A 57,256-nucleotide genomic window follows, 5' to 3' on the forward strand; every position below is an offset into this window, starting at 1 on the left:
CTATTAAACAAGAGCGATTAGAATGTCATCTTTATGGCAACTCATTAGTATTCTATTATGTTCTTCTACTATGTTTAAAATGCGAGAACTCCTATTACGTAAAAAACAGAAAGAACTAAGTGAATATAAAGCAATGTATATAATTAAGGATTATTTTTCACTTTTTTACCAAGCATTACACAAAAACACCCAAGAATTATCAAAGGTTCTCCTTCGTCTGTTTAACCTCCTACAGCACAACGGACGAAAATCTCATCGGTACGAGAAAAAGACAGTCTTTGATATTTTGGGTGTTGTTTATGAGTATACCACTTCTAATCCTCAGGTAGCATAGTAAAAAATTGAAACCTGTCAGGGTTTATTTGATATGCCTACTTTTATAAAATCTATAAAAGATAATAAAAAATTATATAAAAAAAACACATTTTGTTTGAAAATATCCCTTAAGTTGATGGATGTGGGATAGCACCACATGTCTACTAACCTAAGAAAATAAATCAAACCCATGTCCATCAAGCTAGTAAAAATAAATACCCCAAAAATAGTAAAATTGACATTCTCATAGTAAAAATGTAAAAAATTATTGTTTAGGGGCAGCGTAAAACATTAGTTTGATAGCGATATGGCGCTACTCATAAAAAAAGAAATAGGATAGAATATCCTGTTTCTTTTTATTGATATAATAAAATGTAAAGAATAGATCCAAAGTAATGATAATAATTAGAAGTAACAAGTGTATAAGTGCATCAGTTTTTCCGTTTAGTAAAGACTTTACAAAGAAATCCCATTCTGTTTCATAGGGAGATTCTACCCAATTTCGTTGCAGACCTAACACCATTCCATTTATGAAATAGAAAATGCTTAATAGAATCCTTCCAACAAATAAGGCAGCTATTTTTATATTCCAATCCTTTATCTTGATTACATAAAGGATTGGAAATAGTATCAGTATCCAAAAAACAATAATAAAGACTGTATTTCCCATTCTCTCCTCCTAACAAAATGATTGTGTTTTTAATCTTGGTAAATTCTTAGGTTGGAGGTATGTTTCATTGTTACTGGTTAAAAACAAGGGCCGGAATTCCGGCTCCTTTTCTATCCCGCAAAATAAAGGTTTGCTTTATCTCTCCGTCTCAAAAAACTCAATCCACTCTCCATCAGGACCAGCGAAGAATATGTAACGTGTTCCATCTGGTAATGTTTCGATTTCTTCTCCTAGTAAAAAGGTTACTGCGTGTTTCTTCAGTCTTTCGATCTCATCCTCTAATGAATCCACTTTAAAGCAAATGTGATGTACTTTTCCTTCTGCCGGAAGAGAAGAGTTGTAGCCTTCAATGAGTTCTAGTATCGTTTCTTTTGATTCTTCTACACCTAAAAAAGCGAGTTTTAAGTCTGGATTCGGATGACCCATACGTTTCATGAGCTGTAAGCCGACTACTTCTTCATAAAATGAAATAGATGTTTCTAAGTTTGCAACCATAAGTCCGACGTGTTCAATTCTTCTAACTGGCATGTAGATTCCTTCTTTCTGAAAATTATATACAATATATTATTGAAAATTAAGAAAATAAGCAAGATAAAAACCTTACAAATTTTAGCGTGTTATATGGTATAGTGAGAAAGTATGTTTGGGGAGAAGGAAGGAGATTATACGATGAATACAACTACTCAAACTCCTTCATTATCGGAAACGATGAAAGAGTGGCATTATGCATTAGCATATGAAATTAAACATTGGAAAACGATAGGTGGTAGTAAAATTTCTATCATGAATGGTCGTTTTTTATATACAGATTATGAAAGTACAGTATACGTATTTCAGCTTATTTCGGAAGTAAGCTTACCTGAAGGTTCACCCATTCGAATTGAGTTTGATGGTGAGGAAGCGACAGGAGAAGTATTGTCTGTACATGGATTAGAAATAGAACTGAAATTAAATGATTATATACAAGGTGAAATACGAGAAGCTGTTTTATATAGTGAACCGTGGCAATTGTTAGAGCAACTACAAGAGAGGTTGAAAGAAGCACGTAAAGATAAGCTGAAACGTAATCGTATAAAGCGTCTTGTTGATGGGACGAGCAGTCCGAAACATATTGAGAAGATGAAAAATCCGAAAAATGAATTGGCGTATCGTTCGTTTTACAATCCGACGACGTACGTATGGGGACCACCAGGAACAGGGAAGTCTTACAATTTATCACGTATTATTTCAGCTCATTATCAAAAAGGAAAATCGGTACTTGTGTTGGCTCATAGTAATGCGGCAGTAGACGTATTAATGAGTGAAGTAACGAAGCAAATTGAGAAGAAAAAGAAATGGACGCCTGGCGAAATTGTTCGTTACGGTTATAGTCAACATGAACATATACGAAATCATGAAACGTTACTTGCGTCGAAGTTAGTTGAAACGACGAACGGATCTTGGGGTGAGGAAAGACTCTATTTAGAAGAGACACGACAAGATCTTCGTGAAAAAATCTTATCGTATAAAGCAACATCTGCTGATAAGAAGCGTATACAAGAGATTGAAAGTGATCTTCGAAAGCAAAAGGCTAAAATTAAAGAAGTAGAAAAAGAATATATTGAAAATGCGAAAGTAATCGGCGCAACTTTATCGAAATGTGCCATTGATTCACTTATTTATGAGCGCACATTTGATTTAGTTGTTGTAGATGAAGTAAGTATGGCATATGTTCCGCAAATTGCATTAGCTGCTTCACTTGGAAAACGTATCGTCGTTTGCGGTGACTTTTTACAGTTACCTCCAATTGCGATGGCAAATCATGAACTCGTTCGCAAATGGCTTGGGGAAGATATGTTTTACCATGCTGGGATTGTTGAGTCTGTTAATAAATCAGAAGCACACCCAAACCTATTTATGTTGCAGGAACAAAGACGTATGCATGCGGATATATCGAAGTTTACGAATTCGTTTATTTATAAAAATAGAGTATACGATCATCCGTCTGTTTCAGAGCGTAAAGAACTTTCGCAATTGCAGCCGTTCGCAAATGAAGCGAGTGTTTTATTTGATACGAGCCAAATGGGAGCTTTTTCGTTAAAAGATGCTGCTTCTGGTTCACGTTTTAACATTATGTCTGGTTTAGTAGCAATGCAAATGATGTTAATCGGATTGTTAGACGGTGTGCAATCAATTGGTATTGTGACACCTTACAGGGCGCAGTCACGCTTTTTATCAACGTGTATTAGAGAAATGTTGCAGAGAACGAAATATCAAAACATACCAGTTTTAGCGGCGACAGTTCATAAGTTCCAAGGTTCTGAAAGAGATATGATGATCTTTGATACGGTTGACAGTTATCCGCAAGAACGACCTGGCGTATTATTCTTTGATCACAAAAACCATCGCCTCGTCAATGTAGCAGTGACAAGGGCGAGAGGGAAGTTCATTCAATTATCAGATTGCCATTATATGCGTAAAAACCTTTCGAGAAAACAAGCATTATCACAATTAACAGCTCATATAGAACGTCACGGAGATGTGTATGATCGCACGACATCAAGACAATTGTGGGAACGGAAAATTTCGAAACGTTTACGCTGGTTTATGGAAATGAATCTTGAAGAGCCGAAAGGGTTATTAAAAGATATTTTAGCCGCAAAACGAAAAATTATTATTTCACTTCCAAGTACAAAACAAGTGGATAAACGAGTATGGCAAGCGTTAATGCGTACAAATGCGCAAATAACAGTGTATAGTGATGGACCAGTTCCACTGAAAAATGTAAAGTTACAAAGACAAAATAAAGCATTCCCGTTTATCGTAATTGATGATGAAATCTTCTGGGCAGGCGCACCGCTTACATCTCAAATGATGTTTGAAGGTAGTACGGAATTTCCGTACGTATGTGCAAGACTGCAAGCACCTGAGACAATTGGTGTATTAAAAGGATTTTTAGATATTCGGTAAATTCGGATAGGAATTCCTTGACTTTTACTTGGAATGAACTTAGAATAAAAAATAATTTAATATAATTTTATGAAAATTCTTATCACGAGAGGTGGAGGGACTGGCCCTATGATACCTCGGCAGCGGATTCGTTATGAATACTGTGCCAATTCCAGCAAGGTAACTTGAAAGATAAGAAAGAAGCTCATTTTGACTGTATATACAGAAGCCTCTTTCTATCTTTTAGAAAGAGGCTTTTTTATGTGAAAATAAAAGGAGGAAGAAAAATGGGGGCGACAGGAGTAGCGTCACAAAGAAAAACAATTGAAGAGAGTATCGAAAGAAATAAGGAAAAGTACATAGAAACAAGTCATGATATTCATGCGAATCCGGAAATTGGTAACCAAGAGTTTTATGCATCTAGAACGTTAAGTTTATTGCTAGGCAGTGCAGGATTTCAGTTGCAGCACAATATAGCTGGACATGAAACGGGATTTATCGCGCGAAAAAGCTCTGGAAAACAAGGACCTGCAATCGCATTTTTAGCGGAGTACGACGCTTTACCAGGACTAGGTCATGCGTGTGGTCACAATTTAATTGGCACAATTAGCGTTGCAGCAGCAATTGCATTATCAGAAACGCTTGAAGAAATTGGCGGGGAAGTTGTCGTGTTCGGAACACCAGCTGAAGAAGGAGGACCGAACGGTAGCGCAAAATCGAGTTATGTAAAGGCAGGCTTATTTAAAAACATTGATGCGGCGCTTATGATTCATCCAAGCGGAAAGACAGCGACAACGAGTCCTTCACTAGCGGTCGATCCGCTTGATTTTCATTTTTACGGAAAAACAGCTCACGCTGCAGCTTCGCCAGAAGAAGGGATTAACGCATTAGATGCGGTTATTCAGCTCTATAACGGTATTAACGCACTTCGCCAACAACTTCCGTCAGACGTGAGAATTCATGGCGTCATTACAGAGGGAGGAAAAGCACCTAATATTATTCCTGACTATGCCGCAGCAAGATTCTTCATCCGTGCAGCAACGCGAAAAAGATGTGCAGAAGTAACAGAAAAAGTAAAAAATATCGCACAGGGAGCAGCATTAGCAACAGGTGCGAAAGTAAAAATCCATCAATTCCAAAATGAAATCGATGAATTACTCGTAACAAAAACATATAACGATATCGTAGCGGAAGAACTAGAACTATTAGGTGAAGATGTAAATCGTAAAGAAAGAGTAGGGATTGGTTCAACCGACGCAGGAAACGTAAGCCAAGTCGTACCGACAATTCATCCGTACATTAAAATCGGTCCAGATGATTTAATTGCACATACGAATGAATTTAGAGAAGCAGCACGTTCAGAACTTGGAGATAAAGCATTAATTACATCGGCAAAAGCACTAGCGAATACGGCATATCGATTAATTACGGAAGAAGGGTTGTTAGAGAAGGTGAAGGAGGAGTTTAGAGAAGCGCAGAAGAATCAGGGGTAGATGGTTAAAGGGAGTGGGGGATCCACTCCCTTTCTTTTTTGCGTAACACTGATGCTAAGATTTTTTTGCAGTAAAATCAATGTTAGTGGAACTTTTTTAATCAAACTTTTTTCTAAATTAACATAAATACTTGTAATATTTAAATTAGTACTATATAGTTCTAGTTATGACAAAGGTAAAATTAATGAATCAAAGACGTGTGATTGAAGTAGCTGCAACATTATTTTTAGAAAAAGGGTTTGCTTATACAAGTATGGATGAATTAGTACGTGTAAGCAAAGTTTCAAAGTCTAATGTGTATTATCATTTTTCTAATAAGGAACAATTATTAGAAGGAGTCGTTGATTATTGGATTGAAATGTATCAATCTGCAATTGATGACGTACTTTCTCAGAATCAATTTTTAGTTGAAGATCGTATCCAACTGTTTTTAAAGCAATTATCACAAGGAGTTCAGTCGAGAGAGTATAAGGGGAGCTGTCCATTTATTACTCTTTATATTCAAAGTCCTAAACAGGCCACGCAAATAAAAGAAAAAATAGGTCTTTTTTTTACAGGATTACAAAAGAAAGTTTCTCTATTACTTAAACAAGGGGTAGAGAATGGAGAATTTAGAAATACGATTCAGATTGATGAGGTTGCATCACTTTTTATTACAAATCTTGAAGGAGCGTTATTTATTTCAGAAACATTGAAGGATGCAACTGTAATCACGAAAACAGCAGATCATTTTTTAAAATTGCTTCGATAAAAGAAGCATTTTTTTTACATCAAATTAGTACTGAGTAGTACTAAAAGGGGGATTTTATATGAGAACAGTATTTTTAACTGGTGGAACAGGCTTTATTGGAAAGCAATTAGTGAAAGAATTAGCCAAAGAGGATGTTAAAATTCTTCTTTTAGTGAGGTCGAAAAGTAAAGCAATACGTCTTTTTCAAGAAAGAGGCATCTTAAAAAAGGAAGTTATGCACTTTATTGAAGGTGATTTGACGAAAATAGATTTAGGTCTAAGTGCTGAAGATAAGGAGAGGGTATTGAAAACGGATGTGATTATTCACGCAGGAGGCCCCATGGATATTCAAGCGACAAGTAAAGAGGCAGCTTCCATATTTTTAAATGGTGCCAAACATATTAGTGAATTAGCTAAAAGTATTCATCAATTGAAGGGCTTGCAACAATTTATTCATGTTGTAGGTTATATGAGCCCCTTTGATGATAAAAATAGCAAGATTGCAATTGATGTGTTTAAAGAAGGAAACAGTTATTTGAAAATAAAAAATCCATATGAGAGAACAAAATTTTTAGCAGATCTTTATATCCGTCAACAGGCATCAGCAGTAGGTTATCCGCTTTCTGTAATTAATCCACCAACTGTAGTCGGTAGTAGCAAAACAGGGAGTACAGAGCAGATAGCAGGATTAGGTTTGCTTGTGATGAGTATGCGAAGAGGGCTCATGCCAGTGATTCCTGGAGGTAAGGGATATAGGTTACCACTTATTTCAAACGATGAGTTTGCGAAGTTTATTGTGCAGGTTTTCAGGTTGGAGCAACCGACTATTCAAACATATACACTTGTTGAAGACAAACAGCACGATCAGAACATTGCTGAATTATTAAGTATTATGTCGGAAAGTATGAATATGAGGGCACCAAAGATCTCGGTTCCAATGCCGCTTATGAAAACAATTATGAATAGTGGAGTAAGTAAAATAACAAAAATTCCTTCTGATGGACTGAATTTTATTACAAAACGAAAATTTTCAAATGTTTCAGCGAAAAAAATTATGGGAGGGGATTGGTTTAAGAAGACGAGTGTAATGAAATTTCTCCCTGCCGTAGTAGCTGATCTGGATTATCGAATGATAGATCAAAATGGCCAGCATAATCATGTATTTAAACGAACATTATGCGATAACACTACCCTTTACCAATTACAAGGAGAGGGTAAACCGTTTATATTATTACATGGTTTATTGAGTGATGGAGAGGATTTATTTCCTTTAGCACAAGAGCTTCATGAAAAAACTGGTCAACCTGTATGGATCTTGGATCTTCCAGGTTTGGGACGTTCTCCCTTTAAACGGGAGAAAAATCTTCTAGATATCTATTTGAATGTAGTGAAAAAGTTATTGGAGAAAGCTGTGAATGGTGCACATCTAATTGGCCATTCATTCGGTGCGTTTATTCTTCTAGAAGCATTGGTAAAAGAGTACATAGATAAGAAGTATGCAATCACTTTACTTCAGCCACCTGTTGCTAAAAAAAATGCTAAATCGCTAAATGTTCCTCAATTTATGAACAAATGGACATTAAAATTGGCAACTACTAATTTGATAGGGCGTTATTTATTAAGTAATGGTTTGTTTGAAAGTATGGAGAGCATCCCTGAACATTATATTGAAAAAATAAGTAAAAGTTTTACTTCCCCTAGAATTTTAAATACTACGGTTCAGCTTAACAGTTTACTACTGAAAAACGATCAAGGTGATTTCAATGAAGTAACAAAGTATAATCTTCACATTATTTGGGGGGATTATGACAGAGGTTATTCTGCTCCATCGCATCTTGGTAAGGTTGATTTTGTTCCATATGGCCATCATTTTCCTCTTAGCCATCCGAGTGAAACGGCAACATTAGTAATAAAAAATAGTAATACTAGCAGATGAGAGTGTGGGATAAATAAAAAATGTGTAGTAAGAACGTTGTGTCTTTGAAATAAAATCGTACTGTTTGGGGTCCCGCGAACAAGACGCGAATTTTGCACGCTAAACAAAAAACAATAAGCTGTCTACATGGACAGCTTATTTACATTATTCTCGTTATTGGAAGTTATTTTAAACTTCTCCTGATTGGAGAGATTCAATTCTCCTCTAAAAAGGCATCCACTTATTCGTTATGTGTTTTATACTTGTTTTGTTTTCTTTGCTCTTGTAAACTTCCAAAAAGCTAAAAGTAGTATGAGGAGCGGTATTCCCTGAATGAAGAGAAATCCTCCTAAAAAATAAAGCACATGAATAACTAGAGGAGGAGCTGTTGCCGAATCACCCGCAACATAAGCTCCATAATTAGCCACCACACCTGCATAATCAGCTATCCCGCCCATAAAAAAAGCCACTGGACTTATGAGTAGGTTTATCCCTAAACAGACGATTATCAATGATAGGTTTTTAGCCTTAATTTTTGATGAACTAGACAAGAAAAATAAGAATATTGCAGTGCCGAATATAAGAAACAGTAATACATAATAAATTCCCATAATATCCCTCCAAGACTTTAATTGTACCATCAATAAGGGCAATTTTGGATGAATATGATATTCGTATATAGTTAACATAACGTCCTATTATCGTTAGCAAGTTTTTCATAGCATCCTTATTTTTACTAAATTTTTTGTCTCTATGTCTATCTATCTCTTATACAAGATTTTATACATCATTGATATAGCGGGGATTCTAGGGTCTTCGCTATTCTTTTTTGCATAAAATCTTGTATAGAAAAGTAGTTAGACTAGTGTGTTTTACTTCGGTCTATTTCAAAATATAATTGAAAATTCATCTTTAAATTAAAAAAAGTGTTACCTATATATATTAATAACTTCGAAATATTGTATAACAGATAATTTTTATTGTGCTAACGAATCAGGATAGTGTGGCGACCGACTGACTGACTGACTAAATAGTTGCTTATCCTCAATTATTAGAAGGAAAGTTCTATCATTTCGCGAATTGATTAGACATAGACGAGTCCTATAATTTTCTATATATACATAAAGAGGTGACTACGTATGAATCAAAGACCGTCAGAAGAAGAATACGCCGGGAGCTCCGGTGAATATATCCGTTTGGTGCCGGACGGTAATATCATCGATATTCTGTTCGCCCAGGAAAAGCAAATGAACGAGCTACTGGCATCGTTGACCGAAAGCCAGGCCGCATATCGGTATGCGGAAGGAAAATGGACGCTGAAAGAAGTCGTGGGCCACATTGCAGACGCGGAACGCGTCATGACCTACCGCCTGCTCCGGTTCGCAAGAGGGGACCAGACGCCCCTGACTGGTTTCGATCAGGAATTGTTCATGCCCCCTTTCGGAAGTTGGACAACTGAGCAATTGGCCGAAGACTACCGGGCTGTACGGCAATCAACGATCACATTGCTGCGCGGGCTACCGGCGGAGGCGTGGACCCGCAAGGGCACAGCCAACAACCTAAGCATTACGGCGCGCGCCCTCGCGTACGGCATCGCAGGACACGAACTTCATCACATGGGGGTCATCCGAAACCGGTACTTGAGTTAATCGTCGGCTGAGGCCTTTTGAATGGAACTAACACCTTTCATACAATCTTAGATACCGTTCTTATTGGGGCCCGCCCCACAACCATCAATTTAAGGATTTAGACTATTTTTGAAATTGAAAGCACGTTACTATTCTCTTATGTTAATGAGAAAGGGTGACGTGCTTTTTATGATTATGCACTAAAAACAAGAGTTATCTTTATTTGCCGAAGAGTTATATCGATTTTTCTCATTTTGGGGTATTTGTTTTTCTTAGATTGATGGTGATGGGGCACTACTCTATAATGATCAAATTAAAATTTAAAATAGTTATAGAGACTCCATTTCTCGGAAATATTGTAACTATTAAGTTGTAAAAAGATATAATGGGAGGAAGTTTTTCTAAATCAAAAAAATTGATTAATAAGTTGCATAATAAACTCACTAGCGTATATACTATAAATATCAAAAAAAATTGATGAAGGGAGAGGAAACTACAGTGGCACAAGATTTTAAGTTATATGAGAAAAAGTTTAAAGCGTTGGCTGATCAGAAGCGTTTAGAGATTATGTATGAACTTTGCCAGCGAGGCCAGACTTGTGTATGTGATTTAACAGAGATTTTTGAAATGACGCAATCTAAGTTGTCCTATCATTTAAAGATTTTATTAGATGCAGGTTTAATTGTAAAAGAAACAAAAGGTACGTGGAGTTATTATGATTTAAATGATGCGGAAGTGAATAATTTGTTATCAGAAGAATTGTGCTGTATCTTTAGAAAAACAGGCAAAGGTAGTTGTTGTTAAAATTTTGCGTTATTAATCAAAAAAAATTGATTAATAACATATAAAGAGGAGGAATAAGCTATGAGATATGTTCACGTCGGTATAAATGTTACGGATTTAGAGAAGTCTATTGAATTCTACGAAAAGGTATTTGGTGTGTCACCAGTTAAGGTGAAAGTAGATTATGCAAAATTTTTATTAGAGACGCCAGGACTTAATTTCACGCTAAACGTACGAGATGAAGTGAAGGGAAATCAGGTAAATCATTTCGGTTTCCAAGTGGATACAGCTGAAGAAATTACGTTACATAAAGAAAGATTAGAAAAAGAAGGTTTCTTTGCGCGTGATGAGATGGATACGACTTGTTGCTATGCGGTTCAAGATAAGTTTTGGGTAACGGATCCTGATGGGAACGAGTGGGAATTCTTTTATACAAAAGCACAGAGTGATGTTCATAAAATAGAAGAGGCACCTTGTTGCAAGACTTCTAACGTAGTAGAACAAAATTCTTGTTGTTAATAGGAGATGGAAAATAAAATGAAACGTTTATCTTTTCTAGATCGATATTTAACACTATGGATTTTTCTAGCTATGGCTGTTGGGATTGGTTTAGGGTTTGTATTTCCTAGTGTAGTAGACGGATTGAATACATTACAAGTTGGAACAACGTCTATCCCGCTAGCTGTTGGTTTAATTGTCATGATGTATCCACCGTTAGCGAAAGTTCGTTACGAGGAAATGGGCCGCGTATTTAAAGATGTAAAAGTATTGGTTTTATCTTTAGTACAAAACTGGATTATTGGACCTGTACTTATGTTTGTTTTTGCAATTATTTTTCTTCCAGATAAGCCAGAATACATGGTCGGACTCATTATGATTGGTTTAGCACGTTGTATTGCAATGGTAATTGTTTGGAACGATCTTGCAGATGGGGATAAAGAGTATGCAGCAGGTTTAGTGGCTTTTAACTCAGTATTTCAAATGTTATTCTTCTCCGTTTATGCATACGTGTTTGTAACAGTCATTCCAGAATGGTTAGGGATTGAAGGGGCTATTGTCGATATTACAATGGGAGAAGTAGCGAAATCAGTATTTATCTATTTGGGAATTCCTTTTATAGCAGGCATGTTAACACGTTTTGTACTCGTTAAGTTAAAAGGAAGAGAATGGTATGAAAAGGTGTTTATACCGAAGATTAGTCCACTTACATTACTTGCATTATTATTTACAATCATCATTATGTTCTCTTTAAAAGGGGAGATGATTGTTAGCGTACCATTAGATGTGGTAAGAATAGCGATTCCGTTATTAATCTATTTTATTGTAATGTTTTTTGTATCTTTCTTTATGGGAAGAAAAATTGGTGCAAACTATCCGGTGACGACAACGTTAGCATTTACAGCAGGTAGTAATAACTTTGAGTTAGCAATTGCTGTAGCAGTTGGGGTGTTTGGTATTCATTCAGGCGCAGCATTTGCAGCAGTTATCGGACCATTAGTTGAAGTACCTGTAATGATTGCACTTGTAAACGTTGCTTTTTGGTTTAAACGTAAATATTTTAATGACCAACCAGTCTAAATATAAAATAAAGGTGGAAAATACCATGGAAAACAAAAAGACAATCTATTTCTTATGTACAGGAAATTCATGCCGAAGCCAAATGGCAGAAGCGTGGGGCAAACAATATTTAGGTGATAAATGGAATGTATATTCTGCAGGAATTGAAGCACATGGAGTAAATCCAAATGCAATTAAAGCAATGAACGAAGTAAATATCGACATAACAAATCAAACATCAGATATAATTGATGCAAACATTTTAAATAGTGCTGATTTAGTCGTTACGCTGTGTAGTCATGCGGATTCTGTTTGTCCATCTACTCCGCCGCATGTAAATCGTGTTCATTGGGGATTTGATGATCCAGCAGGAAAAGAGTGGTCTGAATTTCAACGTGTTCGTGATGAAATTGGTGAACGTATAAAGCGATTCTCTGAAACAGGGGAGTAAATAAAGGAAAGAGTCAATCTTCTATCTTATAGGGGATTGGCTCTTTTTTTATTGTACATAGTCATGACTGTATTGGTTCGCATAAATTACCGGAAAATAGAGGGTATTCTATTGAATTGATAAAATTATAAATCTATTTAATCATGTAGGTGTTCACAAATAATAAATTCATTTAAAAGATAATATAGTTGTTTAGAATTAGAGATGGTATGATGAATAATTACAATATCTTCCTTGTTTTATGTATAATTTAATAAAGGGATTTTTGGATATTGAAATAAAGGGTAGTATATTAGCGCAAGGGGGAGAATGATGGATAAGTTGTTACAAGAAATTATAAATTGGTTAAGGATGAGAGATGAAAAAATTGTTATTGGTATTTCAGGACATGGTGCAGCTGGAAAAACAACGTTTGCTAATAGACTCGCAAATCTACTAAATCAAAATGAAGCAAATTATATTAATACAGATCCTTACATTGTCAGTTCAGATATCCGTAAGCATGCAGTGATTCACTATACATATCAAAATGAAAATCATCATTATAAAATGACAGCTTGTCATCCAGCGGCACACCATTTGGCAGCTTTAGAAAGAGATATTCAGATGGTTAGAGCTGGGCTAGATTTTTATACGATAGATACGCATTATATGAAAAGTAAGTTGATTTCTTCGAAAAATAAAGTAACGATTGTGGAGGGAATGAGTGCCGCATTTATTAACCCTGATTTATTTGATTTGAAAATTTATTTTTATACAGATGGCGAAACGGAACTAATGAGAAGATCAAGCCGGGATATAGCTGAAAGGGGAGCGGATATAAGTTATTTAAGGCAGTCTCATGAAGAACGACGAATTCAATATGAAGTATTTATGCATTCGTATAGTCAGCGTTTTGATATCATTATCAAAACTTCTGATGAAACAATATGTTTAGAAAAGAATACATTTGAGTTTTATAAAATTTAAATGAAAATCCTCACTTTGTTAATTACATTATGACGGTTAATTTTTCTTACGGAGTACTTGTATTAAACAAATGTATTATTTAATCAATAATACATTCATTATGAAATATCTAAATTTAAAAAAAGATTTAGTAGCCTTCTTTCATCTATATAGATGAAAGAAGGCTACTGTAATTTTTGCATGAAAGGAGAATAGAATGAAACACATAATAAAAGACATATTAATAAATTATTTTAAAGAAATTCATTCACTAGCAGTGGAAGAAGAATTGTATAAGGATAGGTGGAATACGGATCTGCATTATAAAATAATGGTAAATGGAAAGCGATATTCCGCAAGATTTATAAATAGCAAGCGAACAATCAATCCAGCCTTTGGGGCGTTATCAAACGAACAACTGATAGAGCAAGTACGGTTTACCTATTATTTACGCGAACATGAAATTCCTTTTATGCAGATAAACAAGAATAGGGCAGGAGAGCCATTTACACTTGTCGCTTGGAATGATGAACAATACCGATTTGTATTGTCTAATTGGATTGAGGGAGAACATATTACGCATTGCACAGAAAACATTGTAGAAGCCTTCGGAAAGGAAGCAAGAAAGATTCATGATATTTCTTGCGCATTTCAAAGCTCGATTTTTCAAAAGATATCTCATTTGGATGGGTATGTTGAGTTTATTAATATGTTAGAAAGTAGGGCAAGCGCATGTAAGGAATTGCGGGAGTATATAGATCTTGCTAAATATCATATAGAGTGCGCATATACGAGTGAACTAGAATTTATCGTACAAACAGATTTAAATCCTTTGAATGTTTTATGGGGCTCAAGTCAAAAGGTAAAAGGAATTGTGGATTTTGAATCTATTAGTTATGTTGACCGCATTGAAGGACTAGCCTTTTTAATAAAATGGTATTCTCGAACAGAAGGAGTACAGTCTCATGAGGTGTGTTCGAAGGTTGCTAGTTCATTTTTAATAGGGTATAAGGCCCATAATATTTTAACACCAAATGATTATAAGAGATTTTCTGCCTTGTTATGGTTATCCGGTAGTTTGAATTGGAATTTTGTGAAGAAAACGCTAGGTGTAATAAGTGATGAGAGGGAATTAGAAGAACATTTGGAAGTTTGTAGAGTGAGGGGAGAAAGACTATCTTCATTATTAACTTGTACATAACATGTATTCTCCTAGTCTGGGACTCAAATAAGAAACCATAGGATGTGTTCTAAAAATGAAAATACAAATAGTATTGTTTGATGGTTTCGGAGAACTTGTCTCTTTCGCACCGTTTGAGGTACTGAAAAGAGCTATAGAAGAAGGGGCTCCATTTATAGTTGAATTCGTTTCGAGTGAACAAAAGCAGGAAGTTATTACCTCGTTTGGAGTTACAGTTAAACTACATGATTTTTTACGAATGGAGAATCGTCCAGATTTGTTAATTGTACCTGGTGGTGGCTGGAATCATAAAGCAGAGCATGGGGCACGAAAGCAAGCAGAGCTTGGAACTTTGACTAAAATGATTAGCGAGATGCACAATGCAGGAACAATCGTTGCTGGTGTGTGTACAGGAGGTATGCTATTAGCTGCCTCTGGTATATTGAACGGTCGAAAGGCAACGATGCACTATTTGGCACAGGATGAAATGAGTGAATACGGGGCAGAGCTTCTTCATTACAGAATTGCGGATCAAGGGGATGTTATCACTGCAAGAGGAGTCACTTCAGGAGTTGATTTGGGGCTTTGGATCACGGAAAGATTCGCAAGCCCTAAAATTGCGGCTGCCGTTGAATACAGAATGGAATATGAGAGGCGAGGTGTTGTTTGGAAGTAATTTGCTTTCTTTTTTATCCTATTTTAAATGGGAGGGGGGCTGCCCATAAAAGCCCAATTCATATGTACTAATAATCAGTCGGGATGCCAAAACTCTTACTGATTAAAGTTTCATTTTATAATTTTTACTTTATTAAAAGTTGATTTGTTAGAAAGGATAATCATTTATTGATATAATGAATGGATGCGTGGCAGGAAATAGATAGAAAGATACTGCTAGTAATTTATACTTAAAATGTAGGGAGATTGAACAGAGTTATGGGGACAGAAAAAGAAATTAGTTCCGCTAAATTAATATGGAAGATGACGCGCCCGCATACGTTAACGGCGACGTTTTCTCCTGTAATTTTAGGGACAGTGGCATCACTTTATGTTGCTAAAATTGATTGGCTGTTATTTATTGCGATGATGCTTGCATGTTTAGCATTGCAAATAGCAACGAACTTATTTAATGAGTACTATGATTTTAAACGTGGATTAGATACCGCTGAATCCGTTGGCATCGGTGGCGGAATTGTCCGTCATGGATTGAAGCCAAAAAATGTGTTAACAGTTGCGCTTTTATTATATGTCGTAGCAGCTTTTATTGGCATTTATATTTGTATGAATAGCAGCTGGTGGTTAGTTGTCATTGGTTTAATTGGGATGGCAGTTGGCTATTTATATACAGGCGGTCCATTACCAATTGCGTACACCCCGTTTGGAGAATTAGTTTCCGGATTGTTAATGGGGACATGTTTTGTACTCATTGCTTTCTTTATTCAAACGAATACGATAACGATTGAAAGTGTATTGATTTCCATTCCAATTGGAATTTTAGTCGGTGTAATCAATATGTCGAATAACATCAGAGATATCGAAGAAGATATTAAAGGTGGAAGAAAGACATTAGTAATCCTCCTTGGGAGAGAGAAAGCTGTGGTAACACTAGCGGTAGCCTTTTTCATTGCGTATTTATGGATTGCCGTAATTGTATTAATGGGTTATATAAGCCCTTGGGCATTAGTTATGTTCCTAGGTTTGAGAAAGCCAATTTCTGCAATTCAAAGTTTCCAAAAAGGGGCAAAGGATCCTGGGTATATGCGCATCGCAATGAAATCAACAGCGATGACAAATACGATTTTTGGCTTCTTATTATCAGCAGGATTATTAATTAGTTATTTGTTTTAAATAAAAAATATGGTTAAATAACTTAACCCCAGTTTCTCAATTTTAATATAGAGAGATTGGGGTTTTTATTTTGACTTTGTTTAATGTTAAAAACAGTTTCATTTGAAATGCAAATACCAATAAATTGCAACTTCATCATTTTCAATATCCAAACCTTTATAAACAAGAAAATCACACCCACCAATTACAAATCCGCATTTTTCATAGAACTTACATGCTGCGACATTATTATTTTGCGTTTCAAGCATGATACCTGGCATATTTCCTTTTTTTGCCCACTGCTTTGCTTGATCAACTAATCTTTTACCAACTCCGAGTGTACGATATTTTTTATCTACCGTTATATCTTCTATGTAAGCATAGTGGTTCCAATTCTTTTTCAATACCATTAATCCAATGATTTGGTTATGTAACAGTGCTATGTAAATGACTTGATTAGGTTTATTTATATATTCATTGTAAGCCAGTTCTTCATTATCATCTTGATTTTGTAAATAACTTTTTTCATAACTTGGAACGTCTTCTACTGTATATTCTATACGTTTATTTCCTTTGGAAAGAGAAAGAATTAACCGAGCATTCACTATAAAACTGTCATCAATCTCCGGGAGATTATCTAAATCATTTGTTTCTAACTCTCTAATTACAAGGTTCATCGGGGCACCTCCACATAATAATATTTCTTCTAGTTCTTCATTTGGTTCAAATGAATTCCAATTACAAAATTATAATAGAATTTCAATAGTACGGCTATCTTTGTATTTTATCTTTATACCAGTATGTTGTTATCTTGATATAAAAATATTGTTTAGAAAGAGTAGTATCTTTTATTTTGGATGTATATCCAGTTTTCAAATTTAACTGTAGTAGAGAAACAAATATTTTTTAAAGAGTGGATGCCATACGTTATTCTTTAACTAAATTCGACATTATCTGCATTTTATCTTCACCTTCCTCTATTAATCTATTTATTGTAAACATCAGCTGGAGTTAATGCTCAGCTGTATAAATAATGAATATAAAAATTAATAGGGAAAGGATCGAAAAATAATGAAAGAATCACAAAGTAAGAAAAAAACAAGTCGACTAACTAAGGTAATAATATCTCTAGGAGTTGTTTTAGCAACGACCTTTTTCACCTTCTTTTTAATAGGAAAATGGAACTCTATCCCAGCGAAGGGAATAGCTAACGAAAGTAGTAATCAAGTTAACACGCAACAACAAGAAAAGAAAAAAGAAACACCACCAGCAAAACAGAAAAGACCTGATGGAAAACCGGTGGGAAAGGTTGTTTATTTAACATTCGATGATGGTCCTAGCGAACTAACTGGGAAATTTTTAGATGTACTAAAAGAGCAACATGTTGCTGCGACATTTTTTATGCAAGGTAGCAATTTACAAAATACAGGTTTTCAGGAAAACGTAAAACGAGCGGTAAAAGAAGGACATTATATTGGTGCTCATAGTATGACACATAATAGTGATAAGCTATACAAAAAAGGACAATTTGTACCGGAGATGAAAGAAACGTTAGCTCTTATCCATAATATTACGGGTACAACTCCTAAATTAGTTCGTCCGCCATATGGATCTGCACCAGGATTAAAGGGCGAGGAAATTCGTAACCAAATTGTAGAAGCAGCAATAAAAGTTTGGGATTGGACAATAGACTCAAATGATTGGAAATTAAAAGATAATCCAACTCAGATTATCGATAATGTAAAGAAACAGACAACAGAAGAAGTAGAAGTTGTTTTAATGCATGAAAAGGCGCAAACATTACAAGCCCTTCCTGAAATTATTAAATTTTATAAAGAGCAAGGGTATGGATTTGGGGTATATAATGACGAGGATCATTTTCGTCTAAACTTCCAAAAAGATCAACGTCTATAGTATAAACATAGTTATTTTAAAAAGGTGTTTTTATTACTAAATCAATAATTAAGCCAAAAGTCGATTTCCTATACGATAAAGAAATCGGCTTTTTTTATAAAGTTGACTTTTTAATCAAAAAGGTTTATTCTACTTGTGCAAGTAACGACTTGCATTCGGGTTTGGATAAAGATTATGTGAAAGTTGGATGAAACGTGAATGAAATGACAAATACATCAGAACGTATTATTGAGGCTTTTTTAGAACTATTTCGTACTCATGGCTATAAGGGAACGACGACTCGCTCGATTTCGGAATTAGCGGGCGTAAACGAAGTAACAATCTTTCGGAATTTCGGAAGCAAAAAGAATATTATGGAAAAAGCTGTCGAATCTTTATCGCGTGATATGGAATTGAATAAATTAATGCCTGGAGAGATGACTTGGAATCTTGAAGATGACTTGCTATCTATTGCAGAAGGATATCTTGCATATATAGAAAAGTTAAAGGATTTAATTTTGATTAGTTTTCAGGAAGCTGAAATGTTCCCAGAGCTTAAAGAAAAAATTGCATTAATTCCTAAACAATTAAAAGATAATTTGGTTTCATATTTTATTGAGATGAGAGAAAAGGGAAAGCTTATTGAAACTGATATGGAAGCTCAGGCGATGAACTTTATTTGGATGAATTTCGGTTACTTTCTTTCTAACTCACGCTTCGGGGACAATTTATTTTCAAATTCAAAAGAGAATTTTTTAAAACATAGTGTCCAACTATTTTCTAGGGGGCTAACTCCCTAGGTCTTTTTTTACACCGGATGCAAGTAAGCACTTGCTATAATAAAACAACAAGGAGTACGACAATGAAAACTTTAAAAAATTTCTTTAAATTCCCCCCAACATTCATTGGAATTGCAACAGCATTTGCCTTTCTGTTAATTTTCTTTTGTGTGTGGATGACTGCATACGATGGTGTTACTGATCGGGTAAACCAATTAAAAATCGGATTAGTTAATGAAGATAATCAAATGGGAACTGATATTGAAAAAAGCTTGAAGGAAAATCTGCCCTTTAAAGTTAAAAGCTATAGCTCGGTAACGCACGCCCAAAAAGACATGGATAACAGGAACTTAGATATGGTTATTCAAATTCCTGCAAATTTCTCAAGCCTATTGAAAGAAAATAATACTACAGAGATTAACTATTTCATCAATCAAGCAAACTCATCTTTGGCAAAACAGATTATGGAAGGCGCGGCAAAGGATATTACGCAAACAGTTAATAAAAACGTATATGCGTATAAACAAAAGTTTATTTCATCTAACCTATCTAACGAACTAAGTACAGTGATACCGTCAGAAGAATTGGCCCAAAAGTTATCAGAAAACATTACGAAAGCTGTAAGTTCATTAAACATTGATTCTGTGCAATCATCTGTCGAAAAAACAAACAATACAGATGGCTTTGCAGCAACCATGATTCCATTTTTAATTGTTCTTGCTTCATGGGTTGGAGCGATGCTTATGAGTTTAAATCTTAATATTGTTGCAACAATATTAAAAAACACGCACGGAAAATGGTCTATATTTTTATCAAGACAAGTTATTAACATTGTCGTATCTGTTATTTTAGCTATTATCACGTTATTATTAATGACCTTATTTAATGTTAAATTGAATACAAGCTTGTTTGAAACATGGATCTTCCAAACTCTTGTCTTTTTCTCTTTTTTAAGCGTAACGCAAATGTTTATCGTTCTATTTGGTCCTGCTGGTATGATGTTTAATATCATATCGCTGTCAGTACAATTAGTTACTTGTGGAGTAATTGTTCCAAAAGTGTTGATATCCAATTTTTACCAAATTGTCGGTTCTCTTTTCCCTGGAACTTATGTAGCTGACGGATATCAAACAATAATTTTTGGTGGGGGAAATCTATCACACGATATGAATATTCTTCTTTGCACTTCAATTATTACCATTCTTATAGCGGTGGGGAGAATTATGCTGCAAAGAGATAGTAAAAGTGAATTGATCAAACAAACTGCCAACAGATAAAAAGCTTATATTACATGTGAAGTGCACCCTGATTGCTAAACAAAGTCTAACAATCGAGGGGCACTTTTTTTAGTCAAATTCTCTTAGCGTACGAAATTCGCGTTTTTCTCCGTAGCGAAATAGGGCTCATATGCTCTAACCTCATTCTATTAGTAAATAGCCTGCAATCATTGTCCTCTGTACATGAAATAAATTTGGTTTGTAATATAATCTGAACTAAAATGAAGTCCGTTTTTTATCCACCACATAATGATTCCTACCAATGAAGCGGTTTTAATCTCAATGGCAACATAATCTTCGGGTAGCTCTGTCTCACTATTATTTCTGCGCGTTTCTACTAATTTCTTTATTAATAGAAATAATTGTTCCTCAAAATGATTCATATTAAATAAAACAGATAAATAATTTCGATGAATATATAAATAATCAAGCAATTGTGTTAGCTGTTGTTTTTCTGATAAATTGCTTACGTGTATTAAAGCGGTAATTTTATTAGAAAGTTCGTTTAAAATTTCATCAGTGAGTTGCATGAGTAAATCCTGAATATCTTGATAGTGTAAGTAAAATGTTGTCCGATTTAATCCAGCTTCGTTTGCAATTTTCTGGACTGTTAAATTTGAAATAGTGGATTCCTCTTGTAAAAGGGAATAGACGGCATTTTTAAACATTTCTCTTGAACGAAGTGTACGAGGATCCTCTTTTTTAGATGTAGACATTTTGAAACTCCTTTATAGATTTTTCTTTGACTTTCTCGACATAGCATATTTTCAATGTCGATTAATGAACATTTTTAACAAAATTGTTCATGGTCAGGAATATGTATCTTTGTTACTATGAATTTTATCGACACTGTGTCGATAATGCAACTATAGAAAAAGGGAGTTTACAAATGGAGAAGGGAATAACAGAAAAAAATAAGAAAATTTTATTACTTGTACTAATTGCTGGATGTTTTTTATCAACATTAAACCAGACGTTACTTAATGTGGCAATGAGTAAATTAATGGAAGTATTTGATGTTACAGCTACAACTGTACAATGGTTAGCAACAGGTTTTATGCTCGTAAACGGTGTTTTAGTGCCAATTACGGCATTTTTAATGAAACGTTTTACAACGAGGCAATTATTTATTAGCTCAATGATTTTTTTATTGATCGGAACATTACTATGTGCCGGTGCCATCAATTTTGGCATGTTATTAACAGGAAGAATGATTCAAGCAATTGGGGCAGGAATTATTATGCCGCTCATGATGACAGTTATTTTATATTTATATCCTAGTGAAAAGCGCGGGAGTGTTATGGGAACTATCGGCTTTGCTATGATTTTTGCGCCAGCCATTGCTCCAACGTTATCTGGTTTTATCATTGAATATGTATCATGGAGATGGTTATTTATTGGATTAGCTCCATTTGTATTCATCGTCATTATTCTTGCGCTAAAATATTTAATGAACGTTGCAGATACGACAAAAGCAAGATTGGATATTGTAAGTGTCATTTTATCAACGATTGGCTTTGGTTGCGTTTTATTTGGATTCAGTAGTGCAGGAAGTAAGGGATGGGATCACCCGATTGTTATTACGACAATTATTACCGGGGTACTTGTTACAACGCTATTTTGCTTACGTCAAATAAAGTCTAACGATCCATTATTAAATTTATCCGTATTTAAGTATAAAATTTTTACTCTTACATCAGTGATCAATGTACTTATCACGATGATTATGTATGCTGATTTAATTCTTTTACCGATTTACTTACAAAACGGAAGAGGATTTACTGCATTTGAATCAGGTTTACTTCTATTACCTGGAGCGGTCATTAATGCATTCTTATCACCAATTACAGGTAAAATGTATGATAAATACGGAGCAAAACCACTCTTTATTACAGGGTTAGTATTTATCATTATTTCGATGTGGGGGGTAATTGATTTAACTGAATCCACAACGTATATGTATGTAATGGTGCGTACTATTCTTTTACGGATTGGGTTAAGTTTCATTTCAATGCCTTTAAATACAGCAGGACTAAATGCTTTACCTAGAGAATTAGGTTCACATGGTTCAGCCGTAAATAATACGGTTCGTCAATTAGCTGGTGCTATTGGAACAGCTGTTGTTATTACTATATATACAACTCAAGCAACTTCACACGCTTCAGAGTTATCTTTAGAAAATGGAAACATTACAGCTATTCAACTAGCGAAATTATCCTCTATTTTCGGCTCAAGCGATGCGTATCTATTCATGTTATTTTTATCTTTCGTAGCATTAATCTTTGCATGTTTCATGCCTAAAAAAGTGGCAACTCAAAAACTTGAAAGTAAGGCAAGTAATTAGAATGGTTTATAGAGTTGTTTAGAAAGTATATGATGGAAGAAAAGCAAGTGATCTAATAATTAAGGTCATTTGCTTTTCTTTTTGTTTATGCACTTAACTGTATTTTGTAAAGATATTAAAGGAGACATGAAAAAATCCACCTACAACAATTAAAAGATTGATTGAAACAATATAAAAAGGACTCGTAAATTTATCCCACTTTAATGGGTAGTAAGACCCCTACCTCAAAATTCAGAGAAAGCAAAGAAGTTAGGTAGGGGATCAACTGCCCATAAAAGTCCGATTGGTGAGGGCTGATTAAAGTTTCACTTTATAAGAGTTCTTTTTTGTAATTGCTATAATTTCTACTTAGGAATTGAAAATAAAATTAATCCGGATTATTATATTGTTATTGTAAATTTATTTTATTGAAGGAGGATACATAGATGAAAAGCTCAAAAGGCTCTATTGAATCAGAGATAAGCAAAGCAATTACTCACTGGGAAAAGGACTACCTAGGACGCGGGTCTATATCCGTTAAGACAGATATATTACGGGATATGATTATCGTAAATTTACAAGGTGTTTTAACGCCGGCTGAATATAGTGTTTGCGAAACAAAAGACGGTATGTTAACGATAAAGAAAAATCGTTCGGAGCTAGTTGAATCTGGAATTGATGATCTGAAAGAGATTATACTAGAATTAACTGGAGAGAAAGTGAAGAGCTTTCATACGGATATAAGCTCCCGTACAGGCGAACGAGTAATGATTTTTAAATTGCTTCATAATCTTGAGGAGAAATTTTAAAAATACCTTAAGGTTAGTGGAAGGATTAAGAAACCTACAAGTTTTGCACTTTATTAACAGGCTAATAATTAAAAACTTGAAGTTATTTAGGTATAATAAATCTTAATTCTAATAACTCTTAAAAAACGGATAAATAAATTGACAAACTGCTTAATATGGTTTATCTTATAATTGTTTTAAAAAATTGATAGATGCTCATTTTAACAGCTTGCTATAATTAAGGCTTTAGCATTTTTTTAATATGTAATATTGACTAAATGAAAAAGTTTCTTAATTAAAAGATAGCGTATAACATAAATTGATATATTGATTGCATAATCTAGGAGATCAGAAATATACATTTCTTTTTAACAGGAGTAATACATACATTATTATCCTCTATAAAATGGGAGCTCTTCAAAAAACTTTATTGAAGTTAGTTGAAGGGAAACCGACAATCTCCATAATTCAATGATGATATAAAATCATTGAATTATGGAAGTTGTCGGTTTTTTTTATGGGAAAAAACGATGCACTAAAAAGAGTGAATGAAAATTAGTAAATTTAAAAAATTATCTTAATTAAAAGGAATTTTTATAGGTTATTTTCGCTTAGAAGGGAGTATTTAACATGTTAATTTCGCTGAGTTCATCAACACTGTTAACATTATTTTTTATGGCGCTTAGTGCTTCTTGGCTAAGTGGATTATTGTTTTTACATGCAAGGATGCCTTTACGTTTTGTTCATATCCATATTGGTATCGCTGCTTTGCCTTCATTGATTTCTTTACTCGCACTTGTTAATAACAATGGAGATAGAGTTGTGGGGCCTTGGCATCTAGATACTTTAGCTTGGTTAATGGCTTTCTTTGTTCTTACAATTGGTTTAATCATTCAGCGTTTTTCTGTACGTTACTTAATGGGAGACCGCTCATATCGAAAATACTTTGCACTTTTTACATTTACTACAGGTGTATCTTCGGTTGCATGGTTAAGTGACGATCTTCGTTTCATGATCATTTGTTGGGGAGCAACGCTTATAGGATTGGTTCTACTCATAGGGCTAAATAAAGGGTGGAAAGTAGTTAGTGAAGCAACTAAAATCTCTGGCTATTTATTTACAATAAGTTGGATTGCGTTGCTATCAGCTATCATTTGGCTTTTTCAAGTAACTGGACAGTGGCAATTAACATCAGTTTTAACGAATGAAAATGTAGCGCTACATGGAACATTGGAGAGAACAGGAATTAACTTATTAATTATATTAGCGGTGATGATTCCAGCAGCACAATGGCCTTTTCAAAGATGGTTAATTGAGTCCGCTGTTGCTCCAACTCCTGTTTCTGCTATTATGCATGCGGGTTTAGTAAATGCTGGCGGTATCATGTTAACTAGATTTTCACCTCTTTTTCATGATGATATTGCACAAATCATTTTACTTATTTTCTCTAGTATTTCTGTCTTGATAGGTACAGGAATTAGTTTAGTCCAAGTTGATTATAAACGTCAGCTAGTGGGTTCAACTATTGCACAAATGGGATTTATGCTTATTCAATGTGCATTAGGCGCCTATTTAGCGGCTGTTATTCATTTAATTTTACATGGTTTGTTTAAAGCTACACTGTTTTTACAAGCTGGTTCTTCAGTGCAACGTTTTGGGGTAGTGAATCAGTCTAATGAAAAGATGTCCAATTTATGGATTATAGTCGGGCGTGTTTTAGGATTATTTATAGCAATTACTTTCTGGTTTATGACTTCTGGAGAGGGGTATCAACTAGTTAGTGCGTTAATCTTAGGCTGGTCACTATACTTTTCATGGAAACAGCTTGTTGTTTTTGGAGAGGGAAGAATGGGACGAATTGCTGGCGTAATTGTTTTGATTGGATTTTCTCTCATTTACTTTACCGTTCATAATTCTCTTTATAAATGGTTGCATACTGATATTTATCAAAGTGTTCAACCTTCAGCTCCAGCCGTTATCTTTGTTATATGTATTTTACTATTTAGTAGTGTTACTAGTACTTTCGTTACTCGTCATCAATCTTCTACTTTATTCGCTGTACTTTATCTTTGGTTAGTTCGAGTAGGTGAGGCGAGAAGAAAATCAGTAGAAAGTCACCAAAGCTATCTGAAACATTATGTATCAAAGGGAGGTAATTCGTGATGAGCATATCGTCAATATTAAAGAAAGATACAAACATTGATATGCAAGAAAATAATATAAATGATTTAGTTGCATCTGCTAGCCGAGTTATTGCACCACTTTGGCCTATCTCTACGTTTGCAGCTCACCACCCTTGGATGGGACTTGAAAAGCAATCATTTGAACAAGTCGCAAATTGGCTAAAAGAAGCTCGTAATGTGGATATGTATCCTAGTACTTCCATGATTCATTCGGCAAAAGCGAAAGGTGAGATTGAGGAATCATTTTTACAAAGTAGTTTGTCTCGTTGGCTGGATTCACAATCTTTTCATATTCCGCGAGAGAAAGCAGAGCGATTTTGCCAAGCGGCTTTAAAGTTAGAAAAATTACCTTCTAGTCTATTATCATCGCCAGAATTAAATAAACTGGCAGACGAAATGAGTTATATAAATACAGGGAGTATGAAAGCCTCTGTTATGCAGCCAATAAGTTCGCTTATAGAGAATCAAAATAGTGAAAACCTATCTGATATTCTTAATTATCATATCATTAAATGGTGTAAATTATATCTTGATGACTCCGGATCAAGTTGGACGATGCCAAATCGAGAGAAAGGTTTTTATCGTGCATGGCAACACCTTATTACATTTGATCCAGCGCTCAGTAAAAATGAGCGTAAAGTTTTAAAAGATTGGCCACAAGATGCCGAAGTAGCTTTAGCGAGAGCGTTATTTGAACTAGGAATTTCTGAATCTAACATACAAGCTTATCTTGAAGGGCACTTACTTTCTTTACCTGGGTGGGCAGGAATGATACGATGGCGCTCACAACAATCAATTCAGGAACAGGGGCTTTTAATAGAATATTTAGCAGTTCGAATTTCTATGGAGCTGGCTATTGCAAAACCTTATTTACCTTTAAAAAATCAAAAGGTTGAGAAAAAAGTTTCGATCGTCCCACTTATAGCTTCTTGGATCTATTGGGGGAATATTTCAACACGGGAATGGTCACAAATGTCTGCAGCTGAACAAAGCGAATTGTTAGCATTTGCATATCGTTTTGATGAAAATATTCGCAGGAAACTTTGGCTGGAAGCTTGGGAACAAACGCATGCAGAGCAATTAAGAGAGAAGATTGCTTCTAAACAATGTGCAACCAATGATAAAAAGCGTGTATTAGCTCAATTAGCATTTTGTATTGATGTACGTTCAGAACCGTTTCGTCGCCACTTAGAAAAACTAGGTCCGTTTGAAACGTTTGGAATAGCTGGTTTCTTTGGGTTACCAATTGCGACTAGTGAACTAGGTAGTAATGACAGCCATCCTTCTTTGCCAGTTATACTGAAACCGAAGCATCAAATAAAAGAGCTTACAGATGAAAATGAATTTAAATCTTATGAGCAACGTAAGAGGGTAGGCAGTTCGGTGCGTTATACATTTAAAACGATGAAACAGAACGTACTGACAAGTATGGCGCTACCTGAGTTAAGTGGTCCTTTACTTGGTCTACAGATGGTGACAAGAAGCTTTGTCCCAAGAGGAGTTGGTGGTTTCATTCGTAAACTTCGTAAAACTATGTTACAAAAACCTGATACAACATTCTCGCTTAATTATGTTCATGACACAAAAGGTGAGATACCTATCGGTTTTACGAAAGAAGAAAAAGTGAACTATGTGCGTCAAACTTTAAAAATGGTGGGACTGACAGAAAAATTTGCTCCTTTAGTTGTAATGTGTGGACATAGTAGTCAAAGTACGAACAATCCTTATGCGGCAGCACTTGAGTGTGGTGCTTGTGGAGGCGCAGCAGGGGGATTCAATGCAAGAGTTTTCGCTACTTTATGTAATCTTCCAGAAGTAAGAGAGGCGTTGTCTGCTGAAGGCATTAACATTCCTGAGGATACCATTTTTGCAGCAGCTGAACATAAAACAACAGTGGACGAATTGGAATGGATTTACGTCCCAGAACTTTCGAAAACTGCGCAAGAAGCGTTTGATTGTATCGAGACGATTATGCCAAATGTGAGCCAACATGCAAATAGAGAACGTTTAACGCAATTACCTAATTTTAAAACGAAAATAAAAAATCCGAGTAAAGAGGCGCATCGATTTGCAGAAGATTGGAGTGAAATACGTCCAGAATGGGGATTAGCGCGTAATGCATCTTTTATTATCGGAAAGCGTGAATTAACTCAAGATTGTGACTTAGAAGGTAGGGCTTTCCTTCATAATTATGATTGGAAACAGGATGAAAGTGGAGATATATTAGCTAATATTATTGCAGGACCAGGAACAGTTGCGCAGTGGATAAATCTACAATATTACGCATCAACTGTAGCTCCTCACTATTATGGTAGTGGAAATAAAACAACCCAAACCGTAACGGCGGGTCTCGGTGTTATGCAAGGGAATGCTAGTGACCTGTTGCCAGGCTTACCTTGGCAATCCGTTATGCAGTCAGATAGTGAGACGTATCATTCACCACTTCGTTTACTAATTGTCATTCAAGCACCTATTGAATATATAGAACGTTTGTTAAATAATGATTTCACATTTCGAGAAAAAGTTCAAAATGGATGGGTTAGACTTGCAAGTGTTGATCCAGAGGGAAGCTGGAAAAACTGGTAACAATTATTATTGTTACTAGCTTAAAAGTTTCATAAATACAATAATGAAGAAAGGGTGCTCCATATGAATTCAAAGAATAAAAAAGTTTTATTATTAACAGACATTGAACACGGAATAGAGCCTAGTATCCAACAAGTAACTAACATTCAACAAGAAAACATGTTGACTATACACAGCTATGATTCTGTAATTGTACATCCTTATGGAGATATAATGAGATCTATTATTATTGCTATTTATCAAGAAAATGTTAAAGAAATTTTTGTTGTCGGAATAGAGGATAAAAAAACTTCTTCAGTTAATCTACAAACTCAACGTGATTTCATAAAAGATAATATAGAATTAGACTATCTCTTTAAAAATTGCATGCCTGAATTTTCAAGTGGTAGCCTTAATCAATGGCTGAGTGGACAAAAAAATGTTAGTGAAAATATTGAAAAGAGTATAGATATGATCCGTCATCATCCATTAGTACCTTCTGATATTGAAGTTCATGGTTTCATAATTGATAGAACGGGTGAAAAAGAAACGGTTGTTAAAGTTTCTGCTAATAAAGTACTGAAACAAATGGATTTTTATGTGTAAGTTATCGATAGATAAGCAACTTTTATTTGGACTTGTGTCCTTTACAAAGAGCAAAAGAAATCTTCTATAAATGGGGATCTTTTGCTCTTTTTGTTTGAATTTTTAATGTGTTTTATAGGAGATACCTAATATGTACATAATAAAAATATATAACTTTTCGCATAAAATTTTAAGGACGGATTAGCAGGCGGAAAATAAAAATTTATGTTGTGATTTATTTCAAGATTATTACTAAAAAGAATGGAGATTCTTTAATTATGAGAATAAAACAGTTAAAACCTAAAGTGATATGGAAAAAAAGAATGTTGCTAACTCTTTTTATTGTTTTCGGATTGATTATTGCGGGGGTTGTTTTTTGGAATGTTTCACCTATTCCGAAAGCGTTTCTCATAAAAAAAGCATTTGAAGGTGGAATGTTTGTTCAATCTAATAATTATAAAAACGCTCTAAAAGAGACACGAATTGTTAAAGATATCAATTATAATTCTAAATTTCCTGATGGTACATTAGACATTATTTATCCCAAAAATTTTATAGGGAAAACACCTGTTATTTTTTGGGTGCACGGGGGTGGATTTGTAGGTGGAGATAAATCAGACATTACTGGTTATGCAGTAGAATTAGCTGCTCGTGGTTATACAGTGATAAATATAAATTACGCTCTTGCTCCTAAAAGAAAGTATCCTACACCAGTACTACAACTTGGTGAGGCTTATGAATATATAAAAGCAAATGCAAAGAAATATAATGTAAAACTAGATGACCTATATTTTGCAGGAGATTCTGCGGGAGCGCAAATATCTGGACAATTTGTTACTATTCAAACATCTCCAGATTATGCGAAATTAACCGGGATTGACGCTGTTGTTGCTCCTTCTACAATTAAAGGTATACTGCTATTTTGCGGCCCGTATAATATGCCTGCATTAGCTAAAATGGAAACATCCAAAGAAGTGCAAAACTTTATGCGTACTACTGGCTGGGCTTACTTTGGGAAAAAGAAATTTGAAACATTACCTGAAATGGAAATCGCCTCTATTTATAAACACGTTACAAAAGATTACCCACCAACGTTCATCACAGATGGAAATACTGCATCATTTGAAGAGCAAGGTAAAGCATTAGCTTCTACTTTACAAAATAAAGGAGTATCTGTAGATACACTTTTCTTTGATAAAAATATCTCTGGCGAGTTAGCACATGAATTTCAATTTAAAATGAACACTCCAGCAGGTGAAGAAGCTTTTAACCAAGTTCTTAAATTTCTAAATGAAAATAAATAATATATATACTATTAACTTTTTATAAGCTTAGTTTAATACCATATATGGGTGAACAAAATATTGCATTAATAATCTAATGGTAGCAAAAATAAATTTGATAAGAAGTATATAGTAAGAATGATTTGGAGATACAGATGGGGATATAACTATTTTATTTAGGACGGTGCACTTTAAATGGATTTACAGAAAGGGAAATTATATTGGAACACAACTTTTTCTAATACACCTTCTTATCCTCGGTTGGAAGAAGATATAAAATGTGACGTACTAATAATAGGAGCAGGAAGTTCAGGTGCTCAATCAGCATACTATTTGAGTGAATCAGATTTAAATATTGTTGTCGTTGATAAAAGAAAGGTAGGACACGGGAGTAACCTTACAAATACAGCACTTATTCAATATTTAGGTGACAAGATGTTTTTTGAACTTGTAAATACATTTGGAGAAGAGTATGCAGTTAAGCATATGAAATTATGTGAACAAGCTATTAATGATATTGAATATGCTGATCAAAACTTGCCTTATTGCTCTGATTTTAAACGACGTGACAGTTTATATTATGCAAGTTATGAAGAGGATATAAAGAAATTAGAAAAAGAACTGTATTATTTACATAAGCATGATTTTAAAGCGACTTGGCTATCAGAGGAACAAATTGGACAGAGATATCCATTTAAAAAACGTGCAGCTATTTATACGTATAATGATGGTGAAATAAATCCTTATAAATTTACACATAGTTTATTAGAACAAGCTTCTAATAAAGGAGTTCAAATTTATGAAGATACAGAGATTGTTGGCAAAAAGTTAGAGAAAGAATGTGCTATCTTTTATACAAAGGGGGGCAATTCTATTACTGCCAATAAAGTAATTGTGGCTGCAGGATATGAAGGGTTAGAATTTAAAAAGGAAAAGAACGCTACACTGATTAGCTCATATGCAGTTGTTACTAATCCTATAGAAGATTTATCTTCTTGGTATAAACGTACTCTCATTTGGGAAACTGCGAGACCATATATTTATATGAGAACTACTGCAGATAACAGGATTATTATAGGTGGGTTAGATGAAGATACAAACATTGCTCAAGAAAGAGATTCAAAATTAATCCATAAAAAAGAGAAATTAGTAAATGAATTTAATAAGCTCTTTCCCAATATAACAGTTGAACCTGAATTTTATTTAAGTGCTTTTTATGGTGGTACTCATGATGGTTTACCTATAATTGGAATGTATGAAGAGTTTCCAAATTGTCACTTTATCTATGCGTATGGAGATAATGGATTAGTATATAGTATGGTGTTTTCTAAAATTGTTCGAGATATAATTATTAACGGTTCAAGTCCGGATTTGAATTTATATTTACAAACTAGACCAAAACTAAATGAGTAAGCTACATGTATGCAAAATCAAGGTAGTATAAAAAAGTAATAGTTTTTACGGTTTTAATTACTTTATATAGGAAGCAATTCTACAATTATAATCTCTCCAATATATTTGGGGGGATTTATTTTTTTTTAATGATTTATTGAAAAATAGTCTAATTAGACTATAATGAGTATATAGTTTAATTAGACTATTTATTTTGTTGAGTGTGAAAAAAGGAGGAAAGAGGTATGGTTGCAAAAGAGAGCAACTTACGCTTAGTGATAGCTGGGTTAATGCTAGGTATTTTAATGGCTGCAATGGATAATACAATTGTTGCCACTTCAATTGGTACAATTGTCTCAGATTTGGGTGGATTGGATAAATTCATCTGGGTTACTTCTGCTTATATGGTTGCAGTTATGGCGGGTATGCCTATTTTCGGGAAATTATCTGATATGTATGGTAGAAAGAGGTTTTATATTTTTGGTTTATTAATCTTCTTAATTGGTTCTGCATTATGTGGTACTGCGCAAAGTATTGTTCAGCTAAGTATTTATCGTGCAATTCAAGGTATAGGTGGGGGGGCACTGATGCCAATCGCCTTTACCATTGTATTTGATATTTTTCCTATTGAAAAAAGAGGGAAAATGACTGGGTTATTAGGGGCCGTATTTGGTTCTTCAAGTGTATTAGGACCTTTATTAGGTGCGTATATAACAGAAAATATAAGTTGGCATTGGATTTTTTACGTCAATATTCCAATTGGTCTAATGTCATTAATTTTTATTTTAAAAGCTTATAAAGAAAATAATCCACCTACTAAGCAAAATATTGATTGGTGGGGGGCGATAACACTCGTCATAGCAGTAATTAGCTTAATGTTCGCTTTAGAATTGGGAGGAAAAGAATTTAAGTGGGATTCGATACAAATCATTGGGTTATTTGCATCGTTTATTGTATTTTTTGTTGGCTTCCTATTGGTAGAAAGAAAAGTGAAAGATCCGATAATATCATTTTGGATGTTTAAGCGTAAGGAGTTTGCAATATCACAAATTATTACGTTTTTCTATGGAGCAACATTTGTTATTTTAACAGTATTTATTCCTATTTTTGTTCAGGCTGTATATGGTGGAACAGCAACTAATGCTGGATTAATTTTAACCCCAATGATGTTAGGTTCTGTAGTAGGTAGTGCAATTGGTGGAATATTTCAAACGAAAATTAGTTACCGCAACTTGATGTTATTATCTATAATATCCTTTGGGATAGGTATGTATTTGTTAGGAACGATGGATCCACAAACAAGCCGTGTACTTTTAACGATATACATGATTATAACGGGGTTTGGAGTTGGATTTTCGTTCTCTTTGCTTCCCACAGTTTCTATTCATAATATGGAACCGAGATTCCGTGGTTCAGCTACTTCAACAAATTCATTCTTTCGTTCACTAGGTATGACAATTGGAGTAACGATTTTTGGCTCCATTCAAAATAGTACCTTTACAGCTAACTTAAAGGATGCTTTTAAGGGAATAGAACATGGTTCCAGCATGTTAAATAATCTAGGTGATCCGAGTGCAATATTTCGCTCAGATGTAAGGTCCAGTATACCTACTTTTATTCTTGAAAAGGTTATAGCTGCTATGTCATCTTCCATTACTACTGTTTTTCTATTAGCTTTAATTCCAATTATCGTTTCGTTTATGGCAATATTATTTATGGGGAATGTCAAAGCTGGTACAAAGGATAATAAAGTGAATTTGAAGTTATAAATTTTATAAAACAAAAAGATTCTTTACTTATTTTTAGCTTATACTATTGGTATAGGTTATTAAGGAGTGGAGAGTTATGAATACAAAGCTTTTTATGCTGGGTCTTCTTATGGAGAAAAATAGGCATCCGTATGAAGTCCAGCAACTTTTAAAAAATAGTGAAATGAAATATTATATAAAAATTACTAAAGGCTCTTTATATTATACATTTGAGCAACTTGAAAAGAAGGGTTTTATAGAGGTTGTTGATATTATTCGTAATGAACAACGTCCTGAACGGACTATTTACGGTATTACTAAAAGTGGTAAACAAGAATTTGAACATTTATTATTAGAGCAAATGATAAAGAAAGAGGATATGCATCGTCCTATATATGAAGCGCTACTTTTTGCACAATATGGGGAAGAAGAATTAATTCTAGAACAGCTAAAAACTAAAATTTCTCAACTGACGTTATATCTTACTACCCTTCAAAAAGTATATGAAGAGAAGTGTGGAAAAGAGAGTGTAGCTAAGTTATATATATTATCTAGTGTCATTTTACATTTAAGAACAGAGTTAAAAGTTTTACAGAGTTTATATAACACTATAAAAAATGAAAAGATAGATAATATTGGAAATGATGTACTTAGAGAGATAGAAAATCAATGTTTATAGTGACAGATATTATAAAATAAAGAAAAGTATAATATTTTAATTCATAAATTAAAAACGTTAATTTGGACAGGTCTAATAGTATAGGGAACTGTCCATTTTTAATATGTAAATTCTCCATTCAATGTTAAGAAATCTTAATATTTTTGTAGGGTGAAAATTAAGATTTTTTCAGTAGATTGATTGTATGTTCTAAATTAACATTGGAGAGGAATTTATGAATGTTATTTGTTTTATGTAAGAGTATGTGAAGCGGCCTCGGATCGTAGGGGCTTTTTACCCAGTTCAAATCAACTTGCAAAACAGATGGTTTAAAAAAAGCAAAGTGTATTATTACGCATTAACGGGTAGTAAGACCCACATCTCAAAATTAAGTGGAAGCAAAGAAGTTAGGTGGGGGGCGGGATTCCCGTAAAAGACCGATTGGTGAGGGCTGATTAAAGTTTCACTTTATACGTGTAAGGTAAAACTAAATGTATAATACTACAGCATAGAACGAGATGTCAGAGAGGAAGAAAATATGATGCAGAAAGAAAAAATTTTAATTGTAGATGATGATATAGAGATAAGAAAAATCGTATCCATTTATTTAAAAAATGAAGGGTATGAAATTATAGATGCATCGGATGCTATAGAAGCTTTAGAAACTTTAAGAAATACAACAATTGATTTAATCATTTTAGATATTATGTTACCGAAAATGGATGGCATAGAGGCTTGTTTAAAAATAAGAGAACAATATCAAATGCCTATAATTTTTTTGTCAGCTAAAGATGAGGATATAGATAAGATCCAGGGATTAATGAGTGGGGCAGAAGACTACATTACCAAACCGTTTAATCCACTTGAATTAATGGCAAGAATTAAATCTCAATTACGAAGATATCGTGTTTATCAAACAGAAGAAGTAAAACAATTTATTCATGAAATAGGCCATCTTAAGGTAGACGAGGAGACAAGACAAGTTTTCATTAGAAATGAAGAAGTAAGGTTAACTCCAAAGGAATTTGACATACTTTCTTTATTAGTGAGAAATAAAGGAAAGGTTTTTAGTGTAGAAAAAATATACGAGATGGTCTGGGAAGATTCATTTTATAAATCAGATAATACAGTCATGGTTCATATTACTAAAATACGGGAAAAAATTGAAGAAAACCCTCGTCAGCCTGTTTATTTAAAAACAGTATGGGGAGTTGGCTATAGAGTATGATCGATCGTACGAAATTAAGGGATAATATATTCTTTTCTACACGCTTAAATATAAAGCTTATTTTAATTTTTTTGCTCTGTTTCATCGTTGCGGTTGTTACTTTTTTTCTCATAGCAATGAAAAGTGCAAATCTACTTTCTTATAATCAACAGATTGAAAAAGAAGCCGAAATAAGGGAAATAGCGATAGGGATAACTAATGATATACAAAAGCGTAATTTGGAATCTGGGCATATAGAACAAGTTATACCGATGATTCAATCTATCCAAAAGAAGAATGAAAATTTAAGGTTTTTAGTATTAGATTATAAAGGCCATATTATCTATCGTTCACATAATTTTCAATTGCAGGATAATCTCCCACAGGAATTATTACAGGAGAAATTAAATGTTACACCAAACGTCAGAAATCCTTTGTTTGAGAAGTTCATATTGTTTGTTTCACCAGTTTCATTTCAAGATGGAATTGGATATGTAATGGTACAATCTCCAAATTCGAATAAAACAATCTCGCCAACTCAATATAATCAAAATCTATTACTTGCTTTGGTAAGCAGTATATTAATTTTCATCCTTTTATTTTTGCTGTTTATGATCCCTATTACAAGATACATTAAAGAAATTGAACGAGGTATTCAAAAGATTGTAAAAAAAGATTGGAAACATTCCATACGTGTTAAAGGAAAAGATGAATTATCTTCTTTAGCTTATAATATTAATTGGATGGCTAGTCAATTAAGGGAGCGTTTTGAGAAAGAGAGAGCAATTGAGAAAGGTAAAAGTGAATTTATTACTAATATTTCTCATGATTTGCGTACCCCTTTAACGTCTATTATTGGATATTTAGCATTAGTAAATGAAAAACAATATCGAAATAAAGAAGAATTAGAAATGTATATTCAAAATACGTATAATTTAACATTAAAATTAAAAACTCTCATTAATGAATTGTTTGAATACACAAAATTATCTTTACCTGATGTTAAGTTGAGAAAAGAAAAAGTAGAATTGGGCAATTTGTTAGGTCAGCTAGTAGGAGAGTATATCCCGATTTTTGAAAAACAGCAATTAATTGTTAAACTAAATATCATTAATAAGGATATTTGGGTATGGGCAGATATAGAAAAACTGGTGCGTGTATTTGATAATTTACTATCTAATACTGAAAAATATAGTTTTTCAAATTCAACAGTAATAGTGGAACTAAAAAAAGAAGAAGATAAGGCATTTATTTGTATTACAAATAAAACAGATCATCTTGAAGCACAAGAATTAAGCAAGATGTTTGAGAAGTTTTATCGAGTTGATAAATCACGGTCGAGTCAAATACATGGATCCGGAATTGGTTTAGCAATTGTAAAGCGCACAATTGAATTGCATGAGGGTAAAGTATGGGCTGAAAGTCATGGAAATAGTCTTACGATACATGTAGAATTACAACTTTTAAAAAATGTTTAAAAACTATTTAAGAATTTTCATTATGTAACTAATATAAATGCTTAAATAAAGCATTTATAAATAATAGTAGGCTTCTTTTGGTAACCATTGCATGAATGCCATGCCCAAATGGGGAAATCTATAGTAAAGTCAATACCTTTCTGTTTCATGTGTCTTACAATGTATTTATATGCTGTGCAATCTTCTTTACTAACAAAAATAGGATTGGCTATAAGCTTACCTTCATTCAAAAGTGTATTTATAGCATTTTGGTTTTGAAAAGTCCATAGGATTGTTGAATCAATAAATGTATTTAAGTTTGATTGTTTATCAAATTGTTTTTTCATCTTTCGCTCCATTTTCTTTTTTATTTTGCAGAATTAAGAATAAATATGACTAATCGGACAATAAGAAATACCTATGTTAGATACAATTGTAAATGCTTATTTAAAGTAACAGCAAGGAATAACCTTTGTATATAGAGTGTACAATACATGCAAAACAGGATTAAAGAAGATTTTAAATATAATATGAAATAGTACAAAATAAGAATTTGATATATCTTTTATATATAAACTATTAATTGAAGTTTGTAATTACACATTATAGTTAGTATACTAACTATATAATTAGTGTGCTAACTATATTGGGGGTTATATGAATAATTTAGGCTATTTATTACACAAGGTAAGTATAATGACGAAAACAGAATTATCAAATCAATTAAAAGAATATAAAATAACAGCTCAGCAATGGTCTGTGTTAAAGGATATATCTCTTTATCCAAATGGAACCACCCCAGCTATGATTGCTGAAAGGCTCTTAGCAGACCGTCCAACAGTAACCGGGATTATACAAAGATTATTGCAAAAAGAATGGATTCTTATAAAACATAATCCTAAAGATAAACGGTCACATTTAATATTTTTAACAGATGAAGCTAAGACATTAATACAGGAGATAGAAAATGTAAGCGATGAAGTTATAAAAAATGCTACAGCTAGTATTCCTAAAGAGGAAGTAGAAAATACAGTTCGAGTTTTGCAAAGTATGATTCAAAATTTACAAAAAAATAAAGGGTGATTAAAATGATTTTAGTAACAGGTGCTACAGGGAATGTAGGAAAAGAGGTTGTAAAATGCCTAATAAAAAGAAATGCTACTTTCAAAGTCACAACGCGCAGTAGAGAAACTGAAGGAGTGTATTTTGATTTTGAAAATCCTTCATCTGTAAAGGCGGCTTTAACAGGTGTTACTAAAATCTTTCTAATAAGACCACCACATCTAGCTGATGCAAAAAAGTATTTCCAGCCTGTTGTAGATGCCGCAAAAGAAATAGGTATAAAACACATTGTATTTTTATCTTTATTAGGTGTAGAAAAAAATCCGATAGTACCTCATGCTAAAATTGAAGCTATGATAAAGGCTTCTGGGATCCCTTACACATTCCTAAGACCGAGTTTTTTTATGCAAAATTTATTATCACAACATGGTGATGAATTAAGAAATAAAAAAATAATTGAAGTACCTGCTGGTAAAGGGGAAACAAGTTTTATAGATGTACGGGATATTGGAGAAGTTGCAGCTAAAATATTAACCGAAGAGGGACATGAATTTAAAGCTTATTCTTTAACGGGAAATGAGGCATTAACATATTATGAAGTTGCTGCTATTATTTCAAAAATAATAAATAAAGATATTACTTATACAAATCCAAGTATATTTAAATTTAGAAAAAGAATGATTCAAAAGGGACTTAACAGTGACTTTATTTGGGTTATGATTGGAATATATACAACTGCAAAATTAGGGTTAGCTAAAAAAGTCACATCAGATTTATCGAATTTACTAGATAGAAGTCCAATAACTATGGAAACGTTTGTTTACGATTACAAAGAATTATTAATATAATAATGCAAAAGTAAAAAAGAGGATTATTCACATAAAGAATCTATTATGTTTTAAGAGTAAGAGGGGATAGCTATGCAAAACAAAATTATCGTTATGTTTCAAAAAGATTTTCGTTTATATGATAACCCAGCTCTATTTGAGGCTGTTCAGTCCGGGGAGGTTCTTCCGGTATATGTACAAGATGAAACTTTTTCAATAGGAAGTGCGGCAAAGTGGTGGTTACGCCATGCTATAATGGATGTCCAAAAGCAACTTAAGGCATTGGGCTCTACTTTAATAATCCGCAAAGGAAATACACAGGAAGAAATACTTTCTCTCATAAAACAATTAGATATAACGGCTGTATATTGGAATAGTTGTTATGATCCAGACAGGTTAAAATCTAATCAAAAAATGAAAATGATATTAGAAGATAAAGGTATTATTTGTAAGGAATTTAATTCGCATTTATTATTAGAACCGTGGATTATAAAAAAGAAGGATAACACTGAATATAAGGTGTTTACGCCTTTTTACAATGCATTTCAAAAGCAGGTAATACCTAAACCTATTAGCAGAGTACAGAGTATAAAGTGGGGAAGCTCTTTACCAGCAAGCTTATCTGTCTCAGAATTACACTTGTTGCCGACTATACCGTGGACATCTCATATGGAAGCAATATGGGAGCCTACAGAGGAAGGGGCATACAAAACATTTAAGAAATTTTTCTCTAGTAAATTAGCCTCTTATAGTGAAGGAAGAGATTTTCCAAATCAAAATGCTCATTCAATGTTGGCGCCATATCTTTCATTTGGCCAAATATCAGTGAAGTTAATGTATCACTACTTAATAAATAAAAGTACCGAAAGACAATGTAGTTTTTTTGAAAAACAAGTGATTAGTTTTATACGTCAATTAATTTGGCGAGAGTTTTCTTATTATTTACTATATCATTATCCATTTACAGTATATAGACCTCTTAATAAGAGCTTTGAAAATTTCCCGTGGGATAAGGAAGAGGAGTTATTAAGAGTATGGCAAAAGGGGAAAACGGGTTATCCGTTTATTGATGCGGGAATGCGAGAACTATGGCAAACAGGTTTTATGCATAACCGGGCAAGAATGGCTGTAGCCTCTTTTCTTGTAAAGCATTTGTTAATTCCGTGGCAAGAAGGAGCAAAATGGTTTATGGATACACTACTAGATGCTGATATTGCAAATAATACAATGGGATGGCAATGGGTTGCTGGAAGCGGAGCAGATGCATCACCGTACTTTCGTATTTTTAACCCCATCACACAAGGAGAAAAGTTTGATAAAAATGGAGAGTATATAAGAAGATGGGTACCAGAATTAAGAGATATCCCAAACAAATATATACATAAACCTTGGGAAGCGCCTGCGCATATTTTACAAAAGGCCAATATAAAGCTTGGGGATACATATCCTTATCCGATTGTTGATCATAAGGCAGCACGAGAGAGAGCCCTTTGTGCATATAAAAGTATGAAAGAATTTGTATAAACTAGGTTAAACAATATGTATTTGTAATTTAAATATTAGAATTTTATCCATTACAAGGGCATACTAATCATATAAAGTTTCTATAATTTTCTAGTAAAAAAGGAGAATGTTTATGAAAAAATCTAGTATTATAGTGTTCTTACTAACATATGGTTTGTTTTATGTTTCTAGTGTTTTATTCCCTATTGATCGTACTTGGTATAATGCGTTAGAAAAGCCGTCTTGGACACCTCCTGGTATGACAATCGGAATGATATGGGCTGTATTATTTGGACTTATTGCATTATCAGTTGCAATTATTTACAACAACTATGGATTCAAGCCAAAAACATTTTGGTTTTTATTCTTTTTAAATTATATATTCAATCAAGCGTTCAGCTACTTTCAATTTAGCCAAAAGAATTTGTTTTTAGCAACAGTAGATTGTTTACTAGTCGCTATTACTACGTTACTTCTCATTATGTTTTCTTCCAATTTATCTAAAGCATCGGCATGGTTGCTAATTCCATATTTTTTATGGACTGCATTTGCTACATATTTATCTTGGACCATTTATAGTATAAATTAAAGGCGTAAATAAAAACTTGAGCATAATAAAAATGCTCGAGTTTTTATGTGTGTTAATGATAATCCGAAATATGGAATATATACATCTTATGGAGGTCATCTTTGTGAAGAAATGGATAAAAATTACGCTGTACTCTTTACTAGCTATTTTAATTATAGGAAGTATTACTTTTTTAACTTGGTCTCAGTTTACTTATAAACCGACGCAAGAGGCTTTGTCGTTAGTAGATGATAAAAAAGATGAAGATAATATCGTTTTTGGAGCGAAAGATGCGAAAGTAGGGGTTATTTTTTATCAAGGAGCTAAAGTAGAAGCTGAGGCTTATAGTTACTTAGGAGAAGCTCTTGCAAAAGATGGGCACTTTGTAGTAATGCCTAAGTTACCATTAAACTTAGCGATATTTGGAATAAATGAGGTAGATAGTGTAATTGAAAAGTATCCTGAAGTTCAAAAATGGTATGTTGCGGGGCATTCAATGGGCGGAGCTATGATTTCTAAGTATGCCTCTCAGCATGAAGACAAGGTACACGGAATCATTTTCTTAGGTTCGTATCCTGCAGATGACTTTTCTACAAAATCGATTCCGATGTTATCAATTTATGGAGAAGTAGATGCTTTAGCAACTGTAGAAAAAATAGAGAACAATAAAAAGTTCATGTCAAAGAATACAACTATGCACATGATAAAAGGGGGAAATCATGCTCATTTTGGCATGTATGGTGAGCAAAAAGGTGATAATGCGAGTTTAATTACGCCAAAAGCACAACGAGATGAAACAGTGAAAGTAATTGAAGAATGGTTATTGAAACAATGATGAAAAATTCTTCTTCCCCTAGCCCAATGGTAGGTGGGAGAGGTAAGAAAGAGCCAACTCATACGAGTAGGCTCTTTTATTTATCTACAATTTTCAATTGTCCTCTTATTTTCTCCGGTATGTCCGTTTCAGAGATAACATCGTAAGAATAGACATACTTGCCTTTTACATGAATTTTTAAGTAAGTTTTTCTTATAAAGTCATTAGGAGTGTTCGTTCCTACTGTATATTCTTTCTCATTCCTTAATTCATCCACACCTTTTAGTGAGTACATAGCTCTTCCTTTATGATGGTAATCCGGAACACCATATCCTTTCGCAACGGCATATACATTTTTTTCTTCAGCAATCGGATTAAATCTGTCTAAATCCCCGCGTGATATGAAAGGTAGTAAGTATATAGGAAGGCCTATTCCTAATATGCAAATTACAAATTTTCTCATTATCGTTTCTCCTCGTGTTCATTTACATGCTTCAGTATAAGAAAAAAATTCTTATGAATATAGAGGGAAATTCCTTAAAGTTTTCTTAATAAAGTTTAACCGTGTGAAAAAAACTAACTTGAGCATTAAGCTTACGGAATGAATAACCAAATAACTTTTTTTCTTTATTTTTTGATATTTCTTAAGAACCTATCAAGAAATAAGTGAGTTTTAGGATTTAGAATAAATGTATCTTACAGTAATAAGAGAATTATCTAAATAAATTAGAGTGAGAACAATTAAAGAAAGTATCTAGTGGGGTGCTTTTTTCTTTTGAAACAGAGAATCTCATGGGTCAGTTACATGTAATGCAGCGCTGTGCTTCTATGTCACTGAAAAATCCAATGATAAAAAAAGAGGGGGAAGGCATTTTTTATTGAAGTTTGTTAATGATCGATTTTTAACTAGTTAGGGGGGATCGTAAAATAGATTATTAATCTCTTTGGTAATTTTTATTTTCCTTATAGTTGGCATATTGTATTAGAAATTTTAAATTTTGAAGGGAGAATCAATAAGTATGGGTAAGAAAAGAAGAATAAGTAATAAGTTATTACTTATCAGTGCAATTTTTACAATAGCAATTCCCTCAGTCTCATATGCGGAGGAAGTAATTTCACCTGAAAAGTTTACGAGTTCTTCAAGTTTGTATGAGGGACGGAATACGGAAATTTTGAAAACAAATTTATATCCTAATACATATAATAATCCATTTAACCACCAATTTATTTCAAAATTAAAGGAAGTAAACACAAATATAAAAAAAATAGACAATAGTGATGATGAAAATCCTATTATATCTACTACTCTTTCATTTATTCGCCATATGAATAGTGAAGATTATAAATCTGCATTTGATTTAACCTCAAAGTCATTACAGAAAATAATATCCGAAGAATGGCTGAAGAGCTATTGGGAGGGACTCCCAGTTCAATTACAAGCAGGTTCTTTTATAGAAATTGGAGAGGTTACACAAAAAGAGACAAATCCTGTTCATACAAATGTGGAGATTCAATTAGTTTTTGAAAAAATGACTGTACCTTTACTAATTAAACTAGATCCATCTGGAAAAATAGACGATTTTCAACTCAGCATGTCGTTTAGTCCTGTTGCTGAGCGTCCGTCATATAGTAAGCCTGAATCATTTATTGATAAAGAAGTAGTAGTTGGAAGTGGTGCATTTCCATTACCAGGAACATTGTCGGTTCCAAAAGGAAATGGTCCTTTTCCAGCGGTTATTCTTGTTCAAGGATCAGGAGCAACTGATCAGGATGAAACAGCGTTTGCTTTAAAACCGTTTCGCGACTTAGCTGAAGGTCTTGCATCGAAGGGAATTGCTGTCCTTCGCTATAATAAAAGAACTTATGAACATGGGTTGAAAACACAATTTAGTCCCTTTTATACAGTTGATAAAGAGACAACAGATGATGCTCTTCTTGTAACTCAATTTCTTAAAAATGAGCCTCTAATAAATAAAAATCAAATTTATATTTTGGGTCATAGTCAAGGTGGAATGATGCTTCCGAAAATGATTGAAAAAGACCAAAATAAAAATATTGCTGGAGCAATTGTAATGGGAGGGCCAGCTCGTACGATCCAAGACGTTGTTTTAGATCAATTTGAGTACCTTTTCTCTATTGGAGCAATGAACCAGGAGCAATATAAATTCTACAAATCGCAATTTGAATTATTAAATGATCTAAATTTCTCTGGTCAGAATCCTCCAAAAGATTTTTACTTAGGATCAGCAGTGTTTTGGGATTCTATACGGAAAATTAAAGCAGCAGAAATGTCAAAAGAACAAAAGACACCACTTCTTATTATTCAAGGAGAAAGAGACTATCAAGTTCAATCAAAAATCGAAATTCCTCTTTGGAAAGAACAATTAAAAGAACGAAATAACGTTGATTATCGACTATATCCAAAGTTAAATCATTTCTTTACAGAGGGCGATGGGGAAATAAGTAAACCGGATGAATATTATAGTCCTGCTAATATTCCTGAGTATGTTATAAATGATATTGCTGCTTGGGTGCAAGGCAGATCGCAATTAAATTAGCAACCATATGTTTTAATAAAGACTTTCTTTCTGTAATCAAAATAGAAATATTTTTATTAGGTTATATGTTTTTTTTAGCACTCTTTGAAAAGGAGTGCTTTTTTATTTTTCTATGATTTCTATAAAATAATGGACTTGTCTTCCAAATAAAGCGTTATTTGTAACACTGTTATCAAAGCAAAGTGCTCGTGACATTTCCTTGATATTCAAAAACATTAATAACCTATTATGTGAAGTTTTTTGAAAATTTAGGTTTAACATCTTTAAAATAGGTGTATTACATATTACATAACAACTAAATAAGAAAATAAAAAATCTAAGGGAGGAAAAATACGATGCATAAGAATGAAAGAAAACCGGTGGTTTATGAATATCAAAATGAACAGGAAGTAGTTATGAAAGTAAAAGAGCTAGAATTGAAAGGGATTCACCAAGATGACATTTACGTCTTAACACATGAAAAACATATAACAAAAAAGATTGCGGATGATACAAACACAAATACGATTGGAGTAAAAGAACAAGGGTTGGGCACAAGTATTATCAACTTTTTCTCCAAAAAAGGGGACGAGCTCCGAAATCAAATGGAGGAAATGGGGTTGTCGAAGGAGGAAGCTAACTTATATGAAGAAAAACTAGATCAAGGGAGAATTTTACTTCTAGTAACAGATGAAACACTAACGGCGAGTGATAGGCAGCCGCAAAACTATCATTCTCTCTAATAGATTGCAATATCTGATAAATAGATAAGTTAATTATTTTAGGTTGTAGCATGGAAGAAAATAAAAGTAGAGAAGGGTGAGAAAAATGAAACATACAATATTTAAATATGCTGTGATTGGGATTACGACCGGAGTCATAGTATCTCTGTTAAAAAAAGAAAATCGGAAAGCTATACAAACAAAAGGAAAAAGCGTAAAAGACAAACTACAAGAAGGAAACATAAAGGAAACATTAGAGAAGGTAACCGAGACAAGTAAACAATTCTCTGTAACTGCAGCTAATGTTGCAAAACAAACATTACCACAACTGCTTACAGCCACACCGGTTGTCATTTCTACTATTAAAGATTTAACAGAAAACGAAAATAACAAAAAGAAAAAAGATGAAAAGGATAATGAAATAAAACAAAATAGTAAGAACCTAGACGGAGAAAAAACGGAAAATGAAAAGAAATATGTGAAAGAAGGGAAAGAAGAGAGTGCTTAGATTTAATTCTAAAAAGAGAAAGTGAGGAAAAAAGTATGAAATCTCTGTATGCAATTGATGTAGGAATTGGTTTTACTAAGCGGGCATATCGACAGGATGTAGATTCTGAGGTGACGATTAAGAGTGAAGCTACCACACTAGCTCCTGTACCTAATCACGCTGAAAGTGAAGATTTAACAAAGGTAAGTTTTATAGACTTAGACTTTGCATACTACATGGGAAATGAAGCACATCAATCTGACGCTTCATTTCTTCCTCCATTTGACGAAGAAATAGAAAATTATTATGAAAGCGAAGAGTTTAAACAACAAATATTTGGTTGCATTGCAAAGGATTATAAAGAAAATGTCGTGTTACCTTTAGTTGTTACCGGGCTTCCAGTCACTTGTTTTGGTAGTCAGCATGAGCAATTACAACGTGCACTAAAAAAAGAAACTTCCGTACAAATTGATGGGAAATTTATTAATATTACGGTGGAAAATGTTTTGATTCTTCAGCAACCGGTCGCTTTACAAGCCTATTTCTTAAAAGAGGGAATCATTCAGGAACAAGATCGTATCTTAATTATTGATGGTGGATTTCGTACATTAGAAATGACAGATATGAAACAGAATGTCATTTTAAATCATTATGAGACGGAACTAGGATGTAGCAAGCCTTTGAAAAATATTAAGAATATCCTGCAGAATCATGCGGGTGAAAGTAATCAATTGCATATTAATGACATGCCAAAAATATTAGAAAAAGGATATGGAGATAAAGAAGAAAATTATGAGACAAGTCAGGTGGATATTTTAATTCAAAAAGAGTTGGATACACACTTCCAAGACATCATGCGTGTATTACAAGAACAATTTAAGTTAGACCAGTATGATACTATTATTTGGACAGGAGGAATAGTAGATCTCCACAAAAAACAAATTGAAAAAATGCAAGGTGAAATTGTTTCTTTCCGTATGGTAGACGCTTCAAAAGAGGCCGCGCTTCATGGATACTATATTATTGGAAGTCAAGTATTTGAGGACATCACCAATCAATCTGCATATAAATCCAAATTATAATGACGACCGAAATGGAGTTCTTTGAATAGACGTGCCAAATTGTGTGGCGTCTTTTCCAAATATAAATAAGAAAAGATAAAAAGTGCTTGTATAGAGGAAATGTTTAAAATTGAGAATAAAAATAACTAATATATAGGGGGTCTTCCTTGTAATAGAAGAAGACCTCCTATGCCATTTAGTTTGTAATTTAAAGGATCTAAAAACTTTTCCTCCAAGACATGGATACCTACATATAAATTTCATATTACGGATATTATTTGATTAAACATAAAACTATTCAGAAAGGAAGAATAATATGGAATGCATAAAAATGCCGAAATGGGATTGGTATCATGTGAAAACTAGTGAACTTGAAAAACTTTCTTCTATAATCCCTCGTGATGTAACATCTTATTTCTCTCAATTTGTAAAGAAAATAAGTTCTCCTTGTGAAAATGGATTATATGTTTATACGTTATCACCAAGTCAAACTTGTGTATATGGTTCGTTTTTATATGATCAAGATAAAAAGGACGCCAAAATTCAAAAATTTCTTCATTATTTCGTAGCTCATGGAATACTGATAACGGTCCAGGAAAAAGAGGAAGAGGATTTCCAAAAATTAATACATAATTTCTCTATGGGTATAAAAAATTGTAATAGTTCCGCTGAAGGAATATGTGCGATCTTATCAATATTTATATCTCACTATTTACGAAAGGTTGACTATTTTGAAAACAATTTCAGAAATGTCTTATGGGATTTTTATCATCATAATAACATAGCAGTTTTAGAAAGAATTTATCATATTCGTCATGAATTATTTATGAACACACATGTGTTTCGCTTAATACAAGAAGTGTTACAAGGCTTGGAGGAAGCTTGGTTAGAAAACCTAACAAACACACTTTGTTATAAACAAACGCACGTAAAATTAGAGCGTGGATTACAACTCGTTAAAGAGTACCAAGAAGAATTAGACACGATGATTCATTTACAAGAAGTTGTTTCTTCTCATCGTGGGAATGAAATTATGAAAGCTCTTACTGTATTAACTGCTGTAAGCACGCCTTTAACGGCCTTAGGAGCATTGTGGGGTATGAATTTTAAATACATGCCTGAACTTGAATGGAAATATAGCTATTTAATTGCTCTCTTATTTATTATTTTCACAACAGCGGGTATGTATATGTATATGCGATTCAAAGGGTGGACAGGTGATTTATTACGAGTAAAGAAAAAGAAGTCTTTTTTTAAATCTAATTAATCCTGTTTATAAAAAATATGATAGATATTAACCATCTGTATATGGTTAGTAACATTTATTAATTGGGGAATTGTCATATCCCCATCAAGTTAAAGTTTTGATGTCTCCGCAATGATAAAAATAAACTTGGTTTCTATAAAAAACATAGTGTTTTCATTTAAAGGCTATGAGGTGAAATGTCATCATCTTCATCACGTTTGACCTTCAAGAAATAAAAAGTTAAACTATTCTTGTACTCGAAGTACTATTATAGTACTGGAGAGATAATAACTTTACTATTTTGGTATGAGGTGAATAAATGATGAAAGATCGGATTGCCAAAACTGCTATTGCGCTTTTTCATGTAAGGGGAATAAAATTCACAATGAGTGATTTAGCTCGTGATCTAGGTGTAAGCAAAAGTACGCTTTACGAGCATTTTCCATCTAAGGACGAGCTTATTGGTTATGTAGTTGAGCAAATAAATGAAGAAGCCCAAATACGTTTTCGGGAAATTATCGATAATTCGAATTTGACCATACCGGAAAAATTAAAAGGGGTTCTTTTAATTGTGCCTAAGGATTTTCAGCACAGCTTCGTACGTTTACTGATTGAACTGCGACGTTACCATCCAGAGCAGTGGGCAAAAATAGAACAAGGCATAAATGAAGAATGGGAGGTAATTACTGGGCTAGTTGAAGAGGGTATCAATAGCGGTGTTTTACGTTCATTGGACATTCCAGTACTAATCCAAACACTCAAAACGTTAATGAAATCAATTTTTGAACAGGGGAGTATAGCCTCTAACCAAATTACTCTACAAGAGTCACTTGCAATGATGGCCGATATCATATTGCATGGAATCACAAGTAAGGATTAAATAGTACTTCTACATAAAAAAATGAGTAGGGTCACAATAACCATACAGGTTAACGTAGCCCCGCTCATTTTTTATTTTTATCCCGCTTTGATGGGCAGTAAGATTCCTACCTCAAAATTCAGTGAAAGCAAAGAATTTAGGTGGGAGATCAACTGCCCATAAAAGTCCGATTGGTGAGGGCTGATAATCAGTGGGGGATGAAGAAAATCCCACTGATTAAAGTTTCACTTTATGTCGATTTTACTTAAGGGTAATTATACTTTACAGTCTGGAAGATTTCGGTATAATATAAAATGAGTACCGAAAATAATTTTTTGGTACTGAAGGTACGAATTAAGATAATCAGAGATGGAAACGAAAAGTTTGTAATTTTAAATTGTTTTTTCAATTTGGCTGGGATGTCCTTGAAGATAAAATACGGGTATAGGAGGAATGTAAATGGATTTTTTTGAGACTGTTATAATCATTGTGAATTTTAGTATTCTAGGCTGTATATTGTTTTTTAGTGAGAAAATAAAACAATGGTCTGTCTTCATTCTAACAGTTGCCTTTTGTGTGGTTGTTGTGCAGCTTATCGTAGAAGGGTATCGCTGGCAGATGATTCCTGCTTATTTGTCCCCATTTATTTTAACAAGCTGCTATCTATTTGCTGAATCAAAAAAGAACGTTAAAAGTTGTGGGGCATTCACAGTCAAGACATCGCTACTGGTCATTTATTTGACTATTGCGGTCATGCTTCCTTCCCTCATGCCGGTAGTTTTATTTGAAAAAACGAGCGGTCCATTCAAGGTTGGTACTACACTTTATCATTGGATTGATTATAATCGAGAAGAACCTTATATGAAAGATTTGAACGGCCGGCGCGAGCTGATGGTTCAGGTTTGGTATCCTGCAAAAGAAAAAGGAGAGATGAATCGCGCACCTTATATCCATAACTCGGATGAGATTGCCAAGGGGTTGGAAAAATCATTGTCTATTCCAGCATTCGCGTTTCACCATCTAGGCTTGATGAAGTCGAATGCATTCATGGAAGCTCAATTGTCAGATTTAGAGGAACGTTATCCGGTTCTACTCTTTTCCCATGGTTTAAGCGGTTTTCGCAATCAAAACACGTTTGAGGTGGAGGAGTTGGCCAGCCAAGGTTACATCGTCGTAGGAATTGATCATACCTATGATGCTGCAGCTACCGTCTTTCCAGATGGCAGAACCGCTTTTGTACAGTCGATCAATTTAACTGATTTTGCCGAACGAGATCGCCATATCAAATTATGGAAGGAAGATGTTGTTTTTGTACTTAATCAAATAGAGAAGCTTAACCAAAGCGATAAAGATAATCGCTTTACAGGAAGAATGGATACATCCCGAATTGGAATGTTTGGACATTCTTATGGTGGAGCTACAGCTGCGCAAGTGTTAGTGGAAGACTCCCGTGTCAAAGCAGCCATCAATATGGATGGTACATTATATGGGGAAAATGTTCCGAAATCTAGAGTTGGAAAACCGTTTTTGATTATGAATGCAGAGACTAGTGATGATTCCACGAAAGATTTTTTAGAGGGAAAAGTTCGTAGTGACCATGCACTTGCAGGTGGTGGCATGTCAATGGTTATTCCCCATACCAATCATACGAGTTTCACTGATTTTCATTTGTTCTCTCCTTTGTTACGAAGCTTAGATGAAGATCCAAGATACGTTCACCGTATTATAAACGAATTCAGTCTCGCTTTTTTTGATCGATATGTGAAACAGGTAGACGATAGCTCTGCGCTTGAAAAATTGGACTCCAAATACCCAGAAGTGAAATTTAAAGTGAATTAATGACAATGTCTTTTAATATATTTGCTAACAGTTGGGTATATATTTTAATCATCAAGAAAGATTGCCCTCTGTAGCATACAGAGGGCAATCTTTTTTAAATTAATATAAAGGAGTTTTTTTATGTTTAATAGATTGAAGTATTTTCTTTTATCCGAGAAAGAAATAGTTGAAACTGTGAAGAATTACAAGGAGGAAAAAATACATGTTTTCATAATAAAAGATTTTTTAGGGGAGTTAATCTTAATAAGAACTCTTATATTTTTAATGTTTGTTCCAATATCAACTTTTATTTTTTCAGTTGTAATTTTTGGAGCTGTTTTCTTTTTATCCGGTATTAAGATTACCATTTGGGGCATTGCTATAATGTTATTGGTTCCAATAACATTACTTTTCTATATGAATATAACTAATACATCAATTATTATTACTGATTTAGTGAAGAAATTTTTATTAACCATAAAATATCTAAATCCATTTTACTCAATATTAAATAAACCTTGGTTATTTATTTTTGAATTATTATTTGGTTTTTTATATGTCTTCGTGCTATCTTTGTTTTCTATTTGGATAGTATTACATTCATTAGAAATAGGTTTCTCTGAATTTAGTTCAGAGGACAATCGAAGTTTCCAATTTTCAATTATTATTTTGCATACAGCAATTTATTTGTTTATAAGAGTTCATGGCCAGCCTTGTAAGACAACTAAGCAAAAAATTAAAAAACTGAAAATGAAATTTTATTTATGGTTTTGTTCTATGATTGCAAGTATTGTATATATATTTGAATCACTCTTTAATTATATGAATGGAATTCAAGCAATTTATTTTATATTTGTTTTAATGATTGCTTTAGAAAGAACAGTGACACATTATAAGAAATTTATAGATTTTTTAGAATCTGAAAATTTGTATGAAAAATAATTTTAGAGAGAAAAGTCATTTGAAATATAAAAAGTTATACCTACTAAGTACTGAACGAGTAAAAAAACGTTATTCTTTCTCTAGAATCCTAGGAAAGGATAGCGTTTTTTATGTCTATTTTTGTATCTGATGAACTACAACTATTTGCTCAAGAAATTCAATGTTATTTATCCCCGAACATCTTAAGAAATCTTGCCAGAGAGTCTGGTTTCGTGCAACGAACCTGTAAATTCCAAACAAAAAGTTTACTCAATTTATGAGTATGTATGGAAAAAGAAAGAGATTCAATAATGCTTTGTTTAATATTAATTTATACAGAAATACATATTAAATAATATGTAATAATACATTTTATGATAATTTATTAAGATAAAATGTTATATTTTTGGGTGGAATATATAAATGGAGGAAATGTTATGAACAAGAATTTAAAATTTACTCAAATGATGATCGGTATTAGTACGATAGCATTATCATTTGGAAGTATTCAAACACAGGTATCCGCAGAAGAAAAAGCACCCTATAATCTGTTGCAGATGAAACCAATTGGAACAGAAACTTCAAAAGATGAAATGGCTCATGCTACAAAAGCGGACGAAACATTGAATTTTGAAGAGCGTTTAAAAGTAGGCGATTTTTCACAACGACCTACTTCGGTGATGAAACATGATGAAAGGCAATTAAAGCAAAGCTATACTCTGGCAGAATTGAATAAAATGTCTGATAGTGAATTCATTGATACGCTATCAAGAGTTTCATGGAATCAAATTACAGACTTATTTCAATTCAATCAAGATACGAAAGCTTTTTATCAAAATAAAGAACGTATGAACGTTATCATTGATGAATTAGGACAAAGAGGGACATCTTTTACGAAAGAGGATTCAAAGGGAATTGAAACTTTTGTTGAAGTATTACGTTCTGCTTTTTATGTGGGATATTTTAATAATGAAGTAGGTTACTTAAAAGAGAGAAGCTTCCATGACAAATGTTTACCATCATTAAAAGCAATTGCAAAAAATCCAAACTTTACATTAGGTACAGCTGAGCAAGATAGAGTAGTAGTTGCGTATGGAAAGTTAATTAGTAATGCTTCTAGTGATGCTGAAACAGTACAGTATGCAGCAAATATTTTAAAACAGTTTAATGATAACCTTTCTATGTATGCTAAAAATTATACGAAAGAACAAGCTGTATATGAAATTGTAAAAGGTATTGATTATGATCTACAGTCTTATTTGCAGGAAACGAATAAAAAACCTAATGCAACAATGTGGTATGGAAAAATTGATAATTTTATAAATGAGGTTAGTAGAATTGCTCTCATACGGAATTTAACGACTGAGAATAGTTGGCTAATTAATAATGGTATTTATTATGCAGGACGTTTAGGGAAATTTCATAGCAATTCAAATAAAGGGTTGGAAGTTATTACACAAGCGATGAATATATATCCTCGTCTAAGCGGACCTTATTTTATAGCGGTAGAGCAAATCAAAACAAACTACGGTGGAAAAGATTATGATGGAAATGCAGTAGATTTACAGAAAATACGTGAAGAAGGAAAGTTACAATACTTACCTAAAACCTATACATTTGATGATGGATCTATTGTTTTTAAGACAGGCGATAAAGTAACAGAAGAAAAAATTAAAAGGTTATATTGGGCAGCCAAAGAAGTAAAGGCACAATATCACCGTGTAATTGGAAATGATAAAGCACTAGAACAAGGTAACGCAGATGATGTACTGACAGTTGTAATTTATAATAATCCAGATGATTATCAATTGAATAGACAATTATATGGATATGAAACGAACAACGGTGGTATCTATATTGAAGAAAAGGGTACTTTCTTTACATATGAGCGTACGCCAAAACAGAGTATTTATAGTCTAGAAGAGCTATTCCGTCATGAATTCACTCATTATTTACAAGGAAGATACGAGGTTCCTGGTTTATTTGGGAGCGGAGAACTATATCAAAATGAACGCTTAACTTGGTTCCAAGAAGGGAATGCAGAATTCTTTGCAGGATCTACACGTACAAATAATGTCGTTCCTCGTAAAAGTATTATAAGTGGCTTATCATCTGATCCAGCAAGCCGTTATACTGCAAAGCAAACTTTGTTCGCAAAATATGGATCATGGGATTTTTATAATTATTCTTTTGCACTACAGTCTTATCTATATAATCATCACTTTGAAACCTTTGATAAGATTCAGGATTTAATCCGTGCAAACGATGTGAAAAATTATGACGCGTATCGTGAAGCATTAAGTAAAGATGCACAGCTGAATACAGAATATCAAACGTATATGCAGCAATTGATTGATAATCAAGATAAATACAATGTACCACAAGTAACAAATGATTACTTAATACAACATGCACCTAAGCCGTTAGCTGAAGTGAAGAAAGAAATTGTAGATGTAACTAATATAAAAGATGCAAAAATAACAAAACATGAGTCTCAATTCTTTAACACATTTACTGTAGAAGGCAAGTACATAGGTAGTACATCAAAAGGTGAGTCTGAAGATTGGAAAACAATGAGTAAACAAGTCAATCAAACCTTGGAGCAGTTGTCTCAAAAAGGATGGAGCGGCTATAAAACAGTTACAGCCTATTTTGTTAACTATCGTGTGAATGCAGCTAATCAGTTTGAATATGATATTGTTTTCCATGGTGTTGCAACAGAAGAAAAAGAAAAAACAACGACTATAGTAAATATGAATGGACCATATAGCGGGATAGTAAATGAAGGAATTCAATTCCATAGTGATGGTACAGAAAGTGAAAATGGAAAAGTTATTTCTTATCTATGGAACTTTGGAGATGGTACAACGAGCACAGAAGCCAATCCTACCCATGTATATGGAGAAAAAGGAGCATATACTGTGGAACTAACAGTGAAAGATAGTAGAGGAAAAGAAAGTAAAGAACAAACAAAAGTTACTGTAAAACAAGATCCGCAAACAGGTGGATCCCTTGAAGAGGAAAAGGTACTCCCGTTTAATAAGCTTGTAAAAGGAAATCTGATCGCTCCTGATCAAACAGATGTTTATACGTTTGATGTTACAGTTCCAAAAGAAGTAGATATTTCTGTGGTAAATGAACAAAACATTGGGATGACATGGGTACTTTATCATGAATCAGACATGCAAAATTACGTAGCTTGTGGTGAAGATGAAGGAAATGCTATAAAGGGAAAATTCGTAGCGAAACCAGGGAAATATTATTTGAATGTGTATAAATTTGATGATAACACTGGTGAATATTCATTATTAATAAAATAAATTTATTTTCAATATGTATATAACGGTTGTTTTTTAGGAGGAGTCTGTCACGATAGGCTTCTCCTATTTTTCACTCTAAAATAAGTTAATAAATTAGGTAATTATCTTTAAAAATAAATCATTATAAACCTAAAATATTCAATTAAAAAATAGAAGAGAGGGAGCTTGCGTCTTAATAAGACTAATATTAGGAGTTATGTCACATTTCGATTAAATAAAATATCGTAAAATCCCCAGAATAAATTTTTTTGCATGTTCATTCATTTAGGGTAATTTTCAACTCTTAAGCTGATGTATGTGGGGGACCGACTCATATACATCAGCTTAAATAATTAGATATTTTATTTATTAAGTTAAGCGAAATTTTATTCGTATAGGAGGAAGGCGCATTTAATTCTTTTTTCGAATGTTATTCATGTTTATCGTATTCCATCGAATGCGCTTGTTACCAAGTGATGTACATAGGAATCATCCAACTTATCACCGGTTACTAGCAACCGATAAAAAATTGGTCTGTAAATGAGATCGATGGATAATTCAATATCAAGGTTTTCTTTCAATTCTCCTCTTTGAATTCCCTTCTCTAGAAGTTGCTTTGCTTGCAGTCGACGGGGCTGGAAACATCGAGTGCGATATTCCTCTTCCAGTTTTAAGTCAACGTTTGATTTTCTCTTTGCAACCAGAAGTTCGTAGTCGCTTAAATGGATTATTCATGTCTATTTTCTTTTTGGGTGTTGCTGTTGGATCCTTTTTCGGAGGATGGAGTGTAGCATTGTGGATCGGAATCGCTTTTCCGACCATAGCGCTGCTTTATTTTGCCACAGAGAAATAGTTCTATAATCAAATTTAAACAGACCGGATTCGCTTGAATGCGTATTCATTAATATGTCTGATTTTTATAGATTATTTGCGGTTATTTTGAAGTTTTTACATCACAACCAGATTTTTTGTCTCTATCGCTAAAAGAGGGCAAAACTCACCATATAAAATGTGTCCGAATTCCATTTAGACTATGAAAAAAGAGAGCTTGTTCTAGACAACAAGCCCTCTAAAAAATAACGTAATTGAGATATCTATATATTAACAGTTATTTTCTAACGATTCTATATGTCTTATGTTGAGAAATAAATTATAAGTGGCTTGATAACGCTAAAATAAATTGTTGACATAATATTTCGACGATAATATAATAAATCTCGAATTCAAGATAACTTGTAAAGGATTGGTAATTATGAGAGCTTATCTTTAAAGTTATTTGTTATATTATCAAGGGAATTACAGCCAATCACTAAACGTATGAAAAGGATCTAAAAATTTATGGACTTAATGCAACTGAATTTGCAGGGCTTGAGCTACTATACAGTAAAGCTGATCAGCCTATAAAAAAATTGAGGACAAAATATTACTTGTAAGTTTTTGTATCACGTATGCATCAATTATTTCAGAAGGTATTGAATTGGTGACACTAATTTTTCCACAGCATAGAGAGGGGATTCGGCAAATATTTGGTAGTTTGGACTACATTGAGAAAAAATGATAATTAAACAGTTGAAAAAGTTAGGATATTACGCGCAGGAATTGTAAGTTTTTAGATGTTATTTCTGTTTAGTAATATCCTAATTAAATATAAATTAAATAAATTAGGAGGAAAAATTAATAAGTGGTAGTAAATGTATTGTAATACAAAATTAATAAATCATGTAATTGCAAGTAGTATAGTAAGAAATGAGATTGTTTAATGTATACATATTGTCCTTTTCATTATAAATCTTTCATAAAGCGGAGAGTGGGTATCAAGAATGGAATTACGTCATTTAGAGTATTTTATTCAAGTTTGTAATAATAATAGTTTTACTAAAGCTGCGGAAGTTCTAGGTATTTCACAGCCGACTTTAAGCCAACAAATCCGTGTGTTAGAAGGTGAACTTGATACACCCTTGTTTCATCGAGTTGGAAGAGGTATCAAAATGACAGAAGCAGGTAAGCTGCTATTTGATAAAGGAAAATTTATCATGCAACAATTTGATGACGTTTATAATGAAATTTTTGAATTAAAGGGTGTAAAAAGAGGTGTGATTACTATAGGAGGTCTATTAGAGGACCTTACTTATTTAACACCTTATATTATGAAGTTTCAACAACATTATCCCAACATCGTAGTGAAAATTGTAGAATCCGAAGTTGCTGTAAATCAAATCGTTGACAAAAATATTGATTTCGGGATTACACGTAGTGCTCAAATTCCAGACACATTAACAAACACCCTTTTGTATAGTGAAGAGCTCGTCCTTGTCATTCCAAAAAATCATCCTTTGAATGAAAAATCATTTGTTTCTTTTCGAGAATTAGTAGGGCTAAGTAGAATAATGGTTTCATGTAGTTGTCGTGAATCTATTAAAATATATTGTGAGAGTTTAGGGTTATCTTTATCTGAAGCAAATATAGAAACAAAATCTTCTATTTCTCTATTAAGCCTTGTATACAATGGACATGGGGTTGCCATAATACCTCTTTCACTGGTTAACTTTGTTAATAATGATACTTTGAGCATAGTTCGTATTACTGATCCAACACCAAGCCAAGATATTAATCTTATTCACTTTGATGATAAATTTTTAAGTTTTGCAGCACGTATCTTTATGCAGAAGTTAAATGATTCGCAAAAAGTATCAGTGTAATAGAAATAATAATGATTCTAGTGTGAAATTTGAAAAAATCTATAAGTCTTAAGATAAAGCAAATATTAAAGTCAAAGGGCAGTGGCTTTATATGTGTGGTGTGATCGATTTTTGACTTTTACTTAAGGGAAAGGGGGAGGCTTTGCAAGGAGAGAAGGATGTAAAAAACAAATCAAGTTTAAGCTATCAACTCTTTTGTCCTATTAAATAGTAATAGATTCCAATAGAGATATACAATGCTATTTCGAATCTACATATCCTTATTGCAGAAAG

General features: G+C 33.4%; 48 protein-coding genes, 6 pseudogenes and 1 riboswitch. Of the genes and pseudogenes, 46 read left to right on the forward strand and 8 right to left on the reverse strand.

All coding sequences use genetic code 11. The features are described from left to right. A pseudogene (locus tag HMPREF1014_RS08715) lies at window positions 1-334 on the forward strand (IS4 family transposase); the annotation flags it as partial. Between the two features lie 294 nt (window positions 335-628). Here HMPREF1014_RS08715 and HMPREF1014_RS08720 read toward each other — a convergent pair. Continuing rightward, window positions 629-985, reverse strand: a complete 357-nt coding sequence (locus HMPREF1014_RS08720) for a hypothetical protein (RefSeq protein WP_000528635.1) — start codon at window positions 983-985, stop codon at window positions 629-631. A gap of 135 nt (window positions 986-1,120) precedes the next feature. After that, window positions 1,121-1,513, reverse strand: coding sequence for a VOC family protein (locus tag HMPREF1014_RS08725; protein ID WP_001145284.1), 393 nt, complete (start codon window positions 1,511-1,513; stop codon window positions 1,121-1,123). 111 nt (window positions 1,514-1,624) lie between these two features. Here HMPREF1014_RS08725 and HMPREF1014_RS08730 point away from each other — a divergent pair, with 111 nt between their 5' ends. From HMPREF1014_RS08730 to HMPREF1014_RS08745, 4 genes are all read left to right on the forward strand, one after another. Further along, window positions 1,625-3,934, forward strand: coding sequence for an AAA domain-containing protein (locus HMPREF1014_RS08730; protein WP_009326706.1), 2,310 nt, complete (start codon window positions 1,625-1,627; stop codon window positions 3,932-3,934). Window positions 3,935-4,010: 76 nt separating this feature from the next. After that, window positions 4,011-4,112: riboswitch (SAM riboswitch) on the forward strand. Window positions 4,113-4,200: 88 nt separating this feature from the next. Continuing rightward, entirely contained in the window at window positions 4,201-5,406 is a 1,206-nt protein-coding gene (locus HMPREF1014_RS08735; protein ID WP_000501346.1) for a M20 family metallopeptidase, read from the forward strand. A 184-nt stretch (window positions 5,407-5,590) separates the two neighbouring features. Continuing rightward, entirely contained in the window at window positions 5,591-6,157 is a 567-nt protein-coding gene (locus HMPREF1014_RS08740) for a TetR/AcrR family transcriptional regulator (RefSeq protein ID WP_001076335.1), read from the forward strand. A 58-nt stretch (window positions 6,158-6,215) separates the two neighbouring features. Continuing rightward, window positions 6,216-8,072, forward strand: a complete 1,857-nt coding sequence (locus HMPREF1014_RS08745) for an alpha/beta fold hydrolase (RefSeq protein ID WP_001261143.1) — start codon at window positions 6,216-6,218, stop codon at window positions 8,070-8,072. Window positions 8,073-8,308: 236 nt separating this feature from the next. Here the strand turns inward: HMPREF1014_RS08745 and HMPREF1014_RS08750 are convergent, their stop codons facing one another. Next, window positions 8,309-8,662: a hypothetical protein gene (locus HMPREF1014_RS08750; protein WP_000513529.1), complete on the reverse strand. Its 354-nt coding sequence runs from the start codon at window positions 8,660-8,662 to the stop codon at window positions 8,309-8,311. Between the two features lie 528 nt (window positions 8,663-9,190). On the opposite strand from HMPREF1014_RS08750, the gene HMPREF1014_RS08755 reads away from it, so the two are divergent. The 9 genes from HMPREF1014_RS08755 (at window position 9,191) to menA (ending at window position 16,443) form a co-directional block, all read left to right on the forward strand. Continuing rightward, the gene (locus HMPREF1014_RS08755; protein WP_001076308.1) at window positions 9,191-9,700 is read left to right on the forward strand and encodes a DinB family protein; all 510 of its coding nucleotides are present in this window, start codon (window positions 9,191-9,193) and stop codon (window positions 9,698-9,700) included. Between the two features lie 456 nt (window positions 9,701-10,156). After that, entirely contained in the window at window positions 10,157-10,483 is a 327-nt protein-coding gene (arsR, locus tag HMPREF1014_RS08765) for an arsenical resistance operon transcriptional regulator ArsR (protein WP_002000155.1), read from the forward strand. 60 nt (window positions 10,484-10,543) lie between these two features. Beyond that, window positions 10,544-10,981: an ArsI/CadI family heavy metal resistance metalloenzyme gene (locus HMPREF1014_RS08770; protein ID WP_001270994.1), complete on the forward strand. Its 438-nt coding sequence runs from the start codon at window positions 10,544-10,546 to the stop codon at window positions 10,979-10,981. Between the two features lie 18 nt (window positions 10,982-10,999). Further along, window positions 11,000-12,040 carry an ACR3 family arsenite efflux transporter gene (arsB, locus tag HMPREF1014_RS08775; protein WP_000826552.1) on the forward strand — a complete coding sequence of 347 codons (1,041 nt, stop codon included), beginning with the start codon at window positions 11,000-11,002 and terminating at the stop codon, window positions 12,038-12,040. A 25-nt stretch (window positions 12,041-12,065) separates the two neighbouring features. Then, entirely contained in the window at window positions 12,066-12,470 is a 405-nt protein-coding gene (gene arsC / locus HMPREF1014_RS08780) for an arsenate reductase (thioredoxin) (protein WP_000428354.1), read from the forward strand. A 312-nt stretch (window positions 12,471-12,782) separates the two neighbouring features. Beyond that, window positions 12,783-13,439 (forward strand): uridine kinase family protein, encoded by a 657-nt coding sequence (locus tag HMPREF1014_RS08785; RefSeq protein WP_000359531.1) that lies wholly within the window; start codon window positions 12,783-12,785, stop codon window positions 13,437-13,439. Between the two features lie 196 nt (window positions 13,440-13,635). Then, window positions 13,636-14,619, forward strand: a complete 984-nt coding sequence (locus HMPREF1014_RS08790; RefSeq protein WP_000680474.1) for a phosphotransferase — start codon at window positions 13,636-13,638, stop codon at window positions 14,617-14,619. A gap of 55 nt (window positions 14,620-14,674) precedes the next feature. After that, window positions 14,675-15,274: a DJ-1/PfpI family protein gene (locus tag HMPREF1014_RS08795; RefSeq protein WP_000701553.1), complete on the forward strand. Its 600-nt coding sequence runs from the start codon at window positions 14,675-14,677 to the stop codon at window positions 15,272-15,274. Between the two features lie 257 nt (window positions 15,275-15,531). Further along, window positions 15,532-16,443: a 1,4-dihydroxy-2-naphthoate polyprenyltransferase gene (gene menA / locus HMPREF1014_RS08800; protein ID WP_000536368.1), complete on the forward strand. Its 912-nt coding sequence runs from the start codon at window positions 15,532-15,534 to the stop codon at window positions 16,441-16,443. Between the two features lie 98 nt (window positions 16,444-16,541). On the opposite strand, the gene satA is transcribed toward menA, so the two are convergent. After that, window positions 16,542-17,099, reverse strand: a complete 558-nt coding sequence (gene satA, locus HMPREF1014_RS08805; RefSeq protein WP_001054991.1) for a streptothricin N-acetyltransferase SatA — start codon at window positions 17,097-17,099, stop codon at window positions 16,542-16,544. 394 nt (window positions 17,100-17,493) lie between these two features. Here satA and HMPREF1014_RS08810 point away from each other — a divergent pair, with 394 nt between their 5' ends. The 3 genes from HMPREF1014_RS08810 (at window position 17,494) to HMPREF1014_RS08820 (ending at window position 20,371) form a co-directional block, all read left to right on the forward strand. Beyond that, the gene (locus tag HMPREF1014_RS08810) at window positions 17,494-18,336 is read left to right on the forward strand and encodes a polysaccharide deacetylase family protein (protein WP_000665172.1); all 843 of its coding nucleotides are present in this window, start codon (window positions 17,494-17,496) and stop codon (window positions 18,334-18,336) included. 194 nt (window positions 18,337-18,530) lie between these two features. Further along, on the forward strand, window positions 18,531-19,115 hold the full coding sequence (locus tag HMPREF1014_RS08815) for a TetR/AcrR family transcriptional regulator (protein WP_001004646.1): 585 nt from the start codon (window positions 18,531-18,533) through the stop codon (window positions 19,113-19,115). Between the two features lie 62 nt (window positions 19,116-19,177). Beyond that, complete coding sequence (locus tag HMPREF1014_RS08820) at window positions 19,178-20,371, forward strand: YhgE/Pip domain-containing protein (RefSeq protein WP_000854136.1); 1,194 nt, start codon at window positions 19,178-19,180, stop codon at window positions 20,369-20,371. A gap of 167 nt (window positions 20,372-20,538) precedes the next feature. Here the strand turns inward: HMPREF1014_RS08820 and HMPREF1014_RS08825 are convergent, their stop codons facing one another. Continuing rightward, window positions 20,539-21,087: a TetR/AcrR family transcriptional regulator gene (locus tag HMPREF1014_RS08825; protein ID WP_000107858.1), complete on the reverse strand. Its 549-nt coding sequence runs from the start codon at window positions 21,085-21,087 to the stop codon at window positions 20,539-20,541. A 173-nt stretch (window positions 21,088-21,260) separates the two neighbouring features. Here HMPREF1014_RS08825 and HMPREF1014_RS08830 point away from each other — a divergent pair, with 173 nt between their 5' ends. The 11 genes from HMPREF1014_RS08830 (at window position 21,261) to HMPREF1014_RS08880 (ending at window position 36,581) form a co-directional block, all read left to right on the forward strand. Beyond that, on the forward strand, window positions 21,261-22,715 hold the full coding sequence (locus HMPREF1014_RS08830) for a DHA2 family efflux MFS transporter permease subunit (RefSeq protein ID WP_000410726.1): 1,455 nt from the start codon (window positions 21,261-21,263) through the stop codon (window positions 22,713-22,715). 425 nt (window positions 22,716-23,140) lie between these two features. Beyond that, entirely contained in the window at window positions 23,141-23,503 is a 363-nt protein-coding gene (locus HMPREF1014_RS08835) for a Na-translocating system protein MpsC family protein (RefSeq protein ID WP_000842548.1), read from the forward strand. A 609-nt stretch (window positions 23,504-24,112) separates the two neighbouring features. Further along, complete coding sequence (locus HMPREF1014_RS08840; protein ID WP_000908924.1) at window positions 24,113-25,645, forward strand: NADH dehydrogenase subunit 5; 1,533 nt, start codon at window positions 24,113-24,115, stop codon at window positions 25,643-25,645. After that, window positions 25,645-28,251, forward strand: a complete 2,607-nt coding sequence (locus HMPREF1014_RS08845; protein ID WP_000028354.1) for a DUF2309 domain-containing protein — start codon at window positions 25,645-25,647, stop codon at window positions 28,249-28,251. The genes HMPREF1014_RS08840 and HMPREF1014_RS08845 overlap by 1 nt, the downstream gene beginning before the upstream one ends. Before the next feature lie 63 nt (window positions 28,252-28,314). Then, window positions 28,315-28,836 carry a carbonic anhydrase gene (locus HMPREF1014_RS08850; RefSeq protein WP_001086250.1) on the forward strand — a complete coding sequence of 174 codons (522 nt, stop codon included), beginning with the start codon at window positions 28,315-28,317 and terminating at the stop codon, window positions 28,834-28,836. A gap of 257 nt (window positions 28,837-29,093) precedes the next feature. Beyond that, window positions 29,094-30,119 (forward strand): alpha/beta hydrolase, encoded by a 1,026-nt coding sequence (locus tag HMPREF1014_RS08855; RefSeq protein ID WP_001220686.1) that lies wholly within the window; start codon window positions 29,094-29,096, stop codon window positions 30,117-30,119. 174 nt (window positions 30,120-30,293) lie between these two features. Next, a complete protein-coding gene (locus tag HMPREF1014_RS08860; protein WP_000365644.1) occupies window positions 30,294-31,511 on the forward strand; it encodes an NAD(P)/FAD-dependent oxidoreductase in 1,218 nt (405 codons plus the stop codon). Window positions 31,512-31,735: 224 nt separating this feature from the next. Continuing rightward, window positions 31,736-33,259, forward strand: coding sequence for an MDR family MFS transporter (locus HMPREF1014_RS08865; protein ID WP_000225814.1), 1,524 nt, complete (start codon window positions 31,736-31,738; stop codon window positions 33,257-33,259). A 76-nt stretch (window positions 33,260-33,335) separates the two neighbouring features. Continuing rightward, on the forward strand, window positions 33,336-33,917 hold the full coding sequence (locus HMPREF1014_RS08870) for a PadR family transcriptional regulator (RefSeq protein ID WP_001093176.1): 582 nt from the start codon (window positions 33,336-33,338) through the stop codon (window positions 33,915-33,917). Between the two features lie 520 nt (window positions 33,918-34,437). Next, complete coding sequence (locus HMPREF1014_RS08875) at window positions 34,438-35,124, forward strand: response regulator transcription factor (protein WP_001168370.1); 687 nt, start codon at window positions 34,438-34,440, stop codon at window positions 35,122-35,124. Between the two features lie 116 nt (window positions 35,125-35,240). After that, complete coding sequence (locus HMPREF1014_RS08880; RefSeq protein WP_134995522.1) at window positions 35,241-36,581, forward strand: sensor histidine kinase; 1,341 nt, start codon at window positions 35,241-35,243, stop codon at window positions 36,579-36,581. A gap of 65 nt (window positions 36,582-36,646) precedes the next feature. Here the strand turns inward: HMPREF1014_RS08880 and HMPREF1014_RS08885 are convergent. Beyond that, a pseudogene (locus HMPREF1014_RS08885) lies at window positions 36,647-36,907 on the reverse strand (DUF3841 domain-containing protein); the annotation flags it as partial. Window positions 36,908-37,217: 310 nt separating this feature from the next. On the opposite strand from HMPREF1014_RS08885, the gene HMPREF1014_RS08890 reads away from it, so the two are divergent. From HMPREF1014_RS08890 to HMPREF1014_RS08910, 5 genes are all read left to right on the forward strand, one after another. After that, a complete protein-coding gene (locus HMPREF1014_RS08890) occupies window positions 37,218-37,643 on the forward strand; it encodes a MarR family winged helix-turn-helix transcriptional regulator (RefSeq protein ID WP_001061038.1) in 426 nt (141 codons plus the stop codon). 5 nt (window positions 37,644-37,648) lie between these two features. Continuing rightward, window positions 37,649-38,470, forward strand: coding sequence for an SDR family oxidoreductase (locus HMPREF1014_RS08895; protein WP_000604771.1), 822 nt, complete (start codon window positions 37,649-37,651; stop codon window positions 38,468-38,470). 72 nt (window positions 38,471-38,542) lie between these two features. Then, on the forward strand, window positions 38,543-39,973 hold the full coding sequence (locus HMPREF1014_RS08900; protein ID WP_001179988.1) for a cryptochrome/photolyase family protein: 1,431 nt from the start codon (window positions 38,543-38,545) through the stop codon (window positions 39,971-39,973). Between the two features lie 112 nt (window positions 39,974-40,085). Beyond that, window positions 40,086-40,541 carry a TspO/MBR family protein gene (locus tag HMPREF1014_RS08905; RefSeq protein ID WP_000749757.1) on the forward strand — a complete coding sequence of 152 codons (456 nt, stop codon included), beginning with the start codon at window positions 40,086-40,088 and terminating at the stop codon, window positions 40,539-40,541. A 103-nt stretch (window positions 40,542-40,644) separates the two neighbouring features. After that, on the forward strand, window positions 40,645-41,355 hold the full coding sequence (locus HMPREF1014_RS08910) for an alpha/beta hydrolase (RefSeq protein WP_000758825.1): 711 nt from the start codon (window positions 40,645-40,647) through the stop codon (window positions 41,353-41,355). 76 nt (window positions 41,356-41,431) lie between these two features. On the opposite strand, the gene HMPREF1014_RS08915 is transcribed toward HMPREF1014_RS08910, so the two are convergent. After that, window positions 41,432-41,797 (reverse strand): YxeA family protein, encoded by a 366-nt coding sequence (locus HMPREF1014_RS08915; protein ID WP_001225227.1) that lies wholly within the window; start codon window positions 41,795-41,797, stop codon window positions 41,432-41,434. A gap of 556 nt (window positions 41,798-42,353) precedes the next feature. On the opposite strand from HMPREF1014_RS08915, the gene HMPREF1014_RS08920 reads away from it, so the two are divergent. From HMPREF1014_RS08920 to colA, 10 genes and pseudogenes are all read left to right on the forward strand, one after another. Next, on the forward strand, window positions 42,354-43,892 hold the full coding sequence (locus HMPREF1014_RS08920) for an alpha/beta hydrolase (protein WP_000516845.1): 1,539 nt from the start codon (window positions 42,354-42,356) through the stop codon (window positions 43,890-43,892). 335 nt (window positions 43,893-44,227) lie between these two features. Then, window positions 44,228-44,614, forward strand: coding sequence for a YflT domain-containing protein (locus HMPREF1014_RS08925; protein WP_000549439.1), 387 nt, complete (start codon window positions 44,228-44,230; stop codon window positions 44,612-44,614). A gap of 85 nt (window positions 44,615-44,699) precedes the next feature. Continuing rightward, the gene (locus HMPREF1014_RS08930) at window positions 44,700-45,101 is read left to right on the forward strand and encodes a hypothetical protein (RefSeq protein ID WP_000683210.1); all 402 of its coding nucleotides are present in this window, start codon (window positions 44,700-44,702) and stop codon (window positions 45,099-45,101) included. A 35-nt stretch (window positions 45,102-45,136) separates the two neighbouring features. After that, window positions 45,137-46,162, forward strand: coding sequence for a ParM/StbA family protein (locus tag HMPREF1014_RS08935; RefSeq protein WP_000839474.1), 1,026 nt, complete (start codon window positions 45,137-45,139; stop codon window positions 46,160-46,162). A gap of 295 nt (window positions 46,163-46,457) precedes the next feature. Beyond that, window positions 46,458-47,408 (forward strand): magnesium transporter CorA family protein, encoded by a 951-nt coding sequence (locus HMPREF1014_RS08940; protein ID WP_000388883.1) that lies wholly within the window; start codon window positions 46,458-46,460, stop codon window positions 47,406-47,408. Between the two features lie 301 nt (window positions 47,409-47,709). Continuing rightward, the gene (locus HMPREF1014_RS08945) at window positions 47,710-48,267 is read left to right on the forward strand and encodes a TetR/AcrR family transcriptional regulator (protein ID WP_000654865.1); all 558 of its coding nucleotides are present in this window, start codon (window positions 47,710-47,712) and stop codon (window positions 48,265-48,267) included. 438 nt (window positions 48,268-48,705) lie between these two features. Then, window positions 48,706-50,085, forward strand: a complete 1,380-nt coding sequence (locus HMPREF1014_RS08950) for an alpha/beta hydrolase family protein (protein WP_000345278.1) — start codon at window positions 48,706-48,708, stop codon at window positions 50,083-50,085. 120 nt (window positions 50,086-50,205) lie between these two features. Further along, entirely contained in the window at window positions 50,206-51,006 is an 801-nt protein-coding gene (locus HMPREF1014_RS08955) for a hypothetical protein (protein WP_000483298.1), read from the forward strand. 110 nt (window positions 51,007-51,116) lie between these two features. Next, window positions 51,117-51,263, forward strand: a pseudogene (locus tag HMPREF1014_RS31185) (IS4 family transposase); the annotation flags it as partial. Window positions 51,264-51,422: 159 nt separating this feature from the next. Beyond that, window positions 51,423-54,305, forward strand: a complete 2,883-nt coding sequence (colA, locus tag HMPREF1014_RS08960; protein WP_001038976.1) for a collagenase ColA — start codon at window positions 51,423-51,425, stop codon at window positions 54,303-54,305. Window positions 54,306-54,724: 419 nt separating this feature from the next. Here the strand turns inward: colA and HMPREF1014_RS08965 are convergent. Beyond that, window positions 54,725-54,961, reverse strand: a pseudogene (locus HMPREF1014_RS08965) (TetR-like C-terminal domain-containing protein); the annotation flags it as partial. On the opposite strand from HMPREF1014_RS08965, the pseudogene HMPREF1014_RS08970 reads away from it, so the two are divergent. From HMPREF1014_RS08970 to HMPREF1014_RS08980, 3 genes and pseudogenes are all read left to right on the forward strand, one after another. Then, a pseudogene (locus tag HMPREF1014_RS08970) lies at window positions 54,952-55,137 on the forward strand (MFS transporter); the annotation flags it as partial. The pseudogenes HMPREF1014_RS08965 and HMPREF1014_RS08970 sit on opposite strands and share 10 nt — an antisense overlap. A 389-nt stretch (window positions 55,138-55,526) precedes the next feature. Beyond that, window positions 55,527-55,889, forward strand: a pseudogene (locus tag HMPREF1014_RS32430) (MarR family transcriptional regulator). 215 nt (window positions 55,890-56,104) lie between these two features. Further along, complete coding sequence (locus HMPREF1014_RS08980) at window positions 56,105-56,983, forward strand: LysR family transcriptional regulator (RefSeq protein ID WP_000423204.1); 879 nt, start codon at window positions 56,105-56,107, stop codon at window positions 56,981-56,983. The last annotated feature ends 273 nt before the right edge of the window (window positions 56,984-57,256 follow it).

Origin of the sequence: Bacillus sp. 7_6_55CFAA_CT2 (genome assembly GCF_000238655.1) — a bacterium.
In the GTDB taxonomy this organism is placed as follows: domain Bacteria; phylum Bacillota; class Bacilli; order Bacillales; family Bacillaceae_G; genus Bacillus_A; species Bacillus_A cereus.

Coding starts and splice junctions, on each gene's coding strand:
- HMPREF1014_RS08810 (WP_000665172.1), top strand. CDS start 17,494: ATGAAAGAATCACAAAGTAAGAAAAAAACAAGTCGACTAACTAAGGTA.
- HMPREF1014_RS08745 (WP_001261143.1), top strand. CDS start 6,216: ATGAGAACAGTATTTTTAACTGGTGGAACAGGCTTTATTGGAAAGCAA.
- HMPREF1014_RS08835 (WP_000842548.1), top strand. CDS start 23,141: ATGAAAAGCTCAAAAGGCTCTATTGAATCAGAGATAAGCAAAGCAATT.
- HMPREF1014_RS08720 (WP_000528635.1), bottom strand. CDS start 985: ATGGGAAATACAGTCTTTATTATTGTTTTTTGGATACTGATACTATTT.
- HMPREF1014_RS08845 (WP_000028354.1), top strand. CDS start 25,645: ATGAGCATATCGTCAATATTAAAGAAAGATACAAACATTGATATGCAA.
- HMPREF1014_RS08920 (WP_000516845.1), top strand. CDS start 42,354: ATGGGTAAGAAAAGAAGAATAAGTAATAAGTTATTACTTATCAGTGCA.
- HMPREF1014_RS08850 (WP_001086250.1), top strand. CDS start 28,315: ATGAATTCAAAGAATAAAAAAGTTTTATTATTAACAGACATTGAACAC.
- HMPREF1014_RS08865 (WP_000225814.1), top strand. CDS start 31,736: ATGGTTGCAAAAGAGAGCAACTTACGCTTAGTGATAGCTGGGTTAATG.
- HMPREF1014_RS08750 (WP_000513529.1), bottom strand. CDS start 8,662: ATGGGAATTTATTATGTATTACTGTTTCTTATATTCGGCACTGCAATA.
- HMPREF1014_RS08895 (WP_000604771.1), top strand. CDS start 37,649: ATGATTTTAGTAACAGGTGCTACAGGGAATGTAGGAAAAGAGGTTGTA.
- HMPREF1014_RS08860 (WP_000365644.1), top strand. CDS start 30,294: ATGGATTTACAGAAAGGGAAATTATATTGGAACACAACTTTTTCTAAT.
- HMPREF1014_RS08855 (WP_001220686.1), top strand. CDS start 29,094: ATGAGAATAAAACAGTTAAAACCTAAAGTGATATGGAAAAAAAGAATG.
- HMPREF1014_RS08940 (WP_000388883.1), top strand. CDS start 46,458: ATGGAATGCATAAAAATGCCGAAATGGGATTGGTATCATGTGAAAACT.
- HMPREF1014_RS08875 (WP_001168370.1), top strand. CDS start 34,438: ATGCAGAAAGAAAAAATTTTAATTGTAGATGATGATATAGAGATAAGA.
- HMPREF1014_RS08825 (WP_000107858.1), bottom strand. CDS start 21,087: ATGTCTACATCTAAAAAAGAGGATCCTCGTACACTTCGTTCAAGAGAA.
- HMPREF1014_RS08930 (WP_000683210.1), top strand. CDS start 44,700: ATGAAACATACAATATTTAAATATGCTGTGATTGGGATTACGACCGGA.
- HMPREF1014_RS08795 (WP_000701553.1), top strand. CDS start 14,675: ATGAAAATACAAATAGTATTGTTTGATGGTTTCGGAGAACTTGTCTCT.
- HMPREF1014_RS08900 (WP_001179988.1), top strand. CDS start 38,543: ATGCAAAACAAAATTATCGTTATGTTTCAAAAAGATTTTCGTTTATAT.
- HMPREF1014_RS08785 (WP_000359531.1), top strand. CDS start 12,783: ATGGATAAGTTGTTACAAGAAATTATAAATTGGTTAAGGATGAGAGAT.
- HMPREF1014_RS08830 (WP_000410726.1), top strand. CDS start 21,261: ATGGAGAAGGGAATAACAGAAAAAAATAAGAAAATTTTATTACTTGTA.
- HMPREF1014_RS08730 (WP_009326706.1), top strand. CDS start 1,625: ATGTTTGGGGAGAAGGAAGGAGATTATACGATGAATACAACTACTCAA.
- arsR (WP_002000155.1), top strand. CDS start 10,157: ATGAAGGGAGAGGAAACTACAGTGGCACAAGATTTTAAGTTATATGAG.
- colA (WP_001038976.1), top strand. CDS start 51,423: ATGAACAAGAATTTAAAATTTACTCAAATGATGATCGGTATTAGTACG.
- HMPREF1014_RS08790 (WP_000680474.1), top strand. CDS start 13,636: ATGAAACACATAATAAAAGACATATTAATAAATTATTTTAAAGAAATT.
- HMPREF1014_RS08870 (WP_001093176.1), top strand. CDS start 33,336: ATGAATACAAAGCTTTTTATGCTGGGTCTTCTTATGGAGAAAAATAGG.
- HMPREF1014_RS08950 (WP_000345278.1), top strand. CDS start 48,706: ATGGATTTTTTTGAGACTGTTATAATCATTGTGAATTTTAGTATTCTA.
- HMPREF1014_RS08890 (WP_001061038.1), top strand. CDS start 37,218: ATGAATAATTTAGGCTATTTATTACACAAGGTAAGTATAATGACGAAA.
- HMPREF1014_RS08725 (WP_001145284.1), bottom strand. CDS start 1,513: ATGCCAGTTAGAAGAATTGAACACGTCGGACTTATGGTTGCAAACTTA.
- HMPREF1014_RS08980 (WP_000423204.1), top strand. CDS start 56,105: ATGGAATTACGTCATTTAGAGTATTTTATTCAAGTTTGTAATAATAAT.
- HMPREF1014_RS08820 (WP_000854136.1), top strand. CDS start 19,178: ATGAAAACTTTAAAAAATTTCTTTAAATTCCCCCCAACATTCATTGGA.
- HMPREF1014_RS08840 (WP_000908924.1), top strand. CDS start 24,113: ATGTTAATTTCGCTGAGTTCATCAACACTGTTAACATTATTTTTTATG.
- arsC (WP_000428354.1), top strand. CDS start 12,066: ATGGAAAACAAAAAGACAATCTATTTCTTATGTACAGGAAATTCATGC.
- satA (WP_001054991.1), bottom strand. CDS start 17,099: ATGAACCTTGTAATTAGAGAGTTAGAAACAAATGATTTAGATAATCTC.
- menA (WP_000536368.1), top strand. CDS start 15,532: ATGGGGACAGAAAAAGAAATTAGTTCCGCTAAATTAATATGGAAGATG.
- HMPREF1014_RS08915 (WP_001225227.1), bottom strand. CDS start 41,797: ATGAGAAAATTTGTAATTTGCATATTAGGAATAGGCCTTCCTATATAC.
- HMPREF1014_RS08880 (WP_134995522.1), top strand. CDS start 35,241: ATGAAAAGTGCAAATCTACTTTCTTATAATCAACAGATTGAAAAAGAA.
- HMPREF1014_RS08925 (WP_000549439.1), top strand. CDS start 44,228: ATGCATAAGAATGAAAGAAAACCGGTGGTTTATGAATATCAAAATGAA.
- arsB (WP_000826552.1), top strand. CDS start 11,000: ATGAAACGTTTATCTTTTCTAGATCGATATTTAACACTATGGATTTTT.
- HMPREF1014_RS08755 (WP_001076308.1), top strand. CDS start 9,191: ATGAATCAAAGACCGTCAGAAGAAGAATACGCCGGGAGCTCCGGTGAA.
- HMPREF1014_RS08955 (WP_000483298.1), top strand. CDS start 50,206: ATGTTTAATAGATTGAAGTATTTTCTTTTATCCGAGAAAGAAATAGTT.
- HMPREF1014_RS08770 (WP_001270994.1), top strand. CDS start 10,544: ATGAGATATGTTCACGTCGGTATAAATGTTACGGATTTAGAGAAGTCT.
- HMPREF1014_RS08935 (WP_000839474.1), top strand. CDS start 45,137: ATGAAATCTCTGTATGCAATTGATGTAGGAATTGGTTTTACTAAGCGG.
- HMPREF1014_RS08735 (WP_000501346.1), top strand. CDS start 4,201: ATGGGGGCGACAGGAGTAGCGTCACAAAGAAAAACAATTGAAGAGAGT.
- HMPREF1014_RS08905 (WP_000749757.1), top strand. CDS start 40,086: ATGAAAAAATCTAGTATTATAGTGTTCTTACTAACATATGGTTTGTTT.
- HMPREF1014_RS08945 (WP_000654865.1), top strand. CDS start 47,710: ATGAAAGATCGGATTGCCAAAACTGCTATTGCGCTTTTTCATGTAAGG.
- HMPREF1014_RS08740 (WP_001076335.1), top strand. CDS start 5,591: ATGAATCAAAGACGTGTGATTGAAGTAGCTGCAACATTATTTTTAGAA.